Raw genomic sequence first — 57,671 nt, 5'->3', positions numbered from 1 at the left:
GTGGGCGCGGGCGGCCCGGATGACGATTCTAGGGCGGAGGTCCCCGTGGGCCCGCCGTGTGACGGCGCGGACGCGGCGGTCCGCCGGGGTCACTCCCCCACGAGGCGCCGGCCCTCGAAGGCCCGGCCGAGGGTGACCTCGTCGGCGTACTCGAGGTCGCCGCCGACGGGGAGGCCGGAGGCGAGGCGCGTGACGCGGATGTCGAAGGTGGAGAGCAGCCGCGAGAGGTAGGTGGCGGTCGCCTCGCCCTCCAGGTTCGGATCGGTGGCGATGATGACCTCGGTGACCGTGGCGTCGGCGAGGCGCTGCATGAGCTGTCGGATGCGGAGGTCGTCCGGCCCGATGCCGTCGATGGGGCTGATGGCCCCGCCGAGCACATGGTAGAGCCCGCGGAACTCGCGCGTGCGCTCGATGGCGACGACGTCCTTCGCCTCCTCGACCACGCAGATGGTGGCGGGGCTGCGGCGGGGATCCCGGCAGATGCCGCAGGTCTCCTCCTCGCTGACGTTGCCGCAGATGGCGCAGAAGCGCACCTTGTCGCGGACCACAGTGAGCACCTCGGCCAGGCGCGAGACGTCGAACGTCTCGGTCTGCAGGATGTGGAACGCGATGCGCTGGGCGGACTTCGGGCCGATGCCCGGCAGACGGCCGAGCTCGTCGATGAGCTCCTGGACGATTCCCTCGTACATGCGGCGCTAGTCCTGACCTGTGGGGCGGATTGTGGGGCGGGCCTTGCGCTCGACGGGCTTCTCCTCGATGAAGGTCGCCTGGAGGAGCTCGCGGACGACGGACTCGCCGTAGCGCTGGGGCGCGGCGGACGCGGACGCGGCCGGGGCGGCGGCGGCGGGCGTGTCCGGCCGTGGAGCGGATCCGGACGCCGCGGCGGGCTGCTGCTGCACGGGCACGGATCGGGCCACGGGCGGGGCCGAGTCCGGAGAGGCACCGCCGGTGGCCCAGCCGGGCTCGGCGGGGCCGAACACGTCGGGCTCGGGCTCCTCGAAGTCGGGGACGTGCGCGTCGGGCACGACCGACGATCCGCGGGCGGGCGCGCTCGGAGCCGTGGCGCGCGGGGCGGCCGCCGGTGCCGTCGGCGGTACCGCGGGGGCCGCGGGGGCGGACCGCTCGGGGCGGGAGGCGGGCGCCCGGACGGCGGGGGCCTCGGATGCGCCGGGATCGGACGTGGGGATGGCCACGGTGGCCCAGCCGCCGCCTGCCGGCGTGGTCTTCGCGGGCGGTGACTTCGCCGCTGGGGTCGTCACCGCGGGTGACGACGACGCGGTCGACGCCGTCGGGCTGGTCGGAGCGGACGTCGTGGTGGCGCTCCCGCCCTTCGATCGCGCGCTGGTCGACGTGGCGGGGGACGCCGCCGGTCGGGAGGCCTCGGGCGCGGGCGACGCGGATCCGCCGCCGGTGGGAGCGGGCGGGCCGGTGGGAGCGCCGGTGCCCCCGTGCGGCTCGACGCGGGCGATGAACTTCACGCGGATGCCGAGCACGTCGAGGATGGCGGTGCGCAGGATGTCGCTGACGCCCTGGCCTGGAGCGCCGCGCTCCTTGAACCTCTCCGCGTCGTTCGCGCTGACGAAGGACAGCGTGAGCACGTCGCCCGCGAGGGCGCGCGGTGTGGCCGTGACGGCGACGAGCCAGGCGCTGCGCTTGGCCTTCTCGACCGCCTCGACGACCGACGGCCAGGAGTCGCGCAGCTGCTCGAAGGTGACGGGGCCGACGGGTGCGGCGGGCGCGGAGGGTGCGGTCGCCGCCGGCGCCTCCGCCGTCGGTGCGCTCGTGCCGGACGAGGACGCGGAGGGCTCGTCGGGAGCGGATGCGGCCGGTGCCGACGTGCCGGTCTCGGTGGGCTTCGCGTCGGGGGCCGGATCCGCAGCCGCGACCGGTGCGGGCGTGGCGACCGGTGCGGGCGTGGCGGCGGGAGCCGGCTTGGCGGCAGGCGTGGGAGCCGCTGCGGGAGCGGGAGCGGGCGTCGTGACGGGTGCGACCGCGGCGGGCGCCGGATCCGCCCCCGCGTCGGCCACGCCGACCCGGCGCTCGAGGCGCTCGACCCGCGCGAGGGCGCCGCGGTGCGTGTCGTCGCTCGCGGGCACGAGCACGCGCGCGACCAGGAGCTCGAGGTGGAGGCGCGGCGATGTCGCGCCGGTCATCTCGGTGAGGGCGGCGTTGACCACGTCCGCGGCGCGCGACAGCTCGACGGCGCCGAAGGCGACGGCCTGCGCGCGCATGCGCTCGAGCTCGTCCTCCGGGGTGCCGCGCAGCACGGCCGCGGCGCCCTCGGCGGATGTGGCGCCCACGATGATGAGGTCTCGAAGTCGTTCGAGGAGGTCCTCCACGAAGCGGCGCGGATCCTGGCCGGTCTGGATGACCCGGTCCACCCCCGCGAACGCCGCGGCCGCGTCGTGCCGGGCGACCGCGTCGATGACCTCGTCGAGCAGGGCCGCGTGCGTGTAGCCGAGGAGGGCGACGGCGCGCTCGTACTCCACGCTCTCGTCCTCCGACCCGGCTATGAGCTGGTCGAGCAGGGAGAGGGTGTCGCGCACGGATCCGCCGCCGGCGCGGACCACGAGCGGCAGGACGCCGGGCGCCACCTGCACGCTCTCCTCGCGGGAGAGGTGCTCCACGTAGTCGAGCATTTGGGCGGGCGGCACGAGCCGGAACGGGTAGTGGTGCGTGCGCGAGCGGATGGTGCCGATGACCTTGTCGGGCTCGGTCGTGGCGAAGATGAACTTAACGTGCTCCGGCGGCTCCTCCACGATCTTCAGCAGCGCGTTGAAGCCCTGCGGCGTGACCATGTGGGCCTCGTCGAGGATGAAGATCTTGTAGCGGTCGCGGGCCGGGGCGAAGACCGCGCGCTCGCGGATGTCGCGCGCGTCGTCGACGCCGTTGTGGCTCGCGGCGTCGATCTCGACCACGTCGAGGGATCCGCTGCCGTCGCGGCTGAGCTCGACGCAGCTGGGGCAGACGCCGCACGGGGTGTCGGTGGGGCCCTCTGCGCAGTTGAGGCAGCGGGCGAGGATGCGGGCCGACGTGGTCTTGCCGCAACCGCGCGGGCCGCTGAACAGGTACGCGTGGTTGACGCGGTTGGTGCGGAGGGCGGTGCGCAGCGGATCCGTCACCTGCGTCTGGCCGATGAGCTCGGCGAAGTTCTCTGGCCGATAACGGCGATACAGGGCGGTGACCACAGCCCGAGGATACCGGGCACCCCCGACCATCCGGCCGCCGTCGGTCAGCTCTCCGCGGGGACCTCGGCCGGCGCGGCTGGGGAGGAGCGGCGCTCGCGCAGCTCGCGGAGCCGGCCGGGCGCCTCCTCGCGGACGCGGCGGGCGAGCGCGAGCCCCTCGCGCCAGGTCGCGTCGCGGATGAAGAGGAAGTCGAGCGCGATCATCGCGAGCGAGAAGGGCCAGAGGCCGAGCAGGATCCCGATCATCACGTGCATGCCCGTGATGACCACGAGCGCGACGACGCGGGTGGGCCGCCACAGGATGAGCAGCGGGAACAGGCCCTGGAACGCGACCGCGAGGAAGCTCGCGAGCACCACGCCGACGCTCGCCTGGGCGAGTGCGTCGCTGAGCCACGGCCACGGCCGATAGCCCTCGATCACCAGCGAGTAGTAGGTCGCGGATCCGTCGCGCCACTCCGGCCCCTGCAGCTTGAGGATCGCGGAGTTCACGTACACGAGCATGATCTGGTACGCGCAGAGCACCAGCGCCGTGTTGTGCAGGAGCACGCGCACGAGCCGCGGGATCCGATCGACGAGCGACCGCACCGCATCGACGTGGCGACCCGGTGATCGGCGGGGCGCGCCCGCCTCGAGCTCGCGGCGCCGCCGGACCGCGTCCAGCGACACGTGCCGCGACAGGTCGGCGAAGAGCACGAAGAAGAGGGTGATGCGCAGGACCGTGTCGCCGCCGTTCGTGAGCAGCGTGCTGTTGGTCGACAGGCCGATCCAGAAGAGGAGGAGGAACGGGGTGAAGATGCGCGTGCGCCAGCCGAGCGTGAACAGCGCGGCCAGCACCACGAGCACCAGGTAGGCGAGGTCGAAGAGCGTGGCGTCGGTCTTGGAGAAGAGGCCCGTGAAGAGCGGGAGCCAGCCGCGGCGGGACGCCTCGGGGTCGATGAAGCGGGATCCGACGCCCCACAGGTAGTGGCGGTCGGCGAAGCAGGTGACGAGCACCATCAGGATCACGGCGCCGAGGGTGATGCGGAGCGCCGCGAAGCTGTAGGTGGCGTGCTCGCGCTCGGTCATCCAGGTCGCGACGCCGCGGGGCCAGCCGCGCGGATCCCGGAGCGCGGTGAGGAGCTCCCGGTCCTGCAGCAGCCGGCGGACGCGGGCGGCGCGGGCGCTGGGGACGGCGCGCGCCGTCCGGGTGCGACCCGCCCAGGATCCCGCCGCCGCGGCCTTCGGGGTGGACGTGGGCTCGTGCGTCCTCGCGCTCATCGTGCGTACCTCTCCACGATCCCCTGGTAGACGCTGAGCGCCTGGGGGTCGATCACGTCGTCGGCCTCGCGCCACCCGAAGGTGCGCGTGGAGGGGGCGAACTGCTGCTGGTCGTTCGCCCGGTGGGCGAAGTCGTTCGGCCGCTCGGTCACCACGCGCCAGCGGACGCGCTCGATGTCGCGGCCGAACCAGGCCGTGGACCAGTAGGTCGTGAACTCCTTGAGCACGTAGTCGGCGCGGAGCATCGTGATCACGCGGCCGCGGCTCCCCTCGTCGAGCGCGGAGAGCTGGTCGATGAGGGAGACGGCCGTCTTGGCCGCGAACCCGGAGTCGGTGTCCGCGCGGCGGATGAAGGTGTCCTGCACGATCACCTGCTGCTCGGGCGTGAGCCCGCGGAAGCGCTCCGTGTAGGTCTTGAGCAGGTTCGCGCTCTGCTTCACGGTGCGCGAGGACTGGATCCGCCCCTCCCCCGCCTCGTACTCGGCGCGCGTGATGTCCACCCACTCGCTCTTCACGAGGGCGCCCGAGTCGTCGCGCCACTGGGCCTGCATCTCGAGGTAGCGGTTCGTCTTCTGGATCGAGGGGGCGAACACGTTCCACTGCTGGCTGAAGTAGGGGCGCGCGGCGGCGGTGAGCGCGCGGGTGGCGCCGCTCTGCGGGACGACCATGAGGATCGAGGTGGCCACGTAGACCACGACGACGAAGGCCGCGATGGCCGTGCCGATGCGGGCGGCGCGCGTGAGGCCGGGCGGCGCGGGATCCGCGGGCGGGGAGGGATCGACGGTCGGCGGCGTGGACGGAGTGGCGTCGTCGTCTGCGCCGGGGATGACGTCGGCGTCGACGTCCGGGTCGTGGTGGGTCGTGTCGGTCATCGTGAGCCGTCCCCCTCGTGCGTCGGGTGGGTCTTCGTGGTGCGGGTCGTGCTGGTCGTGCTGGTCGCGCGGGTCGTGCTTGTCGTGCGGAGGGCCCCGGAAGCGGATCCGGCGGGCGGCCCGGCTCTCGCCGGACCGCCCGCCCTCCTCGCGCTCAGCTCGAGCGGATCACGCCCGTCGGCTGCGGCCTCGGTGCAGTGCACCGGCGCCGGTCAGCATCATCAGGAGCGCGATGCCGCCGAGCAGCAGCATCCCGTCGCCGTCGCCTCCGGTGACCGGGAGGATCCCGCCGCCGTAGCCGCCGCCGTAGCCGCCGCCGTTGATCGGGGTGCCAGGCCCGCCCGCCGGGACGGTGGATCCCACCACGCGGAACCGCGTGATCATCTCCTCCGCCATGCCCGAGTCGACCCCGACGACCTCGACCCGGTGGTCCCCGAGCTCGAAGTCCGGACCGATCTCGAACATGAACGTCGCACGTCCATCGGCATCCGCGATCATCGGCGTCAGCGGCTTCGGCGTGGAGAACACCGTCGCGTTGAGAGTCTCGCCGGGGAGGAAGCCGGAGGCGTCGACCATCTGCATCGAACCGCTCCCGCGGACGATCTCCGTGAAGCGGACGACCGCCCGGGTGGGGGCGTCGCTGCCGTCGGTGGATCCGTCGGTCGCGTCGGCGGCGTCCGTGGCGTCAGCCGCGTCGGTACCGGCAGCGTCCGTCGCGTCCGTGCCAGCGGCATCGGTCGCGTCCGTACCGGCAGCGTCCGTCGCGTCCGTGCCAGCGGCATCGGTCGCGTCCGTACCGGCAGCGTCCGTCGCGTCCGTGCCAGCGGCGTCAGCCGCGTCAGCAGCGTCGGTACCAGCCGCGTCAGCAGCGTCGGTGCCAGCAGCATCGGTCGCGTCAGCGCCGGCAGCATCCGTCGCATCGGTGCCGGCAGCGTCGGTCGCGTCGGTGCCAGCAGCATCCGTCGCATCCGTGCCAGCGGCGTCGGTCGCGTCGGTGCCAGCAGCATCCGTCGCATCGGTACCAGCAGCATCCGTCGCATCGGTACCAGCGGCGTCAGCCGCGTCGGTACCAGCAGCATCCGTCGCATCCGTGTCAGCAGCATCCGTCGCATCCGTGCCTGCAGCGTCGGTCGCGTCAGTGCCTGCAGCGTCGGTCGCGTCAGTGCCAGCGGCATCCGTCGCGTCGGTGCCAGCAGCATCCGTCGCGTCGGTGCCAGCGGCATCGGCCGCATCCGTGCCAGCAGCATCGGTCGCATCGGTGCCAGCAGCATCAGCCGCGTCAGCGCCAGCAGCATCAGCCGCGTCCGCACCGGCAGCGTCCGTCGCGTCCGTGCCAGCAGCGTCGGTCGCGTCCGCACCGGCAGCGTCCGTCGCGTCCGTGCCAGCAGCGTCGGTCGCGTCCGCACCGGCAGCGTCCGTCGCGTCGGTGCCAGCGGCATCGGTCGCGTCAGTGCCAGCAGCATCCGTCGCATCCGTGCCAGCAGCGTCGGTCGCGTCGGTACCAGCGGCATCGGTCGCGTCGGTGCCAGCAGCATCCGTCGCATCCGCACCAGCGGCATCGGTCGCGTCAGTGCCAGCAGCATCCGTCGCGTCGGTGCCAGCAGCATCCGTCGCATCCGTGCCAGCAGCGTCGGTCGCGTCCGTTCCAGCGGCATCCGTCGCGTCGGTGCCAGCAGCATCCGTCGCATCCGTGCCAGCAGCGTCGGTCGCGTCAGTGCCAGCAGCGTCGGTCGCGTCCGTACCAGCGGCATCCGTCGCGTCCGTACCAGCAGCATCCGTCGCGTCCGTACCAGCAGCATCCGTCGCATCCGTGCCGGCAGCGTCAGCAGCACCATCGGTGCCGTCGGTGCCGTCGCCGTCCACGTCGATGGCCGCCGCCTGGTCGGAGTCGACCCCCTCCTCGCCGTCCACGCCGACGTCGAACTCGACCGTATCGTCGCCGGCAGGAGCGCCGCCGATGGTCTGGGTCGCGATCGCCTCATAGGATCCGCGCTCCAGGCCGAAGAACGTCACCGAGTAGTTCCCGTCCTCGTCCACCTCCGTGATGATCGGGTCGAGCCCCACGATGGAGACCGTCACCGTCCCCAGCGGGTCGGCCGTGCCGGAGATGGGCACGTCCCGGGTGGTCGCCCCGCCGTTGAGCGGGAAGGTCTGGAAGTCGAACGGCGACTCGATGACCACCGGCACGCCGATCGTGAACGTCACGGTGTCGGTGCCGACGGCGACGCCGCCGATCGTCTGCGTGACGGTGCCCGTGTAGGTGCCCGAGGGCAGGGCGGGCGTCGTCAGCGTGAAGTCGCCGTCGTCGTCCACCTCGGCCGGACCGGTCGTCACGTCGCCGACCGTCAGGGTGACGGTGGCGTCGGGGTCAGCCGTGCCCGTCACCGGGACGGCGACGGTGGTGTCCCCGTCGGGCAGCGGGATGAAGTCGCCGTCGCCGGGCGTCAGGATGACGACCTGGTCGACGCCCGCGATGGAGACGGTGAAGTCGGCCGTGTCGCTGCCCGCGAGGGTGCCGGCCACGGTCTGCGTCACGGTGACGGTGTAGCCCGCCGCCGTGAGACCGGGGAACGTCGCCTCGAAGCGCCCGTCGTCTCCGACCACCTGCGTGATCGGGGTCTGGCCCGTCACCGCGATGAGGACGGATCCGCGCGGGTCCGCGCTGCCGTTGACGGTCACGTCCACCGCGTTCCCGCCGGCCGGGACCTGGAAGTCCTGCCCGTCGGTCGGGGCGTCGATGACCACGGCCACCGCGGGCGCGACGACCGAGAAGGTCACCGTGTCCATCCCCGCGGGGACGCCGCCGATGGTCTGGGTCGCGGTGGCCGTGTAGGTGCCGACCGGGAGGTCGGCGAAAGCCACGTCGAAGATCCCGTCGTCGCCGACGAGCTCGGTCTGCGGGTCCTGTCCGGGGATGGTCACCGTCACGCTGGCACGCGGGTCGGCGGCGCCGGTCACGGGGACGTCGGCCGTCGGCACGGCGCCGGCGCTGAGGATCAGGTCGTCGTCGCCCGGCGAGGTGATGGTGATCCCGGCTGCCGGGGCGCCGACCGTGAAGGTCACCGTCTCCGTGCCGCGGGCCACGCCGTCGATCGACTGGGTGGCCGTCGCCGTGTACGTGCCGACCGGGAGGTCGGCGAACGCCACGTCGTAGCGGCCGTCCGCGCCGACCAGCTCTGTCTGCGCGGTCTGGCCGGGGATCGTCACGGTGACCGAGGCGCGCGCGTCCGCCGCGCCCTCCACGGGCACGTCGACCGTCGGGTCCGCCGCGGTGGTCAGGAAGACCTGGTTCGCGGTGGGCGTCGTGATCGTGATGTCCGTGGCGGCCGCGGCGATGGTGAAGGTCACCGTCTCGGAGCCCGCGGCCTGGCCGTCGATCGTCTGCGTGACGGTCGCGGTGTAGGTGCCGGCCGGGAGGGCAGGCGGGGTGAGCGTGTAGGTGTTCCCGGGGCCGACCGGCTGCGGTCCGACCGTCTGGCCGCCGACGGTCAGGGTGACCTCGGCGTCGGGGTCGGCGGTGCCGCTGACGGGCACGACGGCGGTCGTCTCCCCGGCGGGCAGCTCGATCACCTGGTTCGGCGTCGGCGTCGTGATGGTCACGTCGTCGGCATCAGGAGCGGCGACGGCGCGCACGGTCGAGCGGGCCAGGTCGACGGTCGGCCCGTCTCCGAGGAGCGTGACGCGCAGCGCGGTCACCGAGGAGGATCCGGCGTCCACGCCGTCCGCGTCGACGAAGGAGTCGGGCGACTGCTCGTTGACCGTGAGGCCCACCACCTGGTCGACGACCGGGAAGGCGGGAGCCAGCGTGGTGATGACCCCCGTGCTGACGCCGGTCAGCGCGGTGCCGATGGCCGGCAGCAGCGAGGTGGTGGCGTTGGAGCCGAGGAGCGCGGTGACGAGGCCGTCGAACAGTGGCGCGAGCAGCGTGAGGTCGACCGTCGCGTTGAGCGGCGGGAGCAGCGCGGTGCGCGCGAGGCTGATGGTGGGCGCCGTGCCCGTCGTGCCGCCGAGGAGGCGGTCGAGCGACAGGTTGACGTCCACGCCGAGCGTTCCCGCGTTCGCGTTGAGGACGCCCGTCGTGAGCGGGGCGGTGACCGCCACGTTCACCGTGGTGGAGGCACGCAGGGCGCTCGCCAGGCGGTTCGGCAGCACGTCCGAGAAGATGTTCGTGATCGCCGAGTCCACGGCGCCCGCGAGGAGCGCCGAGCTCAGCACCGAGGTGCCGGGCGCGCGGTCATTGAGGGCCTCGATCCGGTCGAGGTCCACCGTGATGGTGCCGGCGGACACGTCGATCGAGACCGTCCCGTCGGCGTTGGTGAGGGGCTGGGCCAGCACGGCCTGCACGACGGCGACCGTGTTGACGTTCGCCGTGGCGGTCACGGTGGGGGTCCCGACCCGGAGGGTCGAGGTCAGTACGTTCTCCCCGAGGATGCGCTGGAGGAGCGGGCCCGTGGCGGCCGAGACGTCCACCGAGCCGGCGATGCCGGGCGCGATGCCGTTCACCGCGGTGGCGAGACGCGCGGCGATCTCGGTCACGAGCGGGCTCGTGAGCACGGCTTCCGCCGACGCGATGTCGTAGTCCGAGGTCGGCGTCCCCGTGCCCGTCGACGTGACGGTGGAGGAGATGGCGCCGAAGCGCAGCGAGAGGTCGGAGAGGGTGTCCTGCGCGCCGACGGAGGCGATGGTCGAGCCGAGGTCGATGACCGTCTGCTGCCCGCCGCCCTGGCCGACCGTGATGGCCCCGCTGTCCGAGACGGCTCCGGCCGCGCCCGTGGCGCCGGCCGGTCCCGCGGACGCGTACTGCTGCAGCGCGCCGGCCGCGGCCGCCTGGTCGAGGTCGAGGAGGGATCCGAGCGTGACGCCGGCGGAGAGCTGCGCGTCCGCGAGCCCGTTCAGGACGTCCACGTCCAACGGCGCGTTCTCCACCTGCGCGGCGGTGTCGCCGGGTCCGTAGGAGGTGTACGCGCCGTCGAGGGCGAGCACCTGCGGGACGTTCGTCAGGGTCAGGAAGCGGCCTTCGGCCTCCGCCGTGTCCCCGGCTGCGGCGTTCGCGGGCGCGGTGCCCCCGAACGCGACGATCGCCGCGGCGAGCCCGAAGGCCGTCGCGGTCGCCAGCCTGCTTCTGCGGCTGGGCATGTGTAGTGCCATGTGCGTTCCCCTCGATTGCATGGCCGGCCGCGCTCGTGGGGCGCAGCCGTGCGTCCCGCGGGGCGGCCCCCACCACACCCACGGTCATCGAAGGCTCGCATCCGCTCGCGGGGCGGACAACACTGCGCGGCACTGGTGTGCGGGGTCGCGGACCACGCGGTCGGGTCAGTAGGGATCCCAGTGCCGCTACTGATCCGCGCGGCCGGGCAGCACGACGCGAGGCCCGCGATCCGGTCGGATCACGGGCCTCGGGGCGCGCGCGGAGGTCGCGCGGAGGGGTGGGCGGTCAGCCCGCGGTCGCCGCCAGCGACTGCCGGGCGATCTCGAGCTCCTCGTCGGTGGGGATCACGAGCACCGCGACGGGCGATCCCTCGGGGCTCACGAAGCGCGCCTCGGAGCTGATCAGCTCGTTGCGGTCGTCGTCGATCCCGATGCCCATGAACTCGAGGCCCGCGAGGGAGCGCCGCCGCACGAGCGGGTTGTTCTCGCCGACGCCGGCCGTGAAGACGACCGCGTCGACACCGCCGAGCTGGGCCGCGTACGCGCCGACGTAGTGGCGGATCCGGTGCCGGTACACGCCGAGCGCCGTCTGCGCGGCCTCGTCGCCGTCGGCCGCCGCGCGCTGCACGTCGCGCATGTCGCCGAGGCCGGTCAGCCCGAGCAGGCCGCTCCTCCGGTTGAGCAGCGTCTCGAGGTCGTCGAGGCCGAGGTCGGTGTGGCGGGCGAGGTGGAACAGGATCGCCGGGTCGATGTCGCCGGAGCGGGTCCCCATCACGAGGCCCTCGAGCGGCGTGAGGCCCATGGACGTGTCGATGGAGCGCCCGCCCTGCACGGCCGCGGCCGACGCGCCGTTGCCGAGGTGCAGCACGATGATCCGCGTCTCCTCGAGCGGCTTCCCGAGCAGGCGCGCGGCGGCCTCCGAGACGAACTTGTGGCTCGTGCCGTGGAAGCCGTAGCGGCGGATGCGGTGCGCCGCGGCGAGCTCCCGGTCGATGGCGTACGTGTACGCCTCGGCCGGCAGCGTCTGGTGGAACGCGGTGTCGAAGACGGCGACGTGCGGGACGTCGGGGAACGCGGTCTGCGCCGCCTCGATGCCCTGCAGCGCCCCCGGGTTGTGCAGCGGTGCCAGCGCGGAGAGGTCGTCGATGTCGGCCTTCACCCGGTCGGTGACGACGGTCGGCTCGACGAACACGTCGCCGCCGTGCACGACCCGGTGGCCGACCGCGACGGGCGGCTCCTCGTCGAGCGACGGCCCGTGCTCGGCGAACGCGTCGAGCATCGCCTGGAACCCGGCGGTGTGGTCGGCGATGGGCAGCTCGCGCTCCCACGAGTCGCCGCCTGCCTTGTGACGCGTGGATCCGGTCGGCTCGCCGATGCGCTCCACGAGCCCGGACGCGAGCACGGACTCCGTGTCCATCTCGATGAGCTGGTACTTGAACGACGACGATCCGGAGTTGACGACGAGGACGACGGGCACGGGGTTCTCCTGACGGGGCGGGTGCGAGAGCGGACGGGCGGGACGGACGGGCGCTCAGCCCGCCTCGATCCCCTCGGCCTGGATGGCGGTGATGGCGACGGTGTTGACGATGTCCTGCACGAGCGCGCCGCGCGACAGGTCGTTGATGGGCTTGCGGAGCCCCTGGAGCACGGGCCCGATGGCGACCGCGCCGGCCGAGCGCTGCACGGCCTTGTACGTGTTGTTGCCCGTGTTGAGGTCCGGGAAGATGAACACGGTCGCGCGGCCGGCGACCGCGGAGCCGGGCATCTTCGTCGCCGCGACCGCCGCGTCCGCTGCCGCGTCGTACTGGATGGGGCCCTCGACCGCGAGGTCCGGCCGCAGCTCCCGCACGCGCGCCGTCGCCTGGCGCACCTTCTCCACGTCGGCGCCGGCGCCCGACTCCCCCGTCGAGTACGACAGCATCGCGATGCGCGGCTCGATGCCGAACTGCGCCGCGGTCTCGGCCGAGGAGATGGCGATGTCGGCGAGCTGGTCGGCCGTGGGATCCGGGTTCACGGCGCAGTCGCCGTACACGAGCACGCGGTCGGCGAGCGCCATGAGGAACACGGACGAGACGACGGAGACGCCCTCGGTGGTCTTGATGATCTCGAAGCCCGGCCGGATGGTGTGCGCCGTCGTGTGCGCGGCACCCGAGACCATGCCGTCGGCGAGGCCGAGCTGCACCATCATCGTGCCGAAGTAGGACACGTCCGTCACGGTCTCGCGCGCGATGTCGAGCACCATGCCCTTGTGCGCGCGGAGCCTCACGTACTCCTCCGCGAAGCGCTCGCGGAGCACCGCGTCGAACGGGCTGAGGACGGTCGCGCGGCCGATGTCGATGCCGAGGCCGATGGCACGCGAGCGCACCTCGATCTCCTCGCCGAGGATCGTGACGTCGGCGATGCCGCGGCTGAGGATCGTGCCGGCGGCGCGCAGCACGCGGTCGTCGGTGCCCTCGGGCAGCACGATGCGCTTGCCCGCCTTCCGCGCGCGCTCTATGAGGCCGTACTCGAACATGAGCGGCGTCACCACGTCGGAGCGGCTGACGTCCAGCAGCTCGAGCAGCCGCGACGTGTCGACGTGCTGCTCGAACGCGGCGAGCGCCGTGTCCATCTTCCGGGTGGACTCGGGCGAGAGCCGGCCGCGGGTCTGCGTGATGCGCTTCGCGGTCTCGTAGGTGCCGAGCTCGGTGGAGATGATAGGCAGGGTCTGGTCGAGCCCGGCGATGAGCGTCTCGATGGTGGGCGACAGCGCGAACCCGCCGTTCAGCACGATGCCCGCGACCGTGGGGAAGGTCTCGGAGGCATGCGCCGTGAGCACGCCGAGGAGGACCTCGCTGCGGTCGCCGGGGATCACGACGATGGCGCCCTCGGTGAGGCGCGCGAGCACGTTCTCCATCGACATGGCGGAGACGACCACGCCGAGCGCCTCGCGGCTGAGGAGCGCCTGGTCGCCTTTGACGAGCGTGCCGTCGACCGCGTCGAGCAGCTCGGCGACCGTGGGGGCGACGAGGAACGCGTCCTCCGGGATCGCCCACACCGGCACGTGCGGCGCCCGGGCCTGGAGCGACGCGGGGACGGCGGCGGGGATCGCGGCCGTGATGGCGTCGAGCTGCTCGGGGTCGGCGCGGTTCACGACGACGCCGAGCAGGGCCGCGTGCGCGGTGACCAGCTCGGGGACGGCGAGGTCCGCGATCTGGCGCATCTCGTCGGGGCTGCGGCCGCCGGTCTCGTCCGCGCGGCGGCCCGTGAGCACCAGGAGCACGGGGGCGCCGAGGTTCGCGGCGATGCGCGCGTTGAAGGACAGCTCGGTGGGGCTGCCGACGTCGGTGTAGTCGCTGCCGACGATGACGACCGCGTCGCACTTCGCCTCGACGGCCTTGTAGCGCTCGACGATGCGCGAGAGCGCGGCCTCGGGATCCGCGTGCACGTCGTCGTAGGTGACGCCCACGCACTCGTCGTAGTCGAGGTCCACGCCGTCGTGCGCGAGCAGCGCCTGGAGAACGTAGTCCGGCTCCTCGATGGAGCGCGCGATGGGACGGAACACGCCCACGCGCTGGATCTGGTGGGTGAGGGTGTCGAGCACGCCCAGCGCGACCGTCGACTTGCCCGAGTGCCCTTCGGCGGACGTGATGTAGATGCTCCGAGCCATGCGCGCAAGCCTATGGGCGTCGCCTGCGCGGAAGCCCGCGCCTGTTAAAAGGAGAAGACCCCTCGCGCACCTGCCAGAGCCCGGCTGCCCTTGCTGCGTCTCCGCCCTGGGGGAGTTCACCTGGATGGCACCACGCGAGGAGCCGACACCGAGTGTACCCGACGCGGGAGCCCGGTCGGGCGGGCGGCGGCGCCCAGGAGCCGGTCACCGCGGCGGGCGTAGCGTGGACGGCATGCGCATCATCATCGCCGGAGGACACGGCCAGATCGCCCGACTGCTCGAACGACGCCTCGCCGACCAGGGTCACCAGCCCGTCGGCATCGTCCGCAACCCGGACCACGCGTCCGACCTCGCCGACGCGGGCGCCGAGGCGCTCGTGCTGGACCTGGAGAACAGCGACGTCGACCAGGTCGCCGAGGCCCTCCGCGGCGCCGACGCCGTGGTCTTCGCGGCCGGCGGCGGGCCCGACTCCGGACCCGAGCGCAAGCTCACGATCGACCGCGACGGCGCGATCCTGCTGGCCGACGCCGCCGAGAGGGCGGGCGTCACGCGCTACGTCATGATCTCGGCCATGGCCGTCGACGGCTTCGACCCCGACAGCGACGACACGTACGAGATCTACCAGCGCGCCAAGTCCGAGGCGGACGCCGACCTCCGGGCCCGCGACATCGACTGGACCATCGTCCGCCCCGGCGGCCTCACCGACGACGCGGGCACCGGCCGGATCCAGGTGGGCACGTCCACGGGCCGCGGCACCATCCCGCGCGCCGACGTCGCCGAGATCGTCGCGACGGCGCTCATCGACGGCACGGGCGTCCGCGTCCAGTTCGAGGCGATCTCGGGCGAGGAGCCCGTCGCCGAGGCCATCGCGGGGCTGCGCTACTAGCGGCACCCGCCAGGCGCGCGACCCGCGTGGATCCGGATGACGGCCCCCTCCTCCCCGGAGGGTGCCGTCATCCGCTTCCGGGCCTGCTGAGGCACCCGGGTCGTGCCGCGGGCGACGCGTCGGGTCGACGGCACCCGAAGCCGTCGTACTCCCGTGCGTCGCACGCATGGTGCGCCGGAGCGCACCGTCCGGAGCATCCCCATGCCCGGACATGTAGGAGACGTTAGGAGCGTCGGAACGTGTCCCCCACAGTGCGGACTACTTATTTCCGCGACCCATCCGATCAGTAAACGTCGGTTCGCCTGGCTGGAGCCCCGCATTCCGCGCAAGATGTACCCACAAGGACCGCGCAGCCTCGGGGGATGCGGCGCGGACCACCGCTTTGACGCGACGGGGGTCACATGAAGCAGATGACGCACACCTACATACGGTCGAGCGGCCGCGTCGAGAGCCCGCCAGCCCGCGGTGGCCGGGCGCGCGACCTGGAGACGCTCGAGCGCTGGCTCGTCGCGGGCACGAGCGCCGTGGTCACCGGCAGCGTCGGCTCGGGTCGCAGCCACGTCGCCGGTCGCGTCGCGGACGCCCTCACGCGCAACGGCCTCACCGTGATCCGCGCCCACGCCTCCACGCCCGACCTCGCGGACGTCCTCCGCCGGGTCACCGACGAGGTGCCAGGGATCCGCACCGCGCGACCGCTCCCCGCCGCGCGACCCGTCGTGGTCATCGACGACGGGCACCTCATGCCACCCGACCTGCGCGCCGCCCTCGTCGACGCGCGCGCGAGCGAGCGCTGCACGCTGCTCGTCACCGTCGACGACACGGGCGGCGATCCCCGCCGCCTCCGCGCCAGGGACCTCCAGGCCGGCGGGGACCAGGCCGTGCGCACGGCGCAGGCGGCCCACGAGATCCTCGGCCTCTGGCGGAACGGCTACGCCGAGCGGCTAGACCTCTCCCCGCTGGATGCGGCCGAGGTCGACGCGATGATCGACTCGATCGCGGGCCAGGTCGCGCTCGACCAGGCGACGCGGGTGCAGATCCAGCGGCGCAGCGGCGGACGCCCGTTCCTCGTCCGCGAGCTGACCTTCGAGGCGCTCGAGTCGGACGGCACGGAGCGCACCATCACGGGCTACGCCTTCCCGAGCCCGCACGCGCCGCGCGCGCGGATCCTCGAGCTGGTCTCCTCCCGCGTCTCGATGCTCGACGACGACGAGCGCAGCACGCTCGTGCTCCTCGCCCGCCTCGACGGCGTCCCCTACCAGCGCGCTGCCCGGCTGTTCGGCGAGACGATCCTGCGGGTGCTGGGCGCGCGCGGCCTCGCGCGCGTGCAGGGTCAGGGCGACCGGATCCTCCGTGCCGACCTGCTGGAGGCCGAGGCCGCGCTCGCCCGCACCGACCCGGAGGCCGTCGACGCCCTCACGCGTCGCGTCGTCGGGTCGCTCCTGCAGGAGGCGGCGCACGGCGTCCCGCTCAACCCGAAGGAGAGCCTGCTCATCGCGCGCACGCTCACCGACGACGGTCGCCGCGACGCCGTCGAGCGCTTCGGCGAGGACACCCTCGCCGCCGTGCACCTCGTCGCCGCGCGGCTGGCCAACGACGTCGGCATGACGCACGACGCGCTGGCCTTCGCGGAGATCGCCGGTCGCGGCGGCTCCGACGCGTACGCGGCCTGCGAGCGGGGACGCGCGCTGACCGTCCTCGGCAACCCGGCGCGCGCGATGGAGGTGCTGGAGGCGCTGGACACGACGTCCCTCACCGCGGCCGAGCGCGTCGAGGCGCTGCACTGGCGCGTCCTCTCGACGCATGCCGCGATGCCGGGGACCGACCGTGTCCACCGCCTGCTCGACGGGATCGCGAACGGCGCGGACGCGGATCCCGACGAGCGCGCGCAGGCGGCCGTCATCGGCGCCGCCATGTCGCTCGGGCTGATGGAGTGGGAGTCCGCGCTCCGCGCCGCCCGGGCCGCCTCCGCCGTCACGGCCAGCCCGCTCGTGCGACTCCGGGCCCAGCGCGCCGTGGTCCTCGCGCTCGGCCACCTCGGGCGCGGCGCCGAGCTCGGCGACGCCATCGACGAGGGACTCGGCCTCGTCTCCCGCCGCTCCGACCGCCGCGGGACCTACGACGACATCCTCCTCGAGGAGGCGCGCCTCGAGCTCCTCTCGGCGAGCGCGTTCAGCCGCCGCCTGTGCCGCCTCGACCTGCCCGACCTCGAGCGCGAGCTCGACGCGTGGGTGGAGTCGGCGATCGCGCAGGACGCGCAGTGGTTCATCCCCGTCCTCGGCGCCATCACGGGCGGCGTCGCCCTCGACCTCGGCCGGCTCGACCGGGCGGAGGCCGAGCTGACCCTCGCGGACGACCGGCTGATCGGCCCGGACATCGGCACGTGGCGGCTCTGGATCGGCATGCAGCGGGCCCGCGTGCTCGCGCTCCGCGGCCGCACGGAGGAGGCCGAGCGCATCGCGACGGAGATCGCGCACCGGGCCGACCCGCGCTACCCGTACCAGCGCATGCTCGCCGAGGGCGTGCGCGTGGAGATCCTCGCGTCCCGCGGCCGGCCGGAGGAGGCGGCGACGCTGCTCCTCGACGTGGGCGACCTGAGCGGCGACGCCCACGCGCTCCGGGCGGGCATCCTGTTCCGGGCCTGGACGCTCGGATCCACGGACCCTCGCCTCGTCGCGGGCGCCCGCCTGGTGCGCGAGCGCACCGACGTGCCGGCCCTGCACGGCATGGCCGAGATCGTGGAGGGATCCCGCACGGCGGACGCGGCGCTCGTCGCGCAGGGCGTCCGCACGCTCGAGGAGTCCGGCCTGCACCAGCAGGCCCTGACCGCATGCGAGGACCTGCTCCGGATGCTGGCGGGCGGCGAGCCCGGGACCGCCCTCACCGAGGCGCGGGCGACGCTCGGGCGGATCCAGGCGCGCATCGACCGCGGTGCGCCCGCGACGGAGACGTCGACGGTCACGCCCGTCCTCGACGTGAGCATGCTCACCCGCCGGGAGCTCGAGATCGGCGTGCTCGCGGCCCAGGGGCTGAGCAACCGGGAGATCGCCGGGCGCCTGTTCCTGTCCGTGCGCACGGTCGAGTCGCACCTCTACCAGGCGCGCGCCAAGCTCGGCGCGCCCTCGCGTCGGGCCCTCGCGGGGCTGCTCGACACCCCTGGTGCATCGAGCCTCGTCGCGGGCAGGTAGTATCGACGGGTGCCGCCGCGTTCCTGACGCCGCGGCACGCGTCATGGAGGATTCGCCTAGTGGCCTATGGCGCACGCTTGGAAAGCGTGTTGGGTGAAAGCCCTCAGGGGTTCGAATCCCCTATCCTCCGCCAGTCGCACGAGAGCCCCGACGGACCCCGGTCCGCCGGGGCTCTCGTGTACCCCGGCGGGCTCCCCGTGTCCCCCATAGCGCCCCTGCCCGCCGAGCCGGCACCCGCCTAGGCTGGACCGGTCGTCCCGCCCGCACCCGCGGGTGCCGCCCGTCCCGAGATGCGCGCGGCGCACCGGACGACGGCAGACGCGACGACGGCGTCGGACGACCGGAGGCGACGTGCAGCACGACCGCGACGCTCCCCCCGCGGGCGCGAGCACGCTCATCCGCCCTCGCGCGGCGCTGCTCCGGCAGCTCGGCCTCGCCACGCTCGCGCTCGTGATCCCCCTGGGCGCGGCGCTCCTCGTGCTCGCCGTCCCCACCGGGAACGCGGCGGCCGTGATCCTCGGCGTGGTCGTGATCGTGCTGCTGGGCGCCGTGCTCGCCGGCCTGTACCTCACCTCCTACGTGCGGATCTCGCACGCCACCGGAGACGTCGAGTCCCGCTTCCTCGGGCGCCGCACGCGCATCCGCGGCAGCATCGTCCACGACCTCCTGGTGGTGCACGTCTACCAGGGCCTCACGCTCGACACGCAGCCGCGCCTGTTCGTCATGGACGTCGACGGCCGGCTCCTCCTCCGCCTCAGCGGACACGTGTACGACCTCTGGACCATGCGGTCGATGGCGGCCGACCTCGACCTCCCGCTGACGGAGCAGGCGAAGGTGCTCACGATGGCGGAGCTGCGCGGGGCCCGGCGCGGGATCCTCCCCTGGTACGAGCGCTCGCGGATCGCGCTGGCGGGTGCGCTCGTGCTCCTGGGCGTGGGCGTGATCGGCGTCGTCGTCGGCATCATGGCGCTCACGGGCGTGCCCGTGTCGATCCGGCTGTGACGGACCAGGCCCTCTCAGCGCTCCGTCCTCTGCTCGAGCGCTGGCGGCTGGATCCGGACGGCCCCGCGACGCGCACCGCCAGCAGCGTGCTCGCCCCGGTCCGCCGCGACGGCGCGCGCCTGATGCTCAAGGTGCCGCTCGTGGAGGAGGAGCGGCGCGGCGGGCGGCTCATGGCCGCCTGGGCCGGCCGCGGTGCCGCGCCCGTGCTCGAGTCGGACGCCGACGGCACCGTGCTCATGGCGCGCGCCGGCGACCCGGGGGTCCTCGTGCGGGAGGCGTCGGCCGACGGACCGGACGCGGACGCGCGCGACGACCGGGCCACGCGGATCCTCGCCCGCGCCGCCGCCCGGCTGCACCTCGTCCCGCCGGACGCGACGACGGTCGCCGAGGCCGTGCCGCTGACCGTCTGGTTCCGCGAGCTGGTCGAGCCCGCGCGCCCGCTCCCCTGGTCCCTGGACCGCGGCGCCGGCGTCGCCCGCGAGCTGCTCGCCGGATCCGGGCCGGGCATCGTGCTGCACGGCGACGTCCACCACGGCAACGTCCTGCGCTTCGGCGACGGCGACGGCCTCGGCGACAGCGACAGCGACGGCGACGCTGACGCCGACGCCTGGCGCGCCATCGACCCGAAGGCCCTCGTCGGCGACCCCGGCTTCGACACCGCGAACGTGCTCGCGAATCCCACCCCCGCGATCGCGCTGCGCCCGGGACGCCTGGCCCGCCGCGCGCGCGTGGTCGCCGAGGAGACGGGCGCCGACCTCGACGCCGTGCTCGCGTGGACGGAGGCGTGGTGCGCGCTGTCCGCGGCGTGGGACGTGGACGACGCCGCGAGCCTGCCCCGGGTGGAGGCGCTCGGCCGGCTCGGGGCCGCCGCGCGCGACGCCCGCGGGGGATCCGGCCCGCTGCTCTAGCTGGCGCCCTCCGGCTCGCGCTCCCCTGTCCCGCGCGGCGCGAGGGCGGACGCGCGCCCGGCGACCGCGCCCAGCGCGCGCTCGAACGGCCCGCGCCCGATGGTCCGGGTCCAGAGCAGGCAGAGCACGACGGTCACGACGACGAACGCCAGGTACGCGCCGTCGTCCGCGATGAGCTCCCCCTCCGGCGCGACGAGGTCGATGACCACGATGTGGACCGCGTACACGGTGAGCGCGAGCTGCCCCACCGCCTCGAGCGGCACGAGCACGGCAGGCAGGAGGGCGGCGACGCGTAGGCACAGGCCGATCACCGCGATGGCGAACCCGCCGGATCCCACGACCTCGAACGGCGACCCCTCGTGCGGCGTCGTCGAGAGGATGAACTCCCACCCCGGCGGCGGCGCGGGCAGCGCGGCCTCGACGAGCGCCGACCCGCCGTACGCGAGCACGGCGAGCCCGGCGCCGACGGTCACGAGCAGCAGCTGCACGCGCGCCGAGCCGAGCGCGAGGCGGCCGATCCCGAGGCCCGCGATCGCGAACACCACCCAGGTGAGCGCCGGGTAGTGGCCGGTGACGACGAGCACGACGAACGGGTCCGGCCGCATGAGGGCGGCGTCGAAGTGGATGGCGAGCGCGGTGGTCGCGACCGGCAGCGCGACGGCGGCGACCCCGGCGAGCGCGAGCAGGCGCGACGCGCGCCAGCGCAGCAGCGGCAGCACGGCCACGAACAGCACGGCGTAGACCTCGAGGATCACGGCGACGTACGTCTGCAGCGACGCCAGCAGCCCGCCGAGGAGGAACAGGCACGCGGCGCGCACGAGGATCCGCAGGCGCACGCGCGCGAGGTCGCTCCCGTCCGCCGGCCGGTCGCGCCCCGACATCAGCGCGATGGACAGCCCCGCGAGCGTCGCGAAGAGGATGGAGGAGCGGCCGTCCGTGATGGCGAGCCAGGTCGCCGGCTCGTCGAGCTCGAGGGTCCGCGGCACGGCGACGTGCGCCGCCATCATCCCGAGGACGGCGAGGCCGCGTGCGGCGTCGATCCCCCGCAGGCGGGCCGGGTCGCGGGCGGGGCTCATGGCCTCACCCTACCCAGCGGCAGCGGGCCGTCGACGGCCGTCAGTTGGTGAGGGCCGGCACCGTCCGCGGCTGGACGATGAGCCACATCGAGAGGATCGACACGACCGCGCACGCCCCCATGACCGCGGCCATCGGCACGCCCGAGGTGATGCCGATCACGCCGACGATGGGCGAGATCGCGCCCGCGAGCCCGAAGTTCACAGCTCCGAGCAGCGACGCCGCGGTGCCGGCCTCGTGCCCGTGGTTGACGAGGCCGAGGACCTGCACGCAGGGGAAGCCGAAGCCGCACGCGAGGATGAAGAAGAACAGCGGGATCAGCGTGCCCAGCAGGCCCGCGTCGGTGAACGTCCCGAGCAGCACGATCGTCGCCGACGCCAGGAACTGCACGGTGACGACGCCCGCGAGGATCCACTGCGGCCCGATGACCTTCGTGAGCCTGGCGGCGATCTGGTTGCCGATCACGACCCCCAGCGAGTTGATCCCGAACAGGATCCCGAACTGCTGCGCGTCGAACCCGTACACGTCCTGGAACAGGAACGACGAGCTGGAGAGGTAGGAGAAGAGCCCCGCGAACTGCATCCCGCCGATGAGGGCGACGCCGACGAACACGCGGTCGCCGAGCACCGAACGGTAGCGGCGGAGCAGCGTCCCCTTCTCCTCGACGCGCACCCGGTCCTTGGGCAGCGTCTCGACGATGAAGAAGGTGACGGCGATCACGACGAGGATCGCGTAGGCGGTGAGCGCGTAGAACACGCCGCGCCAGTCGACGAAGCGCAGCAGCTGCGAGCCGATGACGGGCGCGAGGATCGGCGCGAGCCCGGTCACGAGCGCGAGGCGCGAGAGCATGCGCACGAGCGGGCGGCCGCCGAACAGGTCGCGCACCATGGCCATCGCGACGACCGCGCCGCCCGCGGCGCCGGCACCCTGGAGGATGCGGAAGACGAGCAGCGCGGTGACGTCGGGCGCGAGCGCGGCGCCGAGCGACGCGAGGATGTGCAGGCTCGTGGCGACGATGAGCGGCAGCCGGCGCCCCACCCGGTCGCTCCACGGCCCGACCACGAGCTGGCCGAGCGCGAACCCGACGGTCGTGCCCGTCAAGGTCAGCTGGACGGCCGCGTCCGAGACGCCGAACTGCTCCTTGATCACCGGGAAGGCGGGCAGGTAGAGGTCGATCGTGAACGGCCCGAGGCCGACGAGGGCGCCCAGCACGATGATGTAGACGATGCGCTCCCGGCGGGAGAGCGCGTCGCCGGGGTGGAGGACGGCAGACGACACGGAGCGTTCCTTCGGGATGAGGGGGGCGCGGGGCGCCGGAGGACGGAGGGCGTGCGCGTGCACCGCCTCGAAGTCCAACTGGCGCGCGCCCGGCTTATTCCCAGCCCAGGGAATCGCCGCGCGGCCGCTCCTCAGCGCCGGAGCGCGCGCACGACCCGCTCCACGTCGTCCTCGTCGTTCCAGAGGTGGAACGCGATGCGCGCGCGGCCCGCGCGGCCCGAGGCGACGATCCCCGCGGCCCCGAGGGAGGCGAGGTCGGCGCCGTCCGCGTCCGGCCAGGTGACGATGGCCTGCCCGCGCGGCTCGATGCCGAGGCCCGTGCTCACGAGGTCGCCGAGCTCGACGTTCCTGCGGTGCACGGCGTCGAGGTCGAGACGGGCGAAGAGCGCGATCGCCGGAGCCGCGCCCACCCACGCTCCGAACGCGGGCGACACGTCGAACGCGCGCGCGTCCTCGGCGAGCGCCATCGCGGGCCCGTAGCAGGACGCCCACACGTCGGCTCCCGCGTACCAGTTCGCCTGCACGGGCACGAGGGTCCTGCGGTAGCGGTCGGACAGCGTGAGGAACGCCGCGCCGCGCGGCGCGCAGAGCCACTTGTACGCGTGGCAGGCGGTCGCGTCGAACAGGCTCGCGTCGATCGGCATGGCGCCCGCCGCCTGCGTGGTGTCGCAGAGGGTGAAGGCGTCGTGGATCCGCGCGGCCTCCCGGATCGCGGCGACGTCGGCGACCCGGCCGTCGGCGGACTGCACGAGGGAGAACGCGACCAGGTGCGTGCGCGGGCCGATCTCGGCCGCGAGCTCCTCGAGCGGCACGTGCCGCACCACGACGCCGCGCGCCTCCGCCACCACGAACGGGTACGTGAGCGAACTGAAGTCGCCCGTGACGCACAGCACCTCGGCGCCCGCGGGCACGGCGGCGGCGAGCACGCTCACGAAGGAGGCGGTCTGCGAGCCGACGGCGACGGATCCGACCGGCACGCCCACGAGCGACGCGTACGACGCGCGCACGCCCTCGACGACGCCGCCGTAGCCGTGCGCGGTGGATCCCCCGGCGGACCACGTCGTGAGATCGGCCCGCAGGCGCTCGACCGTCGCGCGCGTGGGCAGGCCCATGGTGCAGGCGGACAGGTAGCCGGGCCCGGCCTCGAACAGGTCGCGCAGGTCGGCGGGCAGGGGCGCGGTCGTCATGCGTCCAGCGTGACCAGGGCGGATCCATCGAGCAAGACCCCGCCCGGCATGCGTCCCATAAGCACACGTTATGCTCCGCGCATGACCGACGCTCCCCCGACCGCGCGCGACCTCGACTCGGCCGCGCTCGCGGCGGTGCACGCCCTGGCCGTCCGCGGCTCGATCACCGCGGCGGCGGCTTCCCTCGGCGTCAGCCAGCCCGCCCTGTCGCAGACCCTCCGGCGCCTCGAGGCGCGCATCGGCGTGCCCGTCACGGCGCGCGCAGGCCGCGGCGTCGTCCTCACCGAGGCCGGACGCGTCCTCGCGAGGCACGCCGAGGTCGTGGTGCACGCCATCGACCAGGCCGCCGACGAGCTCGACGACCTGCGGGGCCTCCGCGCCGGCACCGTCCGCGTCGCGGCGTTCCCCTCCGCGTCGTCGACCGTCGTGCCGCGACTCCTCGGCGGCCTCGCGGCGGCGCACCCGCGCCTCGGGTTCGGCTACCTCGAGGCCGAGCCGCCCGAGGCCGTCGCGGCGGTCCGCGCGCGCGAGGCCGACGTCGCCGTCACCTTCGCCTACCCGGACGACCCCGACGACCCGGGCGCGCGCTCCCTCGACGGCCTCGAGTCCCGGCCGCTCTGGCGCGAGACGCTGTGGGCCGTGCTGCCGGAGTCGCGGGCGCTGCGGCACCGCGGCCCGCTCGCGCTCCACGACCTCGCCGACGACCGGTGGATCGCGGGCTGCGTGCGCTGCCGCCGCCACCTCGTGAGCGCGTGCGCCCGCAGCGGCTTCGCGCCGGCGACGTCATTCGAGACGGACAACGCCGCGGCGGCCGTCGGCATGGTCCAGGCAGGGCTCGGGGTCGCGCTCCTCCCGTCGCTCGCCCTCGCGACCGCTCCCCTGCCCCGCGGCGTCGTGCGGCGGCGGATCTCCGGCGTCGGCGAGCGCGTCGTCCACGTCGTCACGGCGCCGGGCGGATCCGTCTCGCCCGCCGTGCACGCCGCCGTCGCGGCGCTCGTCCGGCTGCGCGTCGGCGACTGGGAGCTCCGCCGGGCGTGAGCGCCCGCGGCTCGCACGCTGCCAGGACAGCCGCCCCTGGCGGATTGTCGGTGGCGCTCCGTAATGTCTGAGGGGTCTGCCTCCGGTGTCCACCGCGGGCACCCTGACGCGGAGGAACGGTGACGCATGTCGGACGAGCACGGCGACGAGCTCCAGGACGAGGTCCAGGCCTCGGGCGGATCCACCGAGCGATCGAACCGGCACCTGCAGCGCAGCCACTCGGAGCAGGCCAGGTACCTGTCCGCCTACTTCGGCTGGAGCCTGCACGGCGACCTCATCCGCTCACACGGCACGACGGTGGCGATGTTCGTGGAGGACCTGGCCGACGCCATGCTCGCGCTGGGCTGGCTCGACGGCTCCGGCATCATCTGGGACGCGGTGCCGGTCGACGCCGACCGCGCCGTCGCCGAGGTGCGACGCCACCAGATGGAGCAGGGGTGGATGCCGCCCACGACCGAGTGATGACGCGCGCCTCCGCGCGCCCTGTGCGTGCGGACCCGGGTCGCGCCGCTGCTCGATCGCGGGAGTAGCGTCCGAAGGGATAAGGCCGTCGGGGGACGCGTCTCGCAGACGGCCAGGAGGACACATGACGGACCACGACGGAGCGCTGCTCGACCGCGACATGGGACTGCTGCTCGCCGCCGCGTCCCGAGCGGTGATCTCGCTCTACAGGCCGTTGCTCAAGCCCTACCACCTCACGCACCCGCAGTACCTCGTCATGCTCGCCCTGCACGAACAGGACCCGCGTCGCGCGGGCGATCTGAGCGACGCCGTGCAGCTCACGCCGGGCACGCTGTCCCCGCTGTTCAAGCGCCTCGAGCTCCTCGGCTACATCACGCGCCAGCGCGACCTGGCCGACGAGCGCCGCCTCCTCATCGCCCTCACCGAGCGCGGGCGCGGGATCCTGCCGGACCTCCTGCGGGTCGCCGAGCAGGTCCACGACGACGTCGTCCACCGCAGCGGGGCCGACTCGACCGCGCAGGCGCGCCTGCGCAGCATGACCGAGCTGCTCCTCGACGCCTGAGCGGACGCAGGCCGCGGCGTGCGGCGCCCGTCAGCGCGCGCCGTCGACCACGCGCTGCCACAGCGTGTGGTCGCTCCACGCGCCGTCGATCCGCAGGTACGCCGGCGCGATCCCGATGGCGTGGAACCCGGCGCGCGTGAGCACCTCCTCGGATCCGCCGTTCCCCACCAGCGTCGACGCCTCCAGCCGGTGCAGCCCGGCGGCGCGCGCGATGCGGACCGCCTCCCGGGCAGCCGCCGTCGCGAGCCCGGCGCCCTGGCGCTCGCGGTCGATCCAGTAGCCGAGGCTCGCGCTCTGCGCCGCGCCGCGCTTCACCGCGAACAGGTCGCAGCGGCCGATGATCCGGTCGCCCTCGACGACGAGGTACGGCAGGCCGGATCCGGCCGCGCGCTCGGCGATGCGCCCGGCGAGCTGCGCGCGCTGCCCCGCCGACGTGAAGAACGCGTCGGTGCGCGCGGGCTCGAACGGCCGGAGGTGCTCCCGGTTGGCGCGGTACGCCGCGGCGAGCGCTGCGGCGTCGGTGATCCGCGCGGGCCGCATCACGATCCCGTCGGCGAGCACCGCACGCTCGTCCGTGCCGGGCGGGGGCCCGCTCACGCCCCGGGGCGCACGTGGCGCTCGGGCCGCGCGTCGACCGCGGGGATGGCGCGGTCCGCGATGAGCCGCGCGTACCACAGGGCGCTGTCCTTGGGCGTCCGCTCCTGCGTCGCGTAGTCCACGTGCACGATGCCGAACCGCTTCGAGTACCCGTACGCCCACTCGAAGTTGTCGAGGAGCGACCACACCTGGTAGCCGCGGAGGTCGACGCCGCGCTCGATCGCGCGGTGGGCCGCGGCGAAGTGGCGCGACAGGTAGTCGATCCGCTCGGGGTCGTGGACCGCCCGCACGCCGTCCTCCACGGTCACCTCGTCGTCGAACGCGGCGCCGTTCTCCGTCACCATGAGCGGCAGGTCGGGGAACTCGTCGTGCAGCGACACCAGCAGGTCCTCCAGGCCCTGGGGCTCGATGTTCCAGCCCATGGCCGTGTACGGACCCGGCTGCTCGAGGAACTCGACGTCGTCGGTGCCGGGGAACGGGGTCGCGGCGACGTCGCCGTGGATGGAGGTGCCGCCGCCCGCGACGGAGCCGTCCCGCATCCGCACCCGGCTGGTGTTGTAGTAGTTGACGCCCAGCAGGTGCAGCGGCTGGCGGATGAGCTCGGTGTCGCCCGGCAGCACGAACGACCAGTCGGTGATCGAGGCGGTGTCCTCGAGCACGTCGGCCGGGTAGCGGCCGTGCAGCAGCGGGTCGAGGAACACGCGGTTGCCGACGCCGTCGACGCGGCGCACGGCCTCGGGTCCCGTGTCGCCGTCGCCGCGGATCACGTGCAGGTTCAGCGTGATGGAGAAGCGCGCGTCGGCCGGCACGACCTCCCGGAGCGCCCGGACCGCGAGGCCGTGCGCGAGGTTGAGGTGGTGCACCGCCCGGAACGAGTCCTCGGCGTCCGTGCGGCCGGGCGCGTGCACTCCGGCCGCGTAGCCGAGGTAGGCCGAGCACCACGGCTCGTTGAGCGTGGTCCAGGTGCCGACGCGGTCGCCGAGCGCCTCGCCCATGATCCGCGCGTAGTCGGCGAAGGCGTACGCGGTGTCGCGGCTCGCCCAGCCGCCCTCGTCCTCGAGCGCCTGCGGGAGGTCCCAGTGGTAGAGCGTCGCGATGGGCGTGATCCCCCGCGCCACGAGCCCGTCGACCAGCCGCCCGTAGAACGCCAGGCCCTCCGCGTTCGCCGGCCCGCGCCCGGTCGGCTGGATGCGCGGCCACGCGATCGAGAACCGGTACGCCTCCAGGCCGAGCGCCCGCATCAGGTCGAGGTCGGACTCGAGCCGGTGGAAGTGGTCGTCGGCGACGTCGCCGGTGTCACCACCGAGCACCCTGCCGGGCGTGCGGCTGAAGGTGTCCCAGATGGAGGGGCCGCGCCCGCCCTCGTCGACCGCGCCCTCGATCTGGTAGGCGGCGGTGGCGGATCCGAAGAGGAAGCCGGGCGGGAACTCGAGGCCCTCGCCCCGGTCGTCGGCCGGATCCGCGTGCCGTCCGGCTGCGGCGGGCGATGCGTCGGTCATGTCGGGTGGACCTCTCCGTCGGGGCGATGGCGGGTCGGCGGATGCGCACGCGCGCGGTCGACGACGACCTCCTGCCATCCTGCCGGGGTGCCCGCGGCGCGTCCAGCCGACCCGCCCCCGGGTCGTGTCGGCGTTGTGCCCCGGCCGCGCTCCGGTTAGGTTGTAGCTAGCAACAAATCATCGACGACGCTGACAGGAGACACCATGGCGCTCACCCCCACCCGCGAGGACAAGTTCTCGTTCGGACTCTGGACCATCGGATACACGGGGGCCGATCCCTTCGGCGGCCCGACCCGCTCCGACCTCGACGTGGTCGAGGGCGTCGAGCGCATCTCGGAGCTGGGCGCCTACGGCCTCACCTTCCACGACGACGACCTCTTCGCCTTCGGATCCACCGACGCCGAGCGGCAGACGCAGATCGACCGCCTCAAGGGCGCCCTCAGCGACACCGGCATCGTCGTCCCGATGGTCACCACCAACCTCTTCTCCGCGCCCGTCTTCAAGGACGGCGGCTTCACCAGCAACGACCGCGCCGTCCGCCGGTTCGCGATCCGCAAGGTGCTCCGCAACATCGACCTCGCCGCCGAGCTCGGCGCGCAGACGTTCGTGATGTGGGGCGGCCGCGAGGGCGCCGAGTACGACTCCGCCAAGGACGTCCGCGGCGCGCTCGAGCGCTACCGCGAGGCCGTCAACCTCCTCGGCGACTACGTCACCGACAAGGGCTACGACATCCGCTTCGCGATCGAGCCGAAGCCCAACGAGCCCCGCGGCGACATCCTGCTGCCGACCCTCGGCCACGCGCTCGCCTTCATCGAGACCCTCGAGCGCCCCGAGCTCGTCGGCGTCAACCCCGAGGTCGGCCACGAGCAGATGGCGGGCCTCAACTTCACCGCCGGCATCATGCAGGCGCTGTACCAGGGCAAGCTCTTCCACATCGACCTCAACGGCCAGCGCGGCATCAAGTACGACCAGGACCTCGTCTTCGGCCACGGCGACCTGCAGAACGCGTTCTCGCTCGTCGACCTGCTGGAGAACGGCGGCGTGGGCGGCGGCCGTTCCTACGACGGCCCCCGTCACTTCGACTACAAGCCCAGCCGCACCGAGGACATCACGGGCGTGTGGGACTCCGCCGCGGCGAACATGCGCATGTACCTGCTCCTCAAGGAGCGCGCGCAGGCGTTCCGGGCCGACCCCGAGGTGCAGGAGGCGCTCGCCGCCGCGAAGGTCCAGGAGATCTACACGCCGACGCTGAACGAGGGCGAGTCCTACGACGACATCCTCGCCGACCGCTCCTCCTACGAGGACTTCGACGCCCCGTCGTACTTCGACGCCAAGGGCTTCGGCTTCGTCCGCCTCAACCAGCTGGCGCTCGAGCACCTCATGGGCGCGCGCTCCTAGCCCGCCCTGGACAGCGGGAAGCCGCCTCCGCATCGCGGAGGCGGCTTCCTCTGCTTCACGGGGTCACATCGCGCGACGGCGCAGCTCTCGTGACTCGCACGGTGCCGTGACCCAGGTGGAGAGCAGCGTCAGGTCGCCTTCCCCCGAGCACGGCGCGCCGCTCACCTGAAGTCGTCCGCCGGCAGCTGACGGCAGACGTCCCCGGCTTGGAGCATGGCCTTCCCGGTGTTGGGCCCGTAGATGCCAGCGGCGGTGACGCCGATCTGCCGCTGGACCTGGATCAGCGCCGGGTACGTTGCATTCGCGAACGTCCCGTCCACACCGAGGTCCTTCCCGTAGCACTGGTCGAGCGACGTCTGCAAAGGCTGTACGCCATAGCTCGTGACACCTCCCTTCCTGAGGAGACATGCACCGGTACTGGTGTCCCCGTCGAAGTACACGGGTATGTGATTCAACGCGCGGCCCTCCCCGAAGACGTCGCCGCCTTCGTTGCAGATGTGGAGAGCGCGACTCACGCTCGCCCCCTGCTGGACGAGCTCGTGGCCGTCCTTCGCCTGGGGATCGTCGGCTGCGCGACTCGCGGTCGCACCTCGGTCGGAAGTCGTGGATGACGACGCGGCATGAGCGGCGGGACCGGTGAAGGCGGCCGAGGCCAGCATCACGAGGACCGCAGCGGAAACGGAACTGAGACGGATCTGCATGGGGCATCACTTGCGCTCGAGGCGCATCAAGGATTTCATGACGAACCCGCCGTCCACGGTGCGGTGGCGGGCGCTCGGGATCGTATCCGGGTCGCCGTGATGCACACGCATCTCTCCCCCACCGCGGCTCGTCCCACGACGGGGGCCCGGCATCCTCGTGGATGCCGGGCCCTCTGCGTCGCTCAGACCGGCCGCGCTCACTCAGCTCGGTGTCCAGCGCGCCGGCTCGACCTCAGTGCAGCGGCAGGTTGTAGCGGAGTTCCGCTCCCCAGTCGATCGTGCCGCAGCCGTCTCCCCCGCAGCCCCCGACGATCGAGACCGTGAGGTAGAAGGTGCCGGGCGGATTGCCGATCGTCCCGGTGCTCACGCTCTTGAACGGCGTGAAGGTCTGCCCGAGCTCGGGGATCCCCGTCGCCTTCGCATACGAAGCGCTGACCCCAGGTCGCCGCATGCCCATCGAGTACGTGCCGCCCGCTCCTCGGGAGACCGATGTGATCTTCACGCTCTCCCCATTGCGGGCGTTGTTCTCGTATCGAGCGTGCTGGTACATCACGTTCACGAAGGTCTCCTGGCTTCCGGTGATGTGCTCCTGATCCGCGGATGCGGGTTGGGCCACCATCACCACGGCCCCGAGGACGACTGCACCCGCGAGAAGGGACATCCCGGTCGATCGCCTCCACCGCCGGAGGCCCGACCTCTCACGCGCCCTCATCGGTTCGACTCCGTGTAGACGGCGCACTCGCTCCGGAACTCGACCGCTCGCGGGTCCTGCCCGGTCGCGCGGGCGTAGCCGTCCACGGAGGCGAGGTAGGCGGAGACGTCCATGCTCTCCTTCACCGCCGGCATGGCCTGCCATGCCGCCGGATCGAGCTGCGCGTCGATCTCGCTCTCCGGATAGACGCTGAGGACGGTGTTCGGCGTGAAGGCGTCCGACTCCTGCAGCCAGGCGCACCTGGAGTAGCGGGCCACGATCTGCGCGGGGATCCCGGCCTCGTAGGAGTATTCGGTCCCGTCCGCGGGGTGGAAGAACGAGGGGGCGAGCTCCGGGAAATGCCGACCCGCCGGGAGCACCCCCGTGAATTCCCCGACGGCCTTCTGCCATGCCGCGTCGATCTGATCTTGGGAATAGAATTCGTGGCCGTCCGCCGTCACCGTCGGTTCGGCCGCGTGGTCGACCGCCTTCTGCGGACCGGCCATCGCCGGCAGCGCCGATGACAGGCAGGCGCCGATCAGCGCGACGGCCCCGATCCCTGAGTACAACTTCACGTGTCGCATGAGCCTCAATCGATATCCGGGTCGATTTCCATTCCGATCCCCGGGCATTTGTGACGATATCTCCCCAGGCCCCGGGGCACATGCGCCGTTCGAGCCATATTGATTCCTCCGCCGGATGGGATAGGAATGGAGGCGCCGCGCCCGCGTGACCGACGCGGGAATCCGGCTCCGAGGCGATCAGCGCATCCGGTTCACCACGTCGAGCCGCGAGACAGCTCCTAGCTTCCCCATCACATTGCTGACGTGCCGCTTCACGGTCCCCGGCGCTATCCCGAGACGGTGGGCGATCTGCCTGTTGGTCAGAGCCCGCGCCAGGAGCACCACGACCTCGACCTCGCGGGCCGTTAGACGCTGCGGCGTTCCGGCTGACCGGAGAGCGCCCCGGACAGCTCCCACCAGCACGGCGAACGACGCGGTCGTCGACACTCGCGCGTCCGAGCAGGCCTCATCGGCGGGCACCCCGCTGAGGGGCTGCCCACCCTCGTGCAGCGACACGACCCGGAACCCGGGATGCCGTGTGCGGATGCCGGCGGCCTGGCGCTGCAGCTGCGCACCCAGGAGGCGGGCGTCGACGACGAGCACGTCCGCGTCCTGCTCGATGCAGGCACGCGCAGCGGTGCGTCCGTCTTCGCACACGCCCACGACGTCGATGTCGGCTTCGGCGAGCAGCAGCGCACGCATCCCCTCCTGAAGGAGCCCGGGACCGACCACGAGCACGACGCGCACGGCACGGCCTCTCATCGAGGACCGTCCACGCCGGGGGCGCCATGGCTCCCCCGCCATGCGGATCCCGCGCCCCCGCCGAGCAGATGGAGTCCTCCGCCCTCGGGCGTGGCCGTCGATGTCGGCATGCCCACCCGGGCCAGCGCCATGCCGTCCATGGAGACCGAAGCTAACGGGGTGAGCGTCTCCCTGGTCCGCGTTCTCCCGTCCGACTCCCGGTCCTCTGACGCACGAGGGGCCCGGCATCCGCGTGGATGCCGGGCCCTCCCTGCGCGTCAGCGCGTGCGGTGCGAGTGGATCAGGTCGCGGACTTGGATCCGCGGCTCTTGTTGAACACGTCGAACGCGACGGCCAGCAGGAGCACGAGGCCCTTGATGAGCTGCTGGTACTCCGTGCCCAGGCCGAGCAGCTGCATGCCGTTGTTCAGCACGCCCATGATCAGACCACCGATCATGGCGCCGATCACGGTGCCGATGCCGCCGGTGACCGCTGCTCCGCCGATGAAGACCGCGGCGATGGCGTCGAGCTCGAACCCGTTGCCGGCGCCCGGGAGCGCCGAGTTGCTGCGCGCCGTGAAGGCGATGCCCGCGAGCGCTGCCAGGACGCCCATGTTCACGAAGAGCAGGAAGTCCACGCGCTTCGTGTTGATGCCGGACAGCTGCGCGGCGTTGAGGTTGCCGCCTCGGGCGTAGATGTGCCGGCCGAAGATGCTGCGGTTCATCACCGCCGTGTAGACGAACACCAGGACCGCGAGGATGACGAGCACGATCGGGGTGCCCTGGTAGCTGGCGAGCAGGTACGTGATGCCGAGCACGAGGATCGCGATGGTGGCGAGCTTCGTGATGAACCAGGCGAAGGGCTCGTCCTCGAGGTTGAGCTTGACGCGGGCGCGACGCTCGCGGAGCTGCTGCGCGACGAGGAAGACCGCGGCCAGCACGCCCAGCGTGACGGTGACCCACTCGAGGTAGGACGTGCCGCCCGAGGGGTCGGGCAGGAAGCCCGCGCCTACGGAGACGTACTCGTCCGGGAACGGCGTGATGGGGCGGTTCTGCAGGACGATCTGCGCGAGGCCGCGGAACGTGAGCATCCCCGCCAGGGTCACGATGAAGGCCGGGATGCCGACGTACGCCACCCAGAAGCCCTGCCAGGCGCCGATGAGGCCGCCGATGACCAGGCTCGCGAGGATGGAGAGGTACCAGGGCCAGCCCCAGTTCACCGCGAACACACCCGAGACGGCGCCGACGAGGGCCACCACCGAGCCGACCGAGAGGTCGATGTGGCCGGCGATGATGACCATCACCATGCCGATCGCGAGGATCAGGATGTAGGCGTTCTGGACGACGATGCTCGTGACGTTGCGGGGCTCGAGGAGCGTCCCGTTCGTGAGGATCTGGAACAGCACCACGATCGCGATCAGCGCGATGAAGATGCCGATCTGCCTGAGGCGACTGACGAGGAAACCCGCCACACTGCTGAGACTGGACATGCTTGCTATTCCTTTTCCTTGGTCATGTAGGACATGAGGCTCTCGGGGGTCGCCTCGGCGATCGGCAGCTGTCCCGTGATCCGCCCGGCGGAGAGGGCGTAGATCCGGTCGCAGATGCCGAGCAGCTCGGGCAGCTCGCTGGAGATGACGATGACGGCCTTCCCCTGCGCGGCGAGCGCGTTGATGATCGTGTAGATCTCGTACTTGGCGCCGACGTCGATGCCGCGGGTGGGCTCGTCGAGGATGAGCACGTCCGGGTCGGAGAACATCCACTTGGAGAGGACGACCTTCTGCTGGTTGCCGCCGGAGAGCTTCCCGGTGATGGCGCCCACGCTCGGGGCCTTGATGTTCATCGACTTCCGGTAGCCGTCGGCCACCACGTACTCCTGGTTCGCGTCGACCCAGCCGGCCTTGGCCAGCTTGTCCAGCGCGGCGCCGGAGACGTTGCGCTTGATGTCGTCGATGAGGTTGAGGCCGTAGTGCTTGCGGTCCTCGGTGGCGTACGCGATGCCGTGCTTGATGGCGTCGCCGACCGTCTTGGCCTGGATCTCCTTGCCGCGCTTGTAGAGCTTGCCGGAGATGTTCGCGCCGTAGGAGCGGCCGAAGACGCTCATCGCGAGCTCGGTGCGACCCGCGCCCATGAGGCCGGCGATGCCGACGACCTCGCCCGCGCGCACGTTGAGGTTGGCGTGGTCGACGATGACCCGGGAGTGCTCCTGCGGGTGGTGGACCGTCCAGTCCTCGATGCGGAGGACCTCCTCGCCGATGTCCGGCGTGCGGTCGGGGTAGCGGCTCTGCAGGTCGCGGCCGACCATTCCCTTGATGATGCGCTCCTCGCTGATGGAGTCGCGCGCGAGGTCGAGGGTCTCGATGGTCTTGCCGTCGCGGATGATCGTCACCGCGTCGGCGATCGCCTTGATCTCGTTCAGCTTGTGGCTGATGATGATGCTCGTGATGCCCTGGCCCTTGAGGTGCTTGATCAGGTCGAGCAGGTGGGCGGAGTCCTCGTCGTTCAGCGCCGCGGTGGGCTCGTCGAGGATGAGGAGCTTCACCTCCTTGGAGAGGGCCTTCGCGATCTCCACGAGCTGCTGCTTGCCCACGCCGATGTCGGCGATCTTGGTGGCCGGGTTGTCGCTCAGCCCGACACGGGCGAGGAGCTTCGCGGCCTCCACGTTGGTGGCGTTCCAGTCGATGAAGCCGCCCTTGGAGATCTCGTTGCCGAGGAAGATGTTCTCCGCGATGGAGAGGAAGGGGCTCAGCGCGAGCTCTTGGTGGATGATCACCACGCCCGACTTCTCGCTGTCGCGGATGCTGGAGAACTTGACGACCTCGTTCTCGAGCACGATGTCGCCGTCGTAGGAACCGGCCGGGTAGACGCCCGAGAGGACCTTCATCAGGGTCGACTTGCCCGCGCCGTTCTCGCCGCAGATCGCGTGGCACGTGCCGCGCGTGACCTCGAGAGTGACGTCCTGCAGCGCCTTGACGCCGGGGAACGTCTTGGTGATGCCGCGCATCTCGAGAATGTGGTTGGCCATGGCCTGCCTCACTTGTGTGGATGGTGGTGCCGGGTTCCCGGCGGTGGTGCTGCGGACGGCGGGTGACCGCCGTCCGGGATCCGGCCGGCCGCGGGGCGCGGCCGGCCCGACCCGATGGAGGCCGGGCGACGCGAGCGTCGACCGGCCGGGTGCGCCGCCGGGGCGGCGCGGGAGGGGGCTACTCGCCCTTGTCGATCTCGTCCTGCGTGTAGTAGCCGCTGTCCACGATGACCTCGACGAGGTTGTCCTTCGTCACGGTCACGGGGGCGAACTGCTTGGTCGGGACGTCCTTCACCTTGTTGTTGTAGGAGTCAGGAGCGTCGGGCGTGCCGCCGGTGAGCAGGTCGTCGACCATCGTGACGGCCTCCTTGCCGAGCAGGCGCGTGTCCTTGAAGATCGTCGAGTACTGGACGCCGTCGAGGATGAGCTTGTCGGACGCCTTCTCGCCGTCCTGGCCCGTGATGATCGGCATGGCGTCGCTGGCGACGCCGGCCGAGGTCAGGGCCTGGATGATGCCGCGCGACAGGCCGTCGTACGGCGAGAGGACGCCGTCCGGCTTGGCGCTGCCGGGGTACGAGCCGGAGAGCAGGTTCTCCATGCGGGCCTGTGCGCCCTCCTGCTTCCACTGCTGGATCGCGACCTGGCTGAAGTCCGACTGGCCGGAGCCGATCGTGATCTGGCCGGACTCGAGGAACGGCTTCAGGACGCTCATCGCGCCGTCGTAGAAGAACTGCGCGTTGTTGTCGTCCGGGCTGCCGGCGAAGACCTCGATGGTCTTCTTCTCGGTGCTGCCGGTGGCCTTGCCGTCGGCGTCCACGAGACCGAGGCCCTGCAGGAGGGAGTTGCCCTGGAGCACGCCGACCTGCTGGTTGTCGAACGTCGTGTAGTAGTCGACGTCCTCGGTGCCGTTGATCAGGCGGTCGTACGCGATGACCTTGACGCCGTCGTCGGCCGCGGTCTTGAGGACCTGGGTCAGCGCGGTGCCGTCGATCGACGCGACGATGAGCGCCTTGGCGCCCTTGTTGAGCATCGTCTCGATCTGCGAGATCTGGTCCTGCACCTTGTCGTTCGCGTACTGCAGGTCGACCTTGTAGCCGAGCTTGGTGAGCTGGTCGTTGACGTTGTTGCCGTCGTCGACCCAGCGCTCGCTCGTCTTGGTGGGCATGGCGACGCCGACGAGGGCGCCCTTGTTGTCCTCGGTGCCGCCGGCGCTGCCGCCGCGGCCTCCGCCGCCGCCGCCGGAGCAGGCGGCGAGGGAGAGGGCGATGCTCGTGGCGGCGATGCCGACGAGTACCTTCTTCATCTTCACGGTCGTGTCCTTTCGTACTGCTGCTGTGAGGCGCTCGCCCGGCTTCTGCGCCGGATGCGCACCCCTGGTGTGGGTGTTACAGGCCCTGGGCCAGGCGGTGGTACGCCTGGTTCCAGCGGACTTCCTTGGTGAAACCCTTGAGGGTCGTGTCCTCGTCGATGACGAGGAGCTCGGTGCGCGCGATCTCGGCGAAGTCCTCGAAGACCTCGACGCCGACCTGCGTGCTCATGACCGTGTGGTGGGCGGCCCCGGCGGTGAGCCAGGCCGCTGCGCTCGTCGCGAGATCCGGCGCGGGCTTCCACACGGCACGGGCGACGGGCAGGTTCGGGAGCGGCTCGTCGAGCGGCACGACCTCCACGACGTTGGCGACGATGCGGAACCGGTCGCGCATGTCGCTCATGGCGACGACGACCGCGGGGCCGGGGTCGGTGTCGAAGACGAGGCGCACGGGGTCCTCGCGGCCGCCGATGCCGAGCGGGTGGATCTCGAGGCTCGGTCGGCCGGTCGTGAGCGTGGGGCAGATCTCGAGCATGTGCGCGCCCAGGATCTTCTCCTCGCCGGGGACGAGGTGGTACGTGTAGTCCTCCATGAGGCTCGCGCCACCCGGGAGCCCGGAGCCCATGACCTTCGCCGCGCGGATCAGCACGGCCGTCTTCCAGTCGCCCTCGGCGCCGAAGCCGTAGCCCTCGGCCATGAGCCGCTGCACGGCGAGGCCGGGGAGCTGGCGGAGGCCACCGAGGTCCTCGAAGCTCGTCGTGAAGGCGCCGAAGCCGCCCTCCTCGAGGAAGGAGCGAAGGCCGACCTCGATGGCCGCGCCGTAGCGGAGCGACTCGTGGCGCTCCCCGCCGCGCCGCAGCTCGGGCTGGATGTCGTAGAGGGTCTCGTACTCGTCGACCAGCGCGTCGATCTCGGCGTCGGTCGCCGCGTCCACGCGCTCGACGAGGTCGTTGACGCCCCAGGTGTTGACGCTGACGCCGAACTTGAGCTCGGCCTCCGTCTTGTCGCCCTCGGTGACCGCGACGTTGCGCATGTTGTCGCCGAAGCGGGCGACCTTGAGCTCGTGCACGGCGGCCCAGCCGGCGGCGGCGCGCATCCACGTGCCGATGCTCTGCCGCACCGACTCGGTGCTCACGTGGCCGACGACGGTCTTGCGGACGACGCCGAGGCGCGACTGGATGTAGCCGAACTCGCGGTCGCCGTGCGCGGCCTGGTTGAGGTTCATGAAGTCCATGTCGATGCTGCTCCAGGGCAGCGCGACGTTGGCCTGCGTGTGCAGGTGGAGGAAGGGCTTCTGCAGGGCGTCCAGGCCCTGGATCCACATCTTCGCGGGGCTGAACGTGTGCATCCAGGCGATGAGGCCGATGGTGCGGTCGCTCGCGTTGGCCTCGAGGGCCATGCGGCGGATGCTGTCTGAGTCCTTGAGGACGGGCTTCCACACGACGCGGACGGGGATGTCCGACGCCTCCTCGAGCTGGCGGGCGATCTCCTGCGACTGCTCGGCGACCTGCTGGAGCGTCTCCTCGCCGTAGAGGTTCTGGCTGCCCGTGAGGAACCAGACCTCGTAGTGGTCGAGGGAGGTGGTGATGCGGCTCACTTCAGGGCTCCTTGGGGTGCTTGTCCGTAGACGTTCTGGTATCGGTCGAACAGGGAGTCGACGGCCTCGGCGGGGAGCGGGGCGGGCTCGCCCAGCTGGCGGGAGATGTGCACGGTGCGCGCCACGTCCTCGACCATCACGGCCGCCTTCACGGCGTCCTTCGCGTCCTTGCCGATGGTGAAGGGCCCGTGGCCGGCCATCAGGACAGCGCGCGAGCGGTGCCCGGTGAGCGTCTCGACGATGCCGCGGCCGATCGAGTCGTCGCCGATGATCGCGAACGGGCCGACGGGGATCTCTCCGCCGAACTCGTCCGCCATCGCGGTGATGACGCACGGGATGGGCTCGCGTCGGGCCGCCCACGCCACCGCGTAGGTGGAGTGCGTGTGGACCACGCCGCCCACCTCGGGCATGTTGCGGTAGACGTACGCGTGCGCCGCGGTGTCGCTGGAGGGGGCGTTGCGGGAGCCGGGGGTGTCCGGGATCACGTTGCCGTCGAGATCGCAGAGGATCATGTTCTCGGGGCTCAGGTCGTCGTACGAGACGCCCGACGGCTTGATGACGAAGAGGTCGGCGCCGGGGACGCGGCCGGAGACGTTGCCGCCGGTCCAGACCACGAGGCCGTAGCGCACGAGCTCGCCGTGCAGCCGGGAGACCTCGGAGCGGACGCGGGCGACCGCGACCTCGATCTCGGGTGCGTAGGTGCTCATGCGCGGGCCTCCCTCTTCAGCGACTTGAGGCGCTTCATGACGTCGTTGGCGCCGCGGCCGAAGTGGTCGTGCAGCGTGGAGTACTCCTCGTAGAGGCGGTCGTAGGCGAGCGCGCGCTCCTCGCTGGGCTGGTACTTTCCGCGCTCGACCTTGCCCATGGCGTCGCCCGCGACGCGCACGTCGGGGTAGGCGCCCGCGGCGACAGCGGCGTGGATGGCGGATCCGAGCGCGGGGCCCTGCTCGCTCGTGATGACCGAGATGGGGAGACGGAGGATGTCGCTGTACGCCTGCATGAGGAACGCGTTCTTCAGCAGGCCGCCCGCGACAATGAACTCGGTGACGGGCACGCCCGACGCCGCGAAGGTCTCCACGATCTTGCGGGTGCCGAACGCGGTGGCCTCGAGCAGCGCCCGGTAGATCTCCTCGGTGCGCGTGGTGAGCGTGGTGCCGATGACCAAGCCGGACAGCTCGTGGTCCACGAGCACCGAGCGGTTGCCGGAGTGCCAGTCGAGCGCGACGAGGCCGTGGCCGCCGACGGGCTGGTCGGCCGCGAGGTCGGTGAGGTGCTGGTGCACGCTCTTGCCGGCGGCCGCGGCCTCCTCGGCGTAGCGCGCGGGCACCTGGTTCTTGACGTACCAGGCGAAGATGTCGCCGACGCCGGACTGGCCGGCCTCGTAGCCGTAGAGCCCGGAGACGATGCCGCCGTCGACGACGCCGCACATGCCGGGGACCTCGGTGAGCACGTCGCTGTTCATCACGTGGCAGGTGCTCGTGCCCATGATCGCGACCATCTGGCCGGGCTCGACGGCGCGGGCGACCGGCGCGGTGACGTGCGCGTCGACGTTGCCGACCGCGACGGCGATGCCCTCGGGCAGGCCCGTCCAGGCGGCAGCCTCCGCGGAGAGCGTGCCGGCGGCGGATCCCAGCTGGCCGATCTCGTGGGCGACCTTCTCCTCGGCGAACGAGGCGAAGTCGGGGTTCAGCGCGCCGAGGAAGTCGCGGCTGGGATACTCGCCGTCCTGGAGGATGCCCTTGTAGCCGGCGGTGCAGGCGTTGCGGACGTAGCTGCCGGTGAGCTGCCAGACGATCCAGTCGGCCGCCTCGACCCAGTGCTCCATGAGGCCGTACAGCTCCGGGTCCTCCTCGAGCAGCTGGAGGCCCTTGGCGAACTCCCACTCGCTGGAGATGAGGCCGCCGTAGCGGGCCAGCCACTTCTCGCCGCGCTCCTCGGCCAGCGCGTTGATGCGGTCGGCGTGCGACTGCGCCGCGTGGTGCTTCCAGAGCTTGACGTAGGCGTGGGGGCGATCGGCGTATCCGTCGACCTCGTTGAGCGGGGTGCCGTCGGCGAGCGTGGGGACCATGGTGCACGCGGTGAAGTCGGTGCCGATGCCGATGACGCGGGCGGGGTCGATGCCGGCCTCGCGGATGGCGGCGGGGACGGCCTGCTTGAGCACGTCCACGTAGTCGCTCGGGACCTGCAGGGCCCACTCGGGCGGCAGCTGCGCGCCGGTCGCGGCGAGCGTGTCATCCATCACCGCGTGCGGGTAGTCGAGGACGCCGGAGCCGAGCTCGACGCCGTCCGAGACGCGCACCACGACGGCACGACCGGAGAGGGTGCCGTAGTCGACCCCGATGACGTAGCTCTCGGCCTCCGCGCCGGGCTGGGCCTCGGCTGCGGTGCTCACGGGGGCGCTGGGCACGGGATCGACTCCTTCGTCTGATGCATGGCGATCCGGGAAGACCGCCTGCCGATGTGAACGGTCACATCAGCGGATGTCACTCTACACACGCGCGGGATCGACCTGTCAACCCGAGACGCCCCGCCCCCTCGAAGTGGGGTGTCGGCGGCTGGGGAGGCGGCACCGGCCGGGTCGCCGGGTCAGTACGAGGGCGGTCCCGTCGACGCCCGGACGACCAGCTCCGGCGTGATCGTGCCGCGGTACCTGTCCCCCGTGCCGCCCATGCCGTCGAGCAGCAGCGCGACGCAGCGGCGTCCGACCTCGGCGAAGTCCTGGCGGACGGTCGTGAGGGGCGGCCAGAAGTGCGCCGCCTCCGGGATGTCGTCGAAGCCGACGATGCTGACGTCGCCCGGCACGTCGAGGCCCGCGTCGCGTACGGCGTGGATGAGCCCGAGGGCCATCTGGTCGTTGCTGGAGAAGATCGCCGTGAAGTCGCGGAGGCGCAGCATCTCGCGGCCCGCGTAGAACCCGAACTCCGCGGTCCAGTCGCCGAGGATGGGCGCGGTGGTGGGCGCGTCGGCGGCCGACATCGCGTCGAGGAAGCCGCGCATCCGCGCCTCCGCCTCGATCCAGTCCTGCGGCCCGGCGAGGTGGTAGATGTCGCGGTGGCCGAGCTCGAGCAGGTGACGTGTGGCGAGTCGGGCGCCCGCGATCTGGTCGACCGAGAGGTCGTGCGCGTCGCCGCGTCCGTCGCTCTGCATGGTCACGTACGGGACGTCGAGCGACATGCTCGCGATCACCTCGCGCACGCGCACCTGCGGCGCCACGACCACGAGGCCCTCCACGGCCTGGTCGACGAGGTGGCCGAGCGCGACCTGGATCGCGGCCTCGTCGGACGAGGGCAGGTTGGTCGTCGTGACCAGGTACCCGGCCTCGCGGGCGGCCTCCTCGATGGCCGCGATGGACGACGCGGGACCGTACTGGGAGCTCTGGGCGGTGAGCACGCCGATCGTGCGGGACCGGCTGGTGACGAGGGCGCGGGCCGCGCGGTTCGGCCGGTACTGGATCTGCTCCATCACGTCGAGCACACGCTGGCGGGTCTCCGCGCGGAGCGAGGGCGAGTCGTTGAGCACGCGCGAGACCGTCTGGTGCGACACCCCGGCGAGGCGCGCGACGTCGCGGATGCTGGGCGCCCTGCCGCGCGGCGTCTCCGTCGTCATCATCGACCCCGTCTCCGTGCGGGCATCCGCCCGACAGCGCCCCGTGGCGCAGGTGTCACATTGTCACATGTGACTGTCACATGCCTCATGCGGACGGAGGGGTAGCGGCCGGGAGGGCGCACGCCCGGGGTCGGACGCCTGCGGCAGACTGGTCGTCCACCCGACGAGAGGCACCACCTGTGACGATCACCGCCGCGGCAGACGGATCCGCGCTCGGCAACCCCGGACCCGCCGGCTGGGCCTGGTACGTCGACGACGAGCACTGGGCCGCGGGCGGCTGGGCGCACGCGACCAACAACCAGGGCGAGCTCAAGGCCGTGCTGGAGCTGTTCCGGGCCACCGCCCATCTCGACGACGACCTGCTCGTGCTCTGCGACAGCCAGTACGTCATCAACTCGGTCACCAAGTGGATGCCCGGCTGGAAGCGCAAGGGGTGGCGGAAGGGCGACGGCAAGCCGGTGCTCAACGTCGAGCTGCTCAAGGAGATCGACGCCGAGATCCAGGGCCGCCGCTACCGCTTCGAGTGGGTCAAGGGCCACGCGAACCACCCGCTCAACGAGGCCGCCGACGTCCGGGCGCGCGCGGTGGCGACCGCGTTCCAGGGCCGGAGCCCGATCCCCGCGGGCCCCGGCTGGGCGGGCCACGACGCCGACGAGGCCACCGACTCCCCCGACGAGGCGACGGAGACGGCCGCCGTCGCGGCCGACGCGGAGCTGGCGGCGGATCCCGTGGCAGCCGCGGCGGAGGAGCTGGAGGCCGAGGCCCCCGCGCAGCCGGGGCTCTTCGACTTCGACGCGTTCGACGAGGAGATCGCGCCGGAGCCCGGAGACACGACCCTCACGATCGCGCTCGACCGCGACACCATGGCGCGCCTCAGCGCCCACGCGCGCGAGCGCGGCGTGAGCGTGGACGAGGCCGTGCGCGAGCTGCTGCCCTGAGGGCTGCGCGGCCCGCCGCCCATCGAGGCGGCGGGCCGGTCGCGACTAGTGCTTGCCCTGCTTGAGGGCCTTGCCGAGCGCGCGCTCGAGGTCGACGACGAGGTCCTCGACGGACTCGATGCCCACCGAGAGGCGCACCAGGTCGTCAGGTACCTCGAGCGGCGTGCCCTTGACGGACGCGTGGGTCATCTCGGCCGGGTAGCTGATGAGCGACTCGACGCCGCCGAGCGACTCCGCGAGCTGGAAGACGCGCGTGCCCTCGACCACGCGGCGCGCGGCCTTCGCTCCCCCGCGCACCTGGAACGAGATCATGCCGCCGAAGCCCGTCATCTGGGCCTTCGCGATGTCGTGGCCGGGGTGCTCCGGCAGGCCCGGGTAGTGCACGGCCGTGACGTCGGGGTGCTGCTGCAGGAACGCGGCGATCTCCTCGGCGTTCGCGGAGTGGCGCTCGACGCGGACGGCGAGCGTCTTGATCCCGCGCGTCGTGAGCCAGGCGTCCATGGGTCCGGAGACGGCGCCGACCGCGAACTGCAGGAAGCCGACCTTCTCGGCGAGCGCGTCGTCGTCGAGGACCACGGCTCCGCCGAGCACGTCCGAGTGGCCGCCCAGGTACTTGGTGGTGGAGTGCACGACCACGTCGGCGCCGAGCGTCAGCGGCTGCTGGAGGTAGGGCGAGGCGAACGTGTTGTCGACGACGACCACGGCGCCGGCCGCGTGCCCGAGGTCGGCGAGCGCGCGGATGTCGCTGATCTTCATCAGGGGGTTGCTGGGCGTCTCGACCCAGAGGACCTTCGCGGGGCCTGATCCGAGCACCCGCTCCACCGCCTGGAGGTCGCTCATGTCGACGGTCTCGACGACGATCCCCCAGTCGCCGAGCACGCGCGTGAGGAGGCGGTACGTGCCGCCGTACACGTCGTCGCTCAGGACGATGCGGTCGCCGGGGCGGGTGATCGCGCGCAGCAGCGTGTCCTCGGCGGCGAGTCCCGAGGCGAACGAGAACGCGTGCTTCCCCTTCTCGAGGGAGGCGAGCAGCTCCTGCAGGCCGGTGCGCGTGGGGTTGGCGCTCCGCGCGTACTCGTAGCCCTCGCGGAGCCCGCCGATCCCGTCCTGCACGAAGGTGCTCGTGAGGTAGAGCGGCGGGATGACGGCGCCCGTGGTGGGGTCCGGGTCCTGTCCGGCGTGGATCGCGCGGGTGTCGAAGTCGTGCTTGTCGCTCACGGGGACTCGTCTCTGTGGGTCGGGAGGGGTGCGGGTGCTGCGCCGGTGGATCAGTCGGTGAGGTAGGTGAGGAGGTCGTGCCGAGTGAGCACGCCCACGGGCTTGCCGCCGTCGCTCACCATGAGGGCGTCGGCGGATCCGAGCGCGCTCCACGCGTCGGGCACGGTCTCGTTCACGCCGATGAGGCCGAAGGCCGCGCCCGCGAAGGGGCCGACCTGGTCGGACAGCTGCGCGCGGCCGCTGAAGACGAGCTCCAGCAGGCTGCGCTCGTCGACCGCGCCCGCGACCTCGCCCATGACGACGGGCGGCTCGGCCGAGAGGACCGGCAGCTGCGAGACGTCGTACTCGGTCATGATGCGGATCGCGTCGCGGATCGTGTCGTTCGGGTGCGCGTGCACGAGGTCGGGCAGGCTGCCGGTCTTGGCGCTCATGACGTCGGCGACCGTGCGCTGGCCGTTGACGCGGGCGAAGCCGTACGACTGCATCCACTTCTCGTTGAAGATCTTGCCGAGGTAGCCGCGGCCGCCGTCGGGCAGGAGGATCACCATCACGTCGTCGGGGCCGAGGTGCTTCGCGGCCTTGAGCGCGGAGACGACGGCCATGCCGCTGGATCCGCCGACGAGCAGGCCCTCCTCGCGGGCGAGCCGCAGGGTCATGTCGAACGACTCCTGGTCGCTGGAGGCGATGACCTCGTCGACGACGTCGGGGTCGTAGGCCGCCGGCCAGAAGTCCTCGCCCACGCCCTCCACGAGGTAGGGGCGGCCGGTGCCGCCGGAGTAGACGGATCCCTCGGGGTCGGCGCCGACGATGCGCACGCGCCCCTCCGACACCTCCTTGAGGTAGCGGCCGACGCCGCTGATGGTGCCGCCCGTGCCGACACCGGCGACGAAGTGCGTGATGTCGCCCTCCGTGTCGCGCCAGATCTCCGGACCCGTGGTCTCGTAGTGGCTGAGCGGCCCGTTGGGGTTCGAGTACTGGTCGGGCTTGAAGGCGCCGGGGATCTCGCGCGCGAGCCGGTCGCTCACCGAGTAGTAGGAGTCGGGGTGGTCGGGCGCGACCGAGGTCGGCGTGACCACGATCTCCGCGCCGTAGGCCGTGAGCACGTTCCGCTTGTCCTCGCCGACCTTGTCCGGCAGCACGAAGACGCAGCGGTAGCCGCGCTGCTGCGCGACGAGCGCCAGGCCGACGCCGGTGTTGCCCGAGGTGGGCTCGACGATGGTGCCGCCGGGCTTCAGCTTGCCGTCGCGCTCGGCGGCGTCGATGATGCGCGTCGCGATGCGGTCCTTGGCGCTGCCGCCCGGGTTCAGGTACTCGACCTTCACGAGGACGGTCGCCGAGATCCCCTCGACCACCTTGTTGAGCTTCACGAGCGGGGTGTTCCCGATGAGGTCGAGGATCGTGTCGGCGTACTTCACGTGAGGTGGCGCTCCCGGTGTCAGGTGTGCGGTCCGGTGGGCCCCGCTCGTCCAGTGTAGGCGCGCGCCTCCGCCGTGTTACGGGGCCGGAGCGACCGGTGCGGGCAGGGTCCGTCCAGGCCGAGCCGGTATCCTTGCCGCACATTCCCCCAGCAGAGAAGGACCCTCCGTGGCGCGACGCGACGACACCACGCCCTCCGGCGACGAGAGCGGACGGCCCGTCCCGCCGACCGCCAAGCAGGCCCAGAAGGACCTCACGGTCAAGCAGCAGCGCGAGGCCCGCCGCGCCGAGAAGGTGGCGGCGCTGAAGAAGCAGCAGGACCGCGCGCGCCGCAACCGGCTCATCGGCATCATCACGGGATCCGTGGCCGCCGTCGCGGTCGTCGCCGTCGTCATCGGCGTGGTCGTCTCGAGCGGCACGCCGAAGCAGGATCCGGCCGACATCAGCATCGAGGGCCTCCGCACGTGGGACTCCCTGCCCAGCACGCACGTGCAGACCCCGGTCGACTACGCCGGCCTGTACGACGGCATGAGCCCGCCCGCCGGCGGCGAGCACAACCCCATGTGGCTGAACTGCGGCATCTACGACCAGCCGCAGCCCAACGAGAACGCGGTGCACGACCTCGAGCACGGGGCCGTGTGGATCACCTACGACGCCGCCAAGATCACCGGCGACGACCTGTCGAAGCTCCAGAAGTACGCGGAGTCGTTCGGCGGCTACGTCACCATGTCGCCGTACGACGGCCTCGACACCCCCATCGCGCTGTCCGCGTGGGGCGCGCAGGTGAAGGTCGACTCGATCGACGACCAGCGCATCAAGGACTTCATGTCCAAGTACTGGAAGAGCCCGAACGCCCCCGAGGCCGGTGCCGCGTGCACCGGCGCCCTCGAGGGCGAGGGCCGGGTCGGCTGACCGTGACCGACCGCGGCACGGGCGGATCCGACCGCCAGGACGACGGGGACGTCGTCGTCGACCACGTCCCGGACGACGACATCCGCGAGGAGGAGCTCGAGGGCCTCGTCGCGCACGGCGAGGCGACGCGCGCCCGCGGCCGCCGGATCCGCATCGGCCTCGCCGCCGGCATCGTCGCGGTGGCCCTGGTGGTCGCCGGGCTCCTCGTCGGCCGCGTCACCGCGCCCGTCTCGGCGCTCACGCCCAGCACGAACAGCGCGGAGGCCGGCTTCTCCCGCGACATGCAGGTGCACCACGAGCAGGCCGTGCAGATGTCGCTCATGATCATCGACCGCACGGACGACCCCGAGGTCAAGCTCATCGCGCAGGACATCGCCCAGGCGCAGGCCCAGCAGGCCGGCCAGATGTACGCGTTCCTCACCTCGTGGGGCCTCGACCAGGCGCCGTCCCAGCCGCGCATGACGTGGATGACGCTGCCGACGCTCGACGGCAAGACCGACCACTCCTCGATGGACATGACCCCCGGCGCGACGATGCCCGGCCTCGCGTCGCAGGCCGACCTCGACGAGCTGCAGTCGCTCACGGGCGTGGAGGCCGAGCGGAAGTTCCTGACGCTGATGATCGCCCACCACCGCGGCGGCGTCGAGATGGCGCAGGGCCTCCTCGACCGCTCGCGGAACCCCCTGGTCACGGACCTCGCCAACGGCATGGTCATGATCCAGGACAAGGAGATCCTCTACATGCAGCAGCTGCTCGACGCCCGCTCCTGAGCCGCTCCGTCGCACCGCCCGTCCGCCGTCGCGGGCGGGCGGGCGGGCGGTCGTGCGTCCGGGGTCAGGCGGCCGCGGTGCGCTGGTCGCTGTAGAGCCGCGCGTACTCGCCGCCGCGGGCGAGCAGCTCGACGTGCGTGCCCTGCTCGACGATGCGGCCGGCGACGACCACGAAGATCACGTCGGCGTCCACCACGGTCGAGAGCCGGTGCGCGATCGCGATCGTGGTGCGGCCGCGTGACGCCGTGTCGAGCGCCTGCTGCACGACGCGCTCCGAGATCGCGTCGAGCGCGCTCGTGGCCTCGTCGAGGATCAGCACGGCCGGGTCCTTGAGCAGCACGCGCGCGATGGCGATGCGCTGCTTCTCGCCGCCGGACAGCCGGTAGCCGCGCTCCCCCACGAGCGTCTCGTAGCCGTCGGGGAACGACTCGATGGTCTGGTGGATGTTCGCGGCGCGCGCCGCGTGCTCGATCTGCTCCTGCGTGGCGTCCGGCCGCGCGTAGCGGAGGTTCTCGCCGATGGTCGCGTGGAAGAGGTAGGTCTCCTGGCTCACGATGCCGATGTTCTCCAGCAGCGACTCCTGCTCGAGGTCGCGCACGTCCTCGCCCGAGAAGAGCACCCGGCCGCCGGTCACGTCGTGGAAGCGCGGGATCAGGTACGACACCGTGGTCTTGCCCGCGCCCGACGGCCCCACGAACGCCGCGAACTGGCCGGGCTGGATCTCGAACGACATGCCGTCGAGGGTCGGCCGCTCGCCTGGCCTGGTGTCGGGGTAGGAGAAGCGCACGTCGTCGAACGCGACGCGGCCGAGGGCCGGGCCTGCGGCCACCTGGCGGGCGTCGTGCCGGTCGCGGATCGCGGGCTCGAGGTCGAGGTACTCGAAGATGCGGGCGAACAGGGCTCCGGAGGTCTGGAGGTCGAGCGCGACGCGCATCAGGCCGATGAGCGGCCACATGAGCCGCGCCTGCACGGTCGTGAAGGCCACGATGGTGCCCGCCGTGACGCTGACGCCGCCCGTGATGAGGAAGCCCGCGACCACGTAGACGATGGCCGGGATGATCGACAGGAAGATCTGCACGAGCGCGAAGAACCACTGGCCGCTCATCTGCTGGCTCACCTGCAGCCGGATCTGGGTGCGGTTCTCGGCCTCGTAGCGCTCGGTCTCCGCGGCCTGCCGGTTGAAGCTCTTCGAGAGCAGGATGCCGGAGACGGAGAGCGTCTCCTGCGTGATCGCCGTCATGTCCGACAGCGACTCCTGCGTCTTCGAGGCGATCCGCGCCCGCACCTGGCCGACGCGCCGCTGCGAGATGACGAGCACGGGCATCAGCACGACGGCCACGAGGGTCAGCTGCCAGTTGAGCACGAGCATCGCGACGAGCGCCGCGATGACGGTCACGGTGTTGCCGAGCACGCTCGAGACGGTGTTGGTGAGGACCGCGGCGACGCCGCCCACGTCGTTCTGCAGCCTGGACTGGATCACGCCCGTCTTGGTGCGCGTGAAGAAGCCGAGCTCCATGCTCTGCAGGTGGCGGAACAGGTCGACGCGCATGGATCCCATGACCCGGTTGCCGACCGTCGCGGTGAGGTACGTCTGCCACACGCCGAGACCGGCGCCCGCGACCCAGATGGCGATCATGATGGCGACGAGCTCGACGAGCACCGGGATGTCGGGGCCGCCGGTGGGCGGGAAGAGCCCGCGGTCGAAGGCCTGCTGCGTGAGCAGCGGCGGCACGACCGTGAGGCCCGCGCCCACCAGCACGAGCGCGATCGTGAGGACCAGCGCCCGGCGGTGGGGCTGGAAGAGCTCCGCGATCCGGCCCAGCAGGTTCTCGACGCGCGGCGCCTCGGCGTTGGCCCTGCGCTGCGCCTCGGCGTCCGCCGCGCTCACCCGTCCGCGGCGTCCGCCGCCCCCGCGCATCCCGCCGCCCGCGGCGATGTCGCCCATCCTCGTCATTCCGGCGATTTTACGCCCGTGGGGGATCTCTCCCGACCACGCCTGCGCCCGCGCCGACGCCGGGCATGACGACGGCCCGGCCGCCCGCGCGAGCGGACGACCGGGCCGGGTCGGGCGGGTGCGGATCAGCCCTTCGTGGATCCCGCCAGCAAGCCCCGCACGAAGTAGCGCTGGAGGCTGAAGAACACGATGAGCGGCACGATGAGCGAGACGAACGCGGCGGCCGTGAGCCGCTGCCAGTCCTGCCCGCGCGTGCCCGTGAGCTCGGCGAGGCGCTGCGTGAGCGGCGCGACGTCCGGGGTGCCGCCCGAGAAGATCAGCGCCACCAGCAGGTCGTTCCAGACCCAGAGGAACTGGAAGATCGCGAACGACGCGATGGCCGGGAGCGCCAGCGGCAGCACGATGCGGAAGAACACCTGGCCGTGGCTCGCGCCGTCGACGCGGGCCGCCTCGATGACCTCGCCCGGGATCTCCGAGATGAAGTTGTGCAGCAGGAAGATCGCGAGCGGCAGCGCGAAGATCGTGTGCGCCACCCACACCGGCAGGTAGCCCTGCTCGGGGATGAGCGGGATCACGCCGTGCACGGCCTCCTGCAGCGGGCGCAGGGTCCGCGTGAACATCTGCAGCAGCGGGATGAGCGCCATCTGCAGCGGCACGATCTGCAACGCGAAGATCAGCACGAACAGGAAGTTCGAGCCCTTGAACTTGATCCACGCGAACGCGTACGCCGCCATCGACGCGATGACGAGCGGGAACAGCGTCGCCGGGATCGCGATGGCGAGCGAGTTCACGAAGTACGAGCCCAGCTGCGGCGACGACTGCGAGGTGGAGAGCAGCACGTCCTGGTAGTTGTCGAGCGTGAAGCCCGGGTTCTGGAAGATCGTCCACCAGCCCGTGGTCTGGATGAGGCCGGCCGGGCGGAACGACGAGACGAACAGGCCGAAGGTCGGCAGCGTCCAGAGCACCGCGATGACGAGCGCGGCGACCGTGGCGCGACGCGACGTGAGCCGGTTCTTGACGCGGCGGCTCTTCGCCCCGACGCTGGCGGCCTGCTCGATGGTGCCGCGGCGCGTCCCGCGGTCCGCGACGGGCAGGTCGGCGGGTGCGACGCTCATCGGATCTCCCTCTGCTTGCTCATGACGCGGACGTTGTAGATGACGATCGGCAGCACCATCAGGAACAGCACGATCGCGAGCGCCGAGCCGCGGCCCTGCTCGCCGGCGCGGAACGCCTGCGTGTACATCTCGTTGGCGATGACGCTCGTGTCGAAGTTGCCCGCGGTCATGGTGCGGACGATGTCGAACACCTTGAGCGTCGCGATGGAGATGGTGGTGACCACCACGACGAGCGACCCGCGGATCCCGGGGAGCGTCACGTTCGTGAAGCGCTGCCAGGCGTTGGTGCCGTCGAGCTGGGCGGCCTCGATCTGCTCGGTCGGCACGCCCTTGATGCTCGCGGAGAGCACGACCATGGCGAAGCCGGTCTGGATCCAGATCATCACGATGATGAGCAGCGCCGTGTTGATGGGCGAGGTCAGCAGCCACTGCACGGGCTCCTGGCCCGTCCAGACGAGGATCTGGTTGAGCAGGCCGATCTGCGCGTTGTCGCCCGACTTGTAGTCGTAGACGAAGCGCCAGATGATGCCGGCGCCGACGAACGAGATGGCCATCGGCATGAAGACGAGGGCCTTGAAGTACTTCTCGCCGCGCGACTTGTCGATGAAGACCGCGTAGGCGAGGCCGATGGCCGTCGACAGCAGCGGCACGAAGATCACCCAGATCACCGTGTTGAGCAGCGTGCGCAGCGCGGACGGCTGGGTGAACATCCAGACGAAGTTGTCGAACCCGGCCCATTCCCCCGAGTTGTCGCGGAAGGCGAGGAGGGTCGTGCGGAACGCCGGGTAGATGAGGCCGACGGCCAGCAGGATCAGCGCGGGGAGCACGAACGCGCCGAGCTGGACCCAGTCCTTGCCGCGCTTCGGCGCCTTGTCGATGAGGAAGAGGATCAGCCCGATCACCACGGCGAAGACGGCGAGCGCCACCACCACCTGGAGGATCTTGCCGATCAGATCAGCGGTCGTCATGGACGTCTCGCCCTTCGGGTCGGGGGATGTGGGAGCGGGGCCGCCGCGCGTACGCGGCGGCCCCGCATGGCCCCGCACGGATGCGGGAGCCGGTGCCGGCCCGGTCAGGGCCGGCGGTGGATCAGCCGGCGGTGGATCAGCCGGCGTCGATCAGGACGCGGGCCAGCTCGACTCGATGGCGTCGACCGTCTTCTGGGTGGAGTCGCCGCTCAGCCAGCCGACGATCCCCTTCCAGAAGGAGTCGGTGCCGACCGCGCCGGGCATGAGGTCCGAGCCGTCGAACCGGAACGTGGCGTCCGGGTCCTGCAGGATCTCGATGCTCTGCTTCAGGATGTCGCTCGACGCGTTCGCGGGGTCGAGCCCCTTGTTCGCGCTGATGACGCCGCCGAGGCTCACGCGGTTGTTCGCCCAGGTGTCGCTCGAGAGGTAGGAGAGCACCGCGGTGATCTCGTCGCTCGTCTTGAACGCGCCGACGAGCTCGCCGCCGCCGGTGACGGTCGTCGCGTCGCCCTCGTTCGTGGGCGGCAGGAGGAACGCGTAGACGTCGCCGTCGGGCGAGACCTTCGCGTCGGTGCCGTCCGCCTTCTTCCAGAAGCCCTCGTAGAACGAGGCCTGGTGGTGCAGCGAGCACTCGCCGTCCAGGATCGGGAGGCCGGCGTCGCCGAACTCCGTGGAGATGATCGACGAGACGTCGCCCAGGCCGCCGTTGACATAGTCCGGGTTCTTGATGATGTCGCCGACCGCGTCGAACGCCTGCACGATGGCGGGGTCGTTGAACGGGATCTGGTGCGTGACCCACTTGTCGTAGGTCTCGGCGCCGGACTGGCGGATGACGAAGCTCTCGACCCAGTCGGTGCCCGGCCAGCCGGTGGCGTCGCCGGAGCCGATGCCGACGCACCAGGGCTTGTGGTCGCCCTCGTCGGCGATCTTCTTGGTGAGGTCCATGAGCTGGGCGGTGGACTTGGGGATCTCGTAGCCCTTCTCCTCGAACTCCGCCGGCGAGTACCAGACGTAGCCCTTGACGCTCGCCATCAGCGGCGCGCCGTAGAAGGTCCCGTCGACGGTGCCGTAGCCCTTCCAGTCGGTGGACCAGTTCTTGTCGACGTTCTCCTCGACCGCCGCGGGGGCGGGCTGCAGGAAGCCCTTCGTGGCGAGCACGTTGAAGAGGCCAGGCTGCGGGATGATGCCGATGTCGGGGGCCGACTGGCCCTCGGCGAGGACCGCGATCTGCGCCTCGAACTCCTTGGTGCCCTGGTAGTTCACGGTGATGCCCGTGCAGGACTCGAAGTCCTTCCACGACTCGACGAGGCGGTCGGCCTCGTCGTCCTGGATCGTGCCGCCGATGCTGACCTCGGGGCTCCCGTCGAACGTGCCGTACGACGAGTACGGCGAGCAGTCGGTGTCCGCGGCGTCCTCGGCCGCGATGTCGCCCGTGCAGCCCGTGAGCGCGAGGCCGGCGATGCCGACCGCTGCGAGGGGTGCCGCGAAGCGACGTCGGAATAGGGCGTGGCCCATGTGCGTCTCCTCTTCATCGAGTGGATGCGGGTCCGCCCCGCCGTCCTGTCATGCGCGCGTCGGCGGGTGAGGCGCCGTCGCCTGAAAACTTTTCCGCCGTATGGGGAACCGGTTCCACAGGTCAACGTAGGGGAGCTCGCAGGTCACGGCAAGGTGGCTGAGGTAACGAAACGGTCTACTTCGCGGCGTCGGCGTGGGCGCACGCGCCGCGGATGGTCCATCATCGGACTCGGCCCCCGCGCATCCTGGAACCGCTTCCAGTGCGCGCGTCCGGCGCGACGAGGCGCCGCGGGTCCCGATGGAGGGAGCGCGATGAGCGCCATCGCCGACGTCGCCCGGCTGGCCGGGGTCTCCAAGGCCACGGCCTCGCGCGCCCTCAGCGGCCGCGGCTACGTCTCCCCCGCCACGCGGACCCGCGTCTCCGATGCCGCGGCGCAGATCGGCTACGTCGTCTCCTCGAACGCGTCGAGCCTCGTCACCGGCCGGTCGAAGAACGTGGGCGTCGTCATGCCCTTCATCAACCGCTGGTTCTTCGCGGAGCTGCTCGAGGGGATCGAGGAGGCGCTCATCGAGGCCGACCACGACCTCACGCTGTACCGCCTCACCGCGGATCCCGAGCAGCGCAGGAAGGTCTTCGAGTACTTCCTCGTGCGGAAGCGCGTGGACGCGGTCATCGCCGTGAGCGTCGCGCTCACGCCCGCGGAGGTCGTCCGGCTGCGCGCGCTCGACAAGCCGCTCGTCGGGATCGGCGGGCCGGTCGAGGGGATGAGCACCCTGAGCATCGACGACGAGGCGGCGGCGCGTCTCGCGACCGAGCACCTGCTGAGCCTCGGGCACGCGCGCGTCGTGCACCTCGGCGGCGACCTGCACGCGCAGATGGCCTTCTTCGTGCACGCGAAGCGGCTCGCGGGCTACCGGGCGGCGATCGACGCGGATCCGCGCGGGCTCGAGGCGCGGTTCGCCACGGCCGAGTTCACGATCGACGGCGGCTTCCGCTCGGCCATGGCGCTGCTCGCCGATCCGCGCACGCGGCCGACGGCGATCTTCGCCGCATCCGACGAGATCGCCATCGGGACGATCCTCGCGGCCCGGCAGCTGGGCATCGCCGTGCCCGCGGAGCTCTCGGTCGCCGGGATCGACGGGCACGCGCTCGCGCCGCTGTTCGGGCTGACGACGGTCGAGCAGCACCCGCGGCTGCAGGGGCGGGCCGCCGTGGGCTTGGTGTTCGAGGGGCTCGCGGCGGAGGGCGCCGCGGATCGCACCGTGACGGTGCCCGTCGACTTCCAGGCGCGCACCAGCACGACAGCGCCCCCGGCCCCGCCTGCGCCGTGAGGGCGGGCGGGATCGGGGGCGGCGGGATGCGCCGTCCGTGCGTCAGGCGTCGCCGGCGGTGACGGCCTGCGCCTCGTCCAGGGCGTCGACCGGCGCCTCGTCGACGCGGCGGAGCCATCGGTGGCCGGCCACCACGATCACGAGGGCGACGAGGACGGATCCGGCTGCGGCGTAGTACGGCGTCGCGTCCGAGAAGAGGTCCGCCAGCTCGGTCGCCGCGGGCGGGGCGATGGCGCCACCGAGGAACCGCACGGACGAGTACGCGGAGGACGCGACGCTGCGCGGGTGGTCCGTGGCCTCCATCACGCACTCGGTGAGCACGGTGTTGAGGACGCCGAGGAGGAGCCCGCCGACGATCACGCAGACCACGAGGCCGATCGAGGAGCGGACCACGAGCCCGGCGGCGGCGAGGTCGACGGCGAGCAGCGGGAGCACGAGCCGGAGGACCGAGGTGCGCGCCATCCGCCGGGTGAGGATCGGTGCCACGAGCACCGACGTGATGGCGAGGCCGACTCCCCAGCCGAAGAACGTGAGGCCGAGGCCGATGGCGTCGAAGCCCAGCGGGAACGGCGTGTAGGCGAGCAGCACGAAGAAGCCGATGTTGTAGAACAGCGCGGCCGCGGCGAGCACCGCGAGGGCCGGGGTGCGGAGCGCGCGCAGCGGTGCGGAGAGGCGCATGGGCGCGCGGGGCGCGTCGTCCTTGCCGAGGAGGGCGAGGATCGCGACGAAGCCGACCGCCATGAGCGTCGCGGTGCCGAAGAACGGGCCCCGCCAGCTCCAGCTGCCGAGGAGGCCGCCGAGCAGCGGGCCGATCGCGATGCCGAGGCCGAGCGCCGCCTCGTAGAGCATGATCGCGGACGCGGTGCCGCCGGACGCGGATCCGACGATGGTCGCGAGCGCGGTCGAGATGAAGAGCGCGTTGCCGAGGCCCCAGCCGGCGCGGAAGCCGATGACCTGCTCCACGTCCTGCGAGAGGCCGGCCGCCGCCGCGAAGACCACGATGATCGCCAGCCCGATGAGGAGGGTGCGCTTGGCGCCGATGCGGCTGGAGATCCAGCTGGTGATGAGCATGGCGAGGCCGGTGACGAGCAGGTAGCTCGTGAAGAGGAGCTCGGTCTCGGTGGCGGTGGCGTCGAGGCTCGAGGCGATGGCGGGGAGGATCGGGTCGACGAGCCCGATGCCCATGAACGCGATGACGCACGCGAAGGCGACGGCGAAGACGGAGCGGGGCTGGCGGAAGATGTCGCGGAACGACGCGTGCTGCTGGGTGGACACGGGTGCGGTGTCGCCTCCTGGGATCGGTGCGGATGGATGTGCGCGGATGGGTCGTGCGGTGCCGGCGGTCAGTCGCCCGCGGGCGCGGGAGCGCCGTCGACGCGCGCCATGACCACCTCGACGGCGCGCGCGAGCGCGGCCACGTCGGCGGCCGGGAGGTCGGCGAAGCGCGGCACGAGCGCGGTGGCCAGGCGGTCGCGCCAGTCGTCGAGCGCGGCGCGGCCGGCCGGGGTGATCTCGAGCAGGGTCGCGCGCGCGTCGGACGGGTCGGCCACCTGCGCGATCCAGCCCTGCCCGACGAGCGAGCGCACGATCTTGGTGGTCGTGGGCTGCGAGACGCGGCTTCGCTCGGCGAGCACGCCGAGGCGCATCCCGCCCGGCCACGTCACGAGCACCGAGAGGGTGCGCCAGACGGCGGGCGAGCTCGTGCCGCCCACCTCGTGCGCGGCGAGGCGCGTGAGGCGGTGCCCGGCGGTCACCAGGTCCCCGAGCAGGGCGCGCAGGTCGTGATCGGTCATGCGAGAAGCATATAGCCAAGCTATGTGCTTGTCGCCCCCTCCCCTGCGGGGATGTCCTCGAACGGAAAGCCCCGCCCCTCGCCTCGACCCGGGTGACCGCGGGGACGTAGCGTGGTGGGACGACGCCCGCCCGCCCGGGCACCCGCCCCGAAGGACCCCATGAGCGACGCGCCGACCATCGACGGGCTCGAGCACGCGATGGGCGAGGCCCTGGACGGCGGCGCCGACGCGCAGGCCGCGGCGCTCCTCGCCGCCGGATGGCCCCTGCACGTCGACCTCCACTCCGACCGCATCCGCGCCCTCTACGACCGGCTCGACCCCGCGCTGTGGGAGGACGACGCCTGGCTCGTCACCGGCATGGCCGCCACCTACCGCGGCGCGGTCGCCTCCGACCGCCGGGCCTCCATCGCCTACCGGTCCGCGCTCGACCTCCTCCTCACCGCGGATCCCCCGCCCGCCGCCCCGACGCGCGCCGCGGTCCTCGCGCATCGGGCCGCGGGCGACCGCCGGGTGGGCCGGCTGGCCGAGGCGCGCGACTCCCTCCACGAGGCCCGCGGGATCCTCGACACCGACCGCGGGATCCCGCTGCAGGAGCGCATCACCCTCCAGGCCCGCGTCGCGCTGCAGCACGGTCTCGTGCTCACGCACCTCGGCGACTTCACCGCGGCGCGCGACGAGCTCCGCATCGCGGAGGGCCTGGGCGAGCGCCACCTCGTGCTGCCCGACCGGCTGGAGTGCCGCGGCGCGCTCGCCTACCTCGCCTACTGCCTCGGCGAGATCGAGGAGGCGCGCGACCTCGTCGTGCGCGCCCGCGGCCTGCTGGCCTCGCCGGGGGCCGATCCAGCGCTGGCCCGCAGCGGGTTCCTCGCGCCGGCCGAGATCGCCGCCACGCTGATCGCGGTGGACGAGACGCGTCCGGACGAGGCGACCCTCATCGTCGACGGCCTCCGTCCCGCGAGCGACGGCACCGACTGGGAGCTGCTCGCCCGCTACGCCGAGGCCACCGTGGCCGCGATCCGGGGCCTCCGGCTCGACGCGCTCGAGCACCTGCGACGGCTGCACAACCTCGGCGTGGGCTGGGCGGAGCACGGCCCCGTCCCGACCATGCGCGACACGCTGCGGGCGTCGCTCCTCGTGCACCTGGACCAGCCGGCCGCGGCGTGGGACCTGCTCCGCACCCTCGAGCCGACGGCGCAGCACTCGACGTGCCCGGCGATGATCGCCGGTCGGCTGCGGGTCCAGGCCGACGACCACGTCGGCGCCCTCGCCCAGATGGCGGACTGCCTCGCGCTCGGCGACGCGCACTCGGGGCGCACCCTCGACGACGTGCTGCTCGTCGTCGCGGCGGCGTACCACGGCCTCGGCGACCACGCGCGGAGCGACCACGCGTTCGACCGCGCGGCGCTGCACGCCGTGACGACCGGCATCCTCCGGCCGTTCGCGGTGTTCCCCGCCGCGGCGTCGCATGCGCTGCTCGACCGTGCCCTCGAGCGGGATCAGCTGCCGGACGTGCGGGAGATGCTCGTCGGCGTCCGCGCGGGGCGGGTGCGCGTCGAGTCCGCGCCGGTGGATCCGCTCACCGACCGCGAGCGCCTCATCGTCGCGTGCCTGGCCGACGGCCTGACGGTGACGCAGATCGCCGCCCGGCTCTTCATCTCGCCCAACACGGTGAAGTCGCACGTGCGGAGCGCCTACCGGAAGCTCGACGCGACGTCGCGATCCGAGGCAGTGGAGCGGGCGCGCGCCCTCGGGCACGACCTGCGGCCGGGCGTCGCCTGAGCCGACCGAGCCCGGGGACGACGCAGGGCGCCGACCCCCGAGGGGATCGGCGCCCTGAGCGCTGTGCTGTGGTGCGAGCTACTTGACGGTGACCGTCGCGCCCGCGGCCTCGAGCTGGGCCTTCGCCTTGTCGGCGGCCTCCTTGTTGGCGCCCTCCAGGACGGCCTTGGGGGCTCCGTCGACGAGGGCCTTCGCCTCACCGAGGCCGAGGCTGGTGAGGGCGCGCACCTCCTTGATGACCTGGATCTTCTTGTCGCCGGCGGCCTCGAGGATGACGTCGAACGCGGTCTTCTCCTCGACCTCCTCGGCGGGGGCAGCGGCGCCGGGGGCGGCGGCAGCGGCGACGGGGGCCGCGGCGGTGACCTCGAACACCTCCTCGAACTTCTTGACGAAGTCGCTGAGCTCGATGAGCGTGAGCTCCTTGAAGGCCTCGATGAGCTCGTCGTTAGAGAGCTTTGCCATTGTGTATCTCCTTGGGTTGGTGTGGTGTCTCTTGGGATCAGTGCGTCGCGCCCCGGGGATGGGACCCGAGGGGTGCTACTG

The 57,671-nt window shown here is 72.2% G+C and carries 46 protein-coding genes, 1 tRNA gene and 1 other RNA gene (1 of these 48 running past the window's edge); 14 read left to right on the top strand and 34 right to left on the bottom strand.

Going from position 1 to position 57,671, the window contains the following annotated elements; translation table 11 throughout:
- Nucleotides 1-89 precede the first annotated feature (89 nt).
- From recR to ffs, 8 genes are all read right to left on the bottom strand, one after another.
- Nucleotides 90-689 carry a recombination mediator RecR gene (gene recR / locus NL142_RS04665; RefSeq protein WP_012297640.1) on the bottom strand — a complete coding sequence of 200 codons (600 nt, stop codon included), beginning with the start codon at nt 687-689 and terminating at the stop codon, nt 90-92.
- A gap of 6 nt (nt 690-695) precedes the next feature.
- Nucleotides 696-3,188 (bottom strand): DNA polymerase III subunit gamma and tau, encoded by a 2,493-nt coding sequence (locus NL142_RS04660; RefSeq protein ID WP_435081156.1) that lies wholly within the window; start codon nt 3,186-3,188, stop codon nt 696-698.
- A gap of 44 nt (nt 3,189-3,232) precedes the next feature.
- Nucleotides 3,233-4,444, bottom strand: coding sequence for an HTTM domain-containing protein (locus NL142_RS04655; protein ID WP_435081155.1), 1,212 nt, complete (start codon nt 4,442-4,444; stop codon nt 3,233-3,235).
- A complete protein-coding gene (locus tag NL142_RS04650; protein WP_435081154.1) occupies nt 4,441-5,316 on the bottom strand; it encodes a DUF5819 family protein in 876 nt (291 codons plus the stop codon). The genes NL142_RS04655 and NL142_RS04650 overlap by 4 nt, the downstream gene beginning before the upstream one ends.
- A gap of 168 nt (nt 5,317-5,484) precedes the next feature.
- A complete protein-coding gene (locus NL142_RS04645) occupies nt 5,485-10,452 on the bottom strand; it encodes a choice-of-anchor G family protein (protein ID WP_435081153.1) in 4,968 nt (1,655 codons plus the stop codon).
- 298 nt (nt 10,453-10,750) lie between these two features.
- Nucleotides 10,751-11,941, bottom strand: coding sequence for an acetate/propionate family kinase (locus NL142_RS04640; protein WP_194683145.1), 1,191 nt, complete (start codon nt 11,939-11,941; stop codon nt 10,751-10,753).
- 54 nt (nt 11,942-11,995) lie between these two features.
- A complete protein-coding gene (gene pta / locus NL142_RS04635) occupies nt 11,996-14,113 on the bottom strand; it encodes a phosphate acetyltransferase (RefSeq protein WP_435081152.1) in 2,118 nt (705 codons plus the stop codon).
- A 50-nt stretch (nt 14,114-14,163) separates the two neighbouring features.
- Nucleotides 14,164-14,260: signal recognition particle sRNA small type (gene ffs / locus NL142_RS04630), an RNA gene on the bottom strand.
- An 85-nt stretch (nt 14,261-14,345) separates the two neighbouring features.
- Here ffs and NL142_RS04625 point away from each other — a divergent pair.
- The 5 genes from NL142_RS04625 (at nt 14,346) to NL142_RS04605 (ending at nt 20,094) form a co-directional block, all read left to right on the top strand.
- Nucleotides 14,346-14,999, top strand: coding sequence for an SDR family oxidoreductase (locus NL142_RS04625; RefSeq protein ID WP_435081151.1), 654 nt, complete (start codon nt 14,346-14,348; stop codon nt 14,997-14,999).
- Nucleotides 15,000-15,400: 401 nt separating this feature from the next.
- Complete coding sequence (locus tag NL142_RS04620) at nt 15,401-18,184, top strand: LuxR C-terminal-related transcriptional regulator (RefSeq protein WP_435081150.1); 2,784 nt, start codon at nt 15,401-15,403, stop codon at nt 18,182-18,184.
- A gap of 45 nt (nt 18,185-18,229) precedes the next feature.
- Nucleotides 18,230-18,317 (top strand) — tRNA-Ser (locus NL142_RS04615).
- A gap of 218 nt (nt 18,318-18,535) precedes the next feature.
- Nucleotides 18,536-19,186, top strand: a complete 651-nt coding sequence (locus tag NL142_RS04610; RefSeq protein WP_435081149.1) for a hypothetical protein — start codon at nt 18,536-18,538, stop codon at nt 19,184-19,186.
- On the top strand, nt 19,183-20,094 hold the full coding sequence (locus NL142_RS04605) for an aminoglycoside phosphotransferase family protein (protein WP_435081148.1): 912 nt from the start codon (nt 19,183-19,185) through the stop codon (nt 20,092-20,094). The genes NL142_RS04610 and NL142_RS04605 overlap by 4 nt, the downstream gene beginning before the upstream one ends.
- On the opposite strand, the gene NL142_RS04600 is transcribed toward NL142_RS04605, so the two are convergent.
- The 3 genes from NL142_RS04600 to NL142_RS04590 all read right to left on the bottom strand — a co-directional run bounded on the left by NL142_RS04600 (nt 20,091) and on the right by NL142_RS04590 (nt 23,633).
- Nucleotides 20,091-21,170 (bottom strand): heparan-alpha-glucosaminide N-acetyltransferase domain-containing protein, encoded by a 1,080-nt coding sequence (locus tag NL142_RS04600; RefSeq protein WP_435081147.1) that lies wholly within the window; start codon nt 21,168-21,170, stop codon nt 20,091-20,093. The genes NL142_RS04605 and NL142_RS04600 overlap by 4 nt on opposite strands.
- A gap of 40 nt (nt 21,171-21,210) precedes the next feature.
- Nucleotides 21,211-22,446: a multidrug effflux MFS transporter gene (locus NL142_RS04595; RefSeq protein WP_435081146.1), complete on the bottom strand. Its 1,236-nt coding sequence runs from the start codon at nt 22,444-22,446 to the stop codon at nt 21,211-21,213.
- A 131-nt stretch (nt 22,447-22,577) separates the two neighbouring features.
- The gene (locus NL142_RS04590; RefSeq protein WP_194683153.1) at nt 22,578-23,633 is read right to left on the bottom strand and encodes an aminotransferase class V-fold PLP-dependent enzyme; all 1,056 of its coding nucleotides are present in this window, start codon (nt 23,631-23,633) and stop codon (nt 22,578-22,580) included.
- Nucleotides 23,634-23,714: 81 nt separating this feature from the next.
- Here NL142_RS04590 and NL142_RS04585 point away from each other — a divergent pair, with 81 nt between their 5' ends.
- From NL142_RS04585 to NL142_RS04575, 3 genes are all read left to right on the top strand, one after another.
- Nucleotides 23,715-24,671: a LysR substrate-binding domain-containing protein gene (locus NL142_RS04585; protein ID WP_435081145.1), complete on the top strand. Its 957-nt coding sequence runs from the start codon at nt 23,715-23,717 to the stop codon at nt 24,669-24,671.
- Nucleotides 24,672-24,797: 126 nt separating this feature from the next.
- A complete protein-coding gene (locus NL142_RS04580; protein WP_194683155.1) occupies nt 24,798-25,133 on the top strand; it encodes a hypothetical protein in 336 nt (111 codons plus the stop codon).
- A gap of 124 nt (nt 25,134-25,257) precedes the next feature.
- Nucleotides 25,258-25,695 (top strand): MarR family winged helix-turn-helix transcriptional regulator, encoded by a 438-nt coding sequence (locus tag NL142_RS04575; RefSeq protein WP_194683156.1) that lies wholly within the window; start codon nt 25,258-25,260, stop codon nt 25,693-25,695.
- A 30-nt stretch (nt 25,696-25,725) separates the two neighbouring features.
- Here NL142_RS04575 and NL142_RS04570 read toward each other — a convergent pair whose 3' ends face one another.
- Nucleotides 25,726-26,292 (bottom strand): GNAT family N-acetyltransferase, encoded by a 567-nt coding sequence (locus NL142_RS04570; RefSeq protein ID WP_435081144.1) that lies wholly within the window; start codon nt 26,290-26,292, stop codon nt 25,726-25,728.
- The gene (locus tag NL142_RS04565) at nt 26,289-27,791 is read right to left on the bottom strand and encodes a GH1 family beta-glucosidase (RefSeq protein ID WP_435081143.1); all 1,503 of its coding nucleotides are present in this window, start codon (nt 27,789-27,791) and stop codon (nt 26,289-26,291) included. The genes NL142_RS04570 and NL142_RS04565 overlap by 4 nt, the downstream gene beginning before the upstream one ends.
- A gap of 204 nt (nt 27,792-27,995) precedes the next feature.
- On the opposite strand from NL142_RS04565, the gene xylA reads away from it, so the two are divergent.
- Nucleotides 27,996-29,189, top strand: a complete 1,194-nt coding sequence (gene xylA, locus NL142_RS04560) for a xylose isomerase (RefSeq protein ID WP_012037567.1) — start codon at nt 27,996-27,998, stop codon at nt 29,187-29,189.
- Between the two features lie 161 nt (nt 29,190-29,350).
- Here the strand turns inward: xylA and NL142_RS04555 are convergent, their stop codons facing one another.
- The 11 genes from NL142_RS04555 to NL142_RS04505 form a co-directional block, all read right to left on the bottom strand.
- Entirely contained in the window at nt 29,351-29,890 is a 540-nt protein-coding gene (locus NL142_RS04555; protein WP_435081142.1) for a peptidoglycan-binding domain-containing protein, read from the bottom strand.
- Between the two features lie 232 nt (nt 29,891-30,122).
- Nucleotides 30,123-30,551 (bottom strand): hypothetical protein, encoded by a 429-nt coding sequence (locus tag NL142_RS04550; RefSeq protein WP_435081141.1) that lies wholly within the window; start codon nt 30,549-30,551, stop codon nt 30,123-30,125.
- A gap of 47 nt (nt 30,552-30,598) precedes the next feature.
- Nucleotides 30,599-31,156 (bottom strand): hypothetical protein, encoded by a 558-nt coding sequence (locus tag NL142_RS04545; RefSeq protein WP_435081140.1) that lies wholly within the window; start codon nt 31,154-31,156, stop codon nt 30,599-30,601.
- A 186-nt stretch (nt 31,157-31,342) separates the two neighbouring features.
- Nucleotides 31,343-31,891 (bottom strand): response regulator transcription factor, encoded by a 549-nt coding sequence (locus tag NL142_RS04540; RefSeq protein ID WP_435081139.1) that lies wholly within the window; start codon nt 31,889-31,891, stop codon nt 31,343-31,345.
- A 295-nt stretch (nt 31,892-32,186) separates the two neighbouring features.
- Nucleotides 32,187-33,374, bottom strand: coding sequence for a multiple monosaccharide ABC transporter permease (gene mmsB / locus NL142_RS04535; protein ID WP_194683160.1), 1,188 nt, complete (start codon nt 33,372-33,374; stop codon nt 32,187-32,189).
- Between the two features lie 5 nt (nt 33,375-33,379).
- Nucleotides 33,380-34,909, bottom strand: coding sequence for a multiple monosaccharide ABC transporter ATP-binding protein (gene mmsA / locus NL142_RS04530; protein ID WP_043588366.1), 1,530 nt, complete (start codon nt 34,907-34,909; stop codon nt 33,380-33,382).
- Between the two features lie 178 nt (nt 34,910-35,087).
- A complete protein-coding gene (locus NL142_RS04525) occupies nt 35,088-36,218 on the bottom strand; it encodes a substrate-binding domain-containing protein (RefSeq protein WP_081841004.1) in 1,131 nt (376 codons plus the stop codon).
- A gap of 76 nt (nt 36,219-36,294) precedes the next feature.
- Nucleotides 36,295-37,812 (bottom strand): L-arabinose isomerase, encoded by a 1,518-nt coding sequence (araA, locus tag NL142_RS04520; RefSeq protein ID WP_435081138.1) that lies wholly within the window; start codon nt 37,810-37,812, stop codon nt 36,295-36,297.
- The gene (locus NL142_RS04515; RefSeq protein WP_012037562.1) at nt 37,809-38,519 is read right to left on the bottom strand and encodes an L-ribulose-5-phosphate 4-epimerase; all 711 of its coding nucleotides are present in this window, start codon (nt 38,517-38,519) and stop codon (nt 37,809-37,811) included. The genes araA and NL142_RS04515 overlap by 4 nt, the downstream gene beginning before the upstream one ends.
- A complete protein-coding gene (gene araB / locus NL142_RS04510) occupies nt 38,516-40,219 on the bottom strand; it encodes a ribulokinase (RefSeq protein WP_435081137.1) in 1,704 nt (567 codons plus the stop codon). The genes NL142_RS04515 and araB overlap by 4 nt, the downstream gene beginning before the upstream one ends.
- A gap of 179 nt (nt 40,220-40,398) precedes the next feature.
- On the bottom strand, nt 40,399-41,421 hold the full coding sequence (locus tag NL142_RS04505; RefSeq protein ID WP_435081136.1) for a LacI family DNA-binding transcriptional regulator: 1,023 nt from the start codon (nt 41,419-41,421) through the stop codon (nt 40,399-40,401).
- Between the two features lie 176 nt (nt 41,422-41,597).
- Between NL142_RS04505 and NL142_RS04500 the strand changes: the two genes are divergently transcribed.
- A complete protein-coding gene (locus tag NL142_RS04500) occupies nt 41,598-42,356 on the top strand; it encodes an RNase H family protein (protein WP_194683164.1) in 759 nt (252 codons plus the stop codon).
- Nucleotides 42,357-42,401: 45 nt separating this feature from the next.
- On the opposite strand, the gene NL142_RS04495 is transcribed toward NL142_RS04500, so the two are convergent.
- Both NL142_RS04495 and NL142_RS04490 read right to left on the bottom strand, forming a co-directional pair.
- On the bottom strand, nt 42,402-43,574 hold the full coding sequence (locus NL142_RS04495) for a cystathionine gamma-synthase (protein WP_435081135.1): 1,173 nt from the start codon (nt 43,572-43,574) through the stop codon (nt 42,402-42,404).
- Between the two features lie 50 nt (nt 43,575-43,624).
- The gene (locus tag NL142_RS04490; RefSeq protein WP_435081134.1) at nt 43,625-44,989 is read right to left on the bottom strand and encodes a cystathionine beta-synthase; all 1,365 of its coding nucleotides are present in this window, start codon (nt 44,987-44,989) and stop codon (nt 43,625-43,627) included.
- A 169-nt stretch (nt 44,990-45,158) separates the two neighbouring features.
- Between NL142_RS04490 and NL142_RS04485 the strand changes: the two genes are divergently transcribed.
- Both NL142_RS04485 and NL142_RS04480 read left to right on the top strand, forming a co-directional pair.
- Nucleotides 45,159-45,902 carry a thioredoxin-like domain-containing protein gene (locus NL142_RS04485; RefSeq protein WP_435081133.1) on the top strand — a complete coding sequence of 248 codons (744 nt, stop codon included), beginning with the start codon at nt 45,159-45,161 and terminating at the stop codon, nt 45,900-45,902.
- A 2-nt stretch (nt 45,903-45,904) separates the two neighbouring features.
- The gene (locus NL142_RS04480) at nt 45,905-46,672 is read left to right on the top strand and encodes a DUF305 domain-containing protein (protein ID WP_435081132.1); all 768 of its coding nucleotides are present in this window, start codon (nt 45,905-45,907) and stop codon (nt 46,670-46,672) included.
- Between the two features lie 64 nt (nt 46,673-46,736).
- Here the strand turns inward: NL142_RS04480 and NL142_RS04475 are convergent, their stop codons facing one another.
- From NL142_RS04475 to NL142_RS04460, 4 genes are all read right to left on the bottom strand, one after another.
- Nucleotides 46,737-48,617 (bottom strand): ABC transporter ATP-binding protein, encoded by a 1,881-nt coding sequence (locus NL142_RS04475; RefSeq protein ID WP_435081631.1) that lies wholly within the window; start codon nt 48,615-48,617, stop codon nt 46,737-46,739.
- 134 nt (nt 48,618-48,751) lie between these two features.
- Nucleotides 48,752-49,741 carry a carbohydrate ABC transporter permease gene (locus tag NL142_RS04470; protein ID WP_153259838.1) on the bottom strand — a complete coding sequence of 330 codons (990 nt, stop codon included), beginning with the start codon at nt 49,739-49,741 and terminating at the stop codon, nt 48,752-48,754.
- A complete protein-coding gene (locus tag NL142_RS04465) occupies nt 49,738-50,709 on the bottom strand; it encodes a carbohydrate ABC transporter permease (protein ID WP_435081131.1) in 972 nt (323 codons plus the stop codon). The genes NL142_RS04470 and NL142_RS04465 overlap by 4 nt, the downstream gene beginning before the upstream one ends.
- Before the next feature lie 150 nt (nt 50,710-50,859).
- Complete coding sequence (locus NL142_RS04460) at nt 50,860-52,224, bottom strand: ABC transporter substrate-binding protein (protein WP_435081130.1); 1,365 nt, start codon at nt 52,222-52,224, stop codon at nt 50,860-50,862.
- Between the two features lie 312 nt (nt 52,225-52,536).
- Between NL142_RS04460 and NL142_RS04455 the strand changes: the two genes are divergently transcribed.
- Entirely contained in the window at nt 52,537-53,556 is a 1,020-nt protein-coding gene (locus tag NL142_RS04455) for a LacI family DNA-binding transcriptional regulator (protein ID WP_435081129.1), read from the top strand.
- Nucleotides 53,557-53,598: 42 nt separating this feature from the next.
- Here the strand turns inward: NL142_RS04455 and NL142_RS04450 are convergent, their stop codons facing one another.
- Nucleotides 53,599-54,831 carry an MFS transporter gene (locus NL142_RS04450; protein WP_435081128.1) on the bottom strand — a complete coding sequence of 411 codons (1,233 nt, stop codon included), beginning with the start codon at nt 54,829-54,831 and terminating at the stop codon, nt 53,599-53,601.
- Between the two features lie 68 nt (nt 54,832-54,899).
- Nucleotides 54,900-55,349, bottom strand: coding sequence for a MarR family winged helix-turn-helix transcriptional regulator (locus NL142_RS04445; RefSeq protein ID WP_194683171.1), 450 nt, complete (start codon nt 55,347-55,349; stop codon nt 54,900-54,902).
- 159 nt (nt 55,350-55,508) lie between these two features.
- Between NL142_RS04445 and NL142_RS04440 the strand changes: the two genes are divergently transcribed.
- Nucleotides 55,509-57,128 carry a LuxR C-terminal-related transcriptional regulator gene (locus NL142_RS04440; protein WP_435081127.1) on the top strand — a complete coding sequence of 540 codons (1,620 nt, stop codon included), beginning with the start codon at nt 55,509-55,511 and terminating at the stop codon, nt 57,126-57,128.
- A gap of 78 nt (nt 57,129-57,206) precedes the next feature.
- Here NL142_RS04440 and rplL read toward each other — a convergent pair whose 3' ends face one another.
- Nucleotides 57,207-57,590, bottom strand: coding sequence for a 50S ribosomal protein L7/L12 (rplL, locus tag NL142_RS04435; RefSeq protein ID WP_012037546.1), 384 nt, complete (start codon nt 57,588-57,590; stop codon nt 57,207-57,209).
- A gap of 75 nt (nt 57,591-57,665) precedes the next feature.
- Nucleotides 57,666-57,671, bottom strand: the 3' end of a protein-coding gene (rplJ, locus tag NL142_RS04430) for a 50S ribosomal protein L10 (protein ID WP_012037545.1). Its footprint extends 510 nt past the window's final position; the window shows 6 of its 516 coding nt (coding positions 511-516); its start codon lies beyond the right edge, outside the window; the stop codon is at nt 57,666-57,668.

Origin of the sequence: Clavibacter quasicaliforniensis (assembly GCF_051201715.1) — a bacterium.
Taxonomy (GTDB): domain Bacteria; phylum Actinomycetota; class Actinomycetes; order Actinomycetales; family Microbacteriaceae; genus Clavibacter; species Clavibacter seminis.
The sequence above is the reverse complement of the archived record's forward strand: the minus strand, read 5'-3'. Positions and strand labels throughout refer to the sequence as shown.

Bases quoted from the DNA above. Each gene is read 5' to 3' on its own strand.
- pta (WP_435081152.1), bottom strand. From the start codon at position 14,113: ATGGCTCGGAGCATCTACATCACGTCCGCCGAAGGGCACTCGGGCAAG.
- xylA (WP_012037567.1), top strand. From the start codon at position 27,996: ATGGCGCTCACCCCCACCCGCGAGGACAAGTTCTCGTTCGGACTCTGG.
- NL142_RS04580 (WP_194683155.1), top strand. From the start codon at position 24,798: ATGTCGGACGAGCACGGCGACGAGCTCCAGGACGAGGTCCAGGCCTCG.
- NL142_RS04585 (WP_435081145.1), top strand. From the start codon at position 23,715: ATGACCGACGCTCCCCCGACCGCGCGCGACCTCGACTCGGCCGCGCTC.
- rplL (WP_012037546.1), bottom strand. From the start codon at position 57,590: ATGGCAAAGCTCTCTAACGACGAGCTCATCGAGGCCTTCAAGGAGCTC.
- mmsB (WP_194683160.1), bottom strand. From the start codon at position 33,374: ATGTCCAGTCTCAGCAGTGTGGCGGGTTTCCTCGTCAGTCGCCTCAGG.
- NL142_RS04625 (WP_435081151.1), top strand. From the start codon at position 14,346: ATGCGCATCATCATCGCCGGAGGACACGGCCAGATCGCCCGACTGCTC.
- NL142_RS04505 (WP_435081136.1), bottom strand. From the start codon at position 41,421: ATGATGACGACGGAGACGCCGCGCGGCAGGGCGCCCAGCATCCGCGAC.
- NL142_RS04575 (WP_194683156.1), top strand. From the start codon at position 25,258: ATGACGGACCACGACGGAGCGCTGCTCGACCGCGACATGGGACTGCTG.
- NL142_RS04555 (WP_435081142.1), bottom strand. From the start codon at position 29,890: ATGCAGATCCGTCTCAGTTCCGTTTCCGCTGCGGTCCTCGTGATGCTG.
- NL142_RS04645 (WP_435081153.1), bottom strand. From the start codon at position 10,452: ATGCCCAGCCGCAGAAGCAGGCTGGCGACCGCGACGGCCTTCGGGCTC.
- NL142_RS04650 (WP_435081154.1), bottom strand. From the start codon at position 5,316: ATGACCGACACGACCCACCACGACCCGGACGTCGACGCCGACGTCATC.
- NL142_RS04620 (WP_435081150.1), top strand. From the start codon at position 15,401: ATGAAGCAGATGACGCACACCTACATACGGTCGAGCGGCCGCGTCGAG.
- NL142_RS04475 (WP_435081631.1), bottom strand. From the start codon at position 48,617: ATGGGCGACATCGCCGCGGGCGGCGGGATGCGCGGGGGCGGCGGACGC.
- NL142_RS04470 (WP_153259838.1), bottom strand. From the start codon at position 49,741: ATGAGCGTCGCACCCGCCGACCTGCCCGTCGCGGACCGCGGGACGCGC.
- NL142_RS04465 (WP_435081131.1), bottom strand. From the start codon at position 50,709: ATGACGACCGCTGATCTGATCGGCAAGATCCTCCAGGTGGTGGTGGCG.
- NL142_RS04590 (WP_194683153.1), bottom strand. From the start codon at position 23,633: ATGACGACCGCGCCCCTGCCCGCCGACCTGCGCGACCTGTTCGAGGCC.
- NL142_RS04565 (WP_435081143.1), bottom strand. From the start codon at position 27,791: ATGACCGACGCATCGCCCGCCGCAGCCGGACGGCACGCGGATCCGGCC.
- NL142_RS04460 (WP_435081130.1), bottom strand. From the start codon at position 52,224: ATGGGCCACGCCCTATTCCGACGTCGCTTCGCGGCACCCCTCGCAGCG.
- NL142_RS04655 (WP_435081155.1), bottom strand. From the start codon at position 4,444: ATGAGCGCGAGGACGCACGAGCCCACGTCCACCCCGAAGGCCGCGGCG.
- recR (WP_012297640.1), bottom strand. From the start codon at position 689: ATGTACGAGGGAATCGTCCAGGAGCTCATCGACGAGCTCGGCCGTCTG.
- NL142_RS04515 (WP_012037562.1), bottom strand. From the start codon at position 38,519: ATGAGCACCTACGCACCCGAGATCGAGGTCGCGGTCGCCCGCGTCCGC.
- NL142_RS04600 (WP_435081147.1), bottom strand. From the start codon at position 21,170: ATGAGCCCCGCCCGCGACCCGGCCCGCCTGCGGGGGATCGACGCCGCA.
- NL142_RS04440 (WP_435081127.1), top strand. From the start codon at position 55,509: ATGAGCGACGCGCCGACCATCGACGGGCTCGAGCACGCGATGGGCGAG.
- NL142_RS04550 (WP_435081141.1), bottom strand. From the start codon at position 30,551: ATGTCCCTTCTCGCGGGTGCAGTCGTCCTCGGGGCCGTGGTGATGGTG.
- NL142_RS04445 (WP_194683171.1), bottom strand. From the start codon at position 55,349: ATGACCGATCACGACCTGCGCGCCCTGCTCGGGGACCTGGTGACCGCC.
- mmsA (WP_043588366.1), bottom strand. From the start codon at position 34,909: ATGGCCAACCACATTCTCGAGATGCGCGGCATCACCAAGACGTTCCCC.
- NL142_RS04455 (WP_435081129.1), top strand. From the start codon at position 52,537: ATGAGCGCCATCGCCGACGTCGCCCGGCTGGCCGGGGTCTCCAAGGCC.